This window comes from Enterococcus sp. AZ078 (assembly GCF_051714985.1).
Classification (GTDB): Bacteria; Bacillota; Bacilli; order Lactobacillales; family Enterococcaceae; genus Enterococcus_B; species Enterococcus_B hirae.
On the sequence record NZ_JBIOSW010000001.1, the window covers coordinates 2,835,343 to 2,893,013 of the forward strand.

General features: G+C 37.2%; 40 protein-coding genes and 2 pseudogenes (2 of these 42 only partly in view). 10 read left to right on the forward strand and 32 right to left on the reverse strand.

Going from position 1 to position 57,671, the window contains the following annotated elements:
- From IGJ18_RS13220 to IGJ18_RS13255, 8 genes and pseudogenes are all read right to left on the reverse strand, one after another.
- Nucleotides 1-767, reverse strand: partial view of a BglG family transcription antiterminator gene (locus IGJ18_RS13220; RefSeq protein WP_438843422.1) — the beginning only. 1,177 nt of this gene lie to the left of the window's left edge; the window shows 767 of its 1,944 coding nt (coding positions 1-767); its start codon is at nucleotides 765-767; its stop codon lies beyond the left edge, outside the window.
- A gap of 53 nt (nucleotides 768-820) precedes the next feature.
- Nucleotides 821-1,473, reverse strand: a pseudogene (locus IGJ18_RS13225) (transposase); the annotation flags it as partial.
- A gap of 275 nt (nucleotides 1,474-1,748) precedes the next feature.
- A complete protein-coding gene (locus IGJ18_RS13230; protein WP_438843423.1) occupies nucleotides 1,749-2,456 on the reverse strand; it encodes a hypothetical protein in 708 nt (235 codons plus the stop codon).
- Nucleotides 2,457-3,983, reverse strand: a complete 1,527-nt coding sequence (gene pglZ, locus IGJ18_RS13235) for a BREX-3 system phosphatase PglZ (RefSeq protein ID WP_438843424.1) — start codon at nucleotides 3,981-3,983, stop codon at nucleotides 2,457-2,459.
- Between the two features lie 56 nt (nucleotides 3,984-4,039).
- A complete protein-coding gene (locus tag IGJ18_RS13240) occupies nucleotides 4,040-6,817 on the reverse strand; it encodes a DNA methyltransferase (RefSeq protein WP_438843425.1) in 2,778 nt (925 codons plus the stop codon).
- 4 nt (nucleotides 6,818-6,821) lie between these two features.
- The gene (locus IGJ18_RS13245; RefSeq protein ID WP_438843426.1) at nucleotides 6,822-10,541 is read right to left on the reverse strand and encodes a DUF6079 family protein; all 3,720 of its coding nucleotides are present in this window, start codon (nucleotides 10,539-10,541) and stop codon (nucleotides 6,822-6,824) included.
- A 9-nt stretch (nucleotides 10,542-10,550) separates the two neighbouring features.
- Complete coding sequence (gene brxF, locus IGJ18_RS13250; protein ID WP_438843427.1) at nucleotides 10,551-10,976, reverse strand: BREX-3 system P-loop-containing protein BrxF; 426 nt, start codon at nucleotides 10,974-10,976, stop codon at nucleotides 10,551-10,553.
- Nucleotides 10,977-11,291: 315 nt separating this feature from the next.
- Nucleotides 11,292-11,432 carry a hypothetical protein gene (locus IGJ18_RS13255; protein WP_438843428.1) on the reverse strand — a complete coding sequence of 47 codons (141 nt, stop codon included), beginning with the start codon at nucleotides 11,430-11,432 and terminating at the stop codon, nucleotides 11,292-11,294.
- Nucleotides 11,433-12,055: 623 nt separating this feature from the next.
- Here IGJ18_RS13255 and IGJ18_RS13260 point away from each other — a divergent pair.
- Together IGJ18_RS13260 and IGJ18_RS13265 are read left to right on the forward strand one after the other, a co-directional pair.
- Nucleotides 12,056-12,385, forward strand: coding sequence for a hypothetical protein (locus tag IGJ18_RS13260; protein WP_438843429.1), 330 nt, complete (start codon nucleotides 12,056-12,058; stop codon nucleotides 12,383-12,385).
- Nucleotides 12,386-13,083: 698 nt separating this feature from the next.
- A pseudogene (locus tag IGJ18_RS13265) lies at nucleotides 13,084-13,299 on the forward strand (hypothetical protein); the annotation flags it as partial.
- Between the two features lie 39 nt (nucleotides 13,300-13,338).
- On the opposite strand, the gene rpsI reads toward IGJ18_RS13265, so the two are convergent.
- From rpsI to IGJ18_RS13285, 4 genes are all read right to left on the reverse strand, one after another.
- The gene (gene rpsI / locus IGJ18_RS13270; protein WP_002287505.1) at nucleotides 13,339-13,731 is read right to left on the reverse strand and encodes a 30S ribosomal protein S9; all 393 of its coding nucleotides are present in this window, start codon (nucleotides 13,729-13,731) and stop codon (nucleotides 13,339-13,341) included.
- Between the two features lie 15 nt (nucleotides 13,732-13,746).
- Nucleotides 13,747-14,175 carry a 50S ribosomal protein L13 gene (rplM, locus tag IGJ18_RS13275; RefSeq protein WP_034686358.1) on the reverse strand — a complete coding sequence of 143 codons (429 nt, stop codon included), beginning with the start codon at nucleotides 14,173-14,175 and terminating at the stop codon, nucleotides 13,747-13,749.
- Between the two features lie 304 nt (nucleotides 14,176-14,479).
- Entirely contained in the window at nucleotides 14,480-14,947 is a 468-nt protein-coding gene (locus tag IGJ18_RS13280; RefSeq protein WP_010720679.1) for a Dps family protein, read from the reverse strand.
- 190 nt (nucleotides 14,948-15,137) lie between these two features.
- Nucleotides 15,138-16,679, reverse strand: a complete 1,542-nt coding sequence (locus IGJ18_RS13285) for a gluconokinase (RefSeq protein ID WP_438843430.1) — start codon at nucleotides 16,677-16,679, stop codon at nucleotides 15,138-15,140.
- A gap of 72 nt (nucleotides 16,680-16,751) precedes the next feature.
- Between IGJ18_RS13285 and IGJ18_RS13290 the strand changes: the two genes are divergently transcribed.
- The gene (locus tag IGJ18_RS13290) at nucleotides 16,752-17,429 is read left to right on the forward strand and encodes a prepilin peptidase (protein ID WP_438843431.1); all 678 of its coding nucleotides are present in this window, start codon (nucleotides 16,752-16,754) and stop codon (nucleotides 17,427-17,429) included.
- A 292-nt stretch (nucleotides 17,430-17,721) separates the two neighbouring features.
- On the opposite strand, the gene msrA is transcribed toward IGJ18_RS13290, so the two are convergent.
- The 4 genes from msrA to IGJ18_RS13310 all read right to left on the reverse strand — a co-directional run bounded on the left by msrA (nucleotide 17,722) and on the right by IGJ18_RS13310 (nucleotide 26,843).
- Nucleotides 17,722-18,246 carry a peptide-methionine (S)-S-oxide reductase MsrA gene (msrA, locus tag IGJ18_RS13295; RefSeq protein ID WP_010720682.1) on the reverse strand — a complete coding sequence of 175 codons (525 nt, stop codon included), beginning with the start codon at nucleotides 18,244-18,246 and terminating at the stop codon, nucleotides 17,722-17,724.
- 998 nt (nucleotides 18,247-19,244) lie between these two features.
- Nucleotides 19,245-22,898 (reverse strand): DNA-directed RNA polymerase subunit beta', encoded by a 3,654-nt coding sequence (rpoC, locus tag IGJ18_RS13300; RefSeq protein WP_010720683.1) that lies wholly within the window; start codon nucleotides 22,896-22,898, stop codon nucleotides 19,245-19,247.
- Nucleotides 22,899-22,977: 79 nt separating this feature from the next.
- Nucleotides 22,978-26,595: a DNA-directed RNA polymerase subunit beta gene (gene rpoB / locus IGJ18_RS13305; protein ID WP_010720684.1), complete on the reverse strand. Its 3,618-nt coding sequence runs from the start codon at nucleotides 26,593-26,595 to the stop codon at nucleotides 22,978-22,980.
- 5 nt (nucleotides 26,596-26,600) lie between these two features.
- The gene (locus IGJ18_RS13310; RefSeq protein ID WP_010720685.1) at nucleotides 26,601-26,843 is read right to left on the reverse strand and encodes a hypothetical protein; all 243 of its coding nucleotides are present in this window, start codon (nucleotides 26,841-26,843) and stop codon (nucleotides 26,601-26,603) included.
- A 478-nt stretch (nucleotides 26,844-27,321) separates the two neighbouring features.
- Between IGJ18_RS13310 and IGJ18_RS13315 the strand changes: the two genes are divergently transcribed.
- From IGJ18_RS13315 to birA, 4 genes are all read left to right on the forward strand, one after another.
- The gene (locus IGJ18_RS13315) at nucleotides 27,322-28,308 is read left to right on the forward strand and encodes an ABC transporter substrate-binding protein (RefSeq protein ID WP_042969864.1); all 987 of its coding nucleotides are present in this window, start codon (nucleotides 27,322-27,324) and stop codon (nucleotides 28,306-28,308) included.
- A gap of 18 nt (nucleotides 28,309-28,326) precedes the next feature.
- The gene (locus IGJ18_RS13320; protein ID WP_438843432.1) at nucleotides 28,327-29,241 is read left to right on the forward strand and encodes an ABC transporter permease; all 915 of its coding nucleotides are present in this window, start codon (nucleotides 28,327-28,329) and stop codon (nucleotides 29,239-29,241) included.
- Nucleotides 29,234-30,037, forward strand: coding sequence for an ABC transporter ATP-binding protein (locus IGJ18_RS13325; RefSeq protein ID WP_010720688.1), 804 nt, complete (start codon nucleotides 29,234-29,236; stop codon nucleotides 30,035-30,037). The genes IGJ18_RS13320 and IGJ18_RS13325 overlap by 8 nt, the downstream gene beginning before the upstream one ends.
- A gap of 96 nt (nucleotides 30,038-30,133) precedes the next feature.
- Nucleotides 30,134-31,096: a bifunctional biotin--[acetyl-CoA-carboxylase] ligase/biotin operon repressor BirA gene (birA, locus tag IGJ18_RS13330; protein ID WP_438843433.1), complete on the forward strand. Its 963-nt coding sequence runs from the start codon at nucleotides 30,134-30,136 to the stop codon at nucleotides 31,094-31,096.
- Between the two features lie 537 nt (nucleotides 31,097-31,633).
- On the opposite strand, the gene IGJ18_RS13335 is transcribed toward birA, so the two are convergent.
- The 5 genes from IGJ18_RS13335 to IGJ18_RS13355 all read right to left on the reverse strand — a co-directional run bounded on the left by IGJ18_RS13335 (nucleotide 31,634) and on the right by IGJ18_RS13355 (nucleotide 36,700).
- Complete coding sequence (locus tag IGJ18_RS13335; RefSeq protein ID WP_010737226.1) at nucleotides 31,634-31,876, reverse strand: hypothetical protein; 243 nt, start codon at nucleotides 31,874-31,876, stop codon at nucleotides 31,634-31,636.
- 749 nt (nucleotides 31,877-32,625) lie between these two features.
- Complete coding sequence (locus tag IGJ18_RS13340) at nucleotides 32,626-33,615, reverse strand: polyprenyl synthetase family protein (RefSeq protein ID WP_010737225.1); 990 nt, start codon at nucleotides 33,613-33,615, stop codon at nucleotides 32,626-32,628.
- A gap of 22 nt (nucleotides 33,616-33,637) precedes the next feature.
- Nucleotides 33,638-34,204 carry a Gx transporter family protein gene (locus tag IGJ18_RS13345; RefSeq protein ID WP_010720692.1) on the reverse strand — a complete coding sequence of 189 codons (567 nt, stop codon included), beginning with the start codon at nucleotides 34,202-34,204 and terminating at the stop codon, nucleotides 33,638-33,640.
- 12 nt (nucleotides 34,205-34,216) lie between these two features.
- Complete coding sequence (locus IGJ18_RS13350; RefSeq protein ID WP_010737224.1) at nucleotides 34,217-34,627, reverse strand: NusG domain II-containing protein; 411 nt, start codon at nucleotides 34,625-34,627, stop codon at nucleotides 34,217-34,219.
- Nucleotides 34,628-34,762: 135 nt separating this feature from the next.
- Nucleotides 34,763-36,700: an NAD(P)/FAD-dependent oxidoreductase gene (locus tag IGJ18_RS13355; RefSeq protein ID WP_438843434.1), complete on the reverse strand. Its 1,938-nt coding sequence runs from the start codon at nucleotides 36,698-36,700 to the stop codon at nucleotides 34,763-34,765.
- Nucleotides 36,701-37,000: 300 nt separating this feature from the next.
- Here IGJ18_RS13355 and pplA point away from each other — a divergent pair, with 300 nt between their 5' ends.
- The 3 genes from pplA (at nucleotide 37,001) to menA (ending at nucleotide 40,172) form a co-directional block, all read left to right on the forward strand.
- Nucleotides 37,001-37,930, forward strand: a complete 930-nt coding sequence (pplA, locus tag IGJ18_RS13360; protein ID WP_010720695.1) for an extracellular electron transfer flavoprotein PplA — start codon at nucleotides 37,001-37,003, stop codon at nucleotides 37,928-37,930.
- 175 nt (nucleotides 37,931-38,105) lie between these two features.
- Complete coding sequence (locus tag IGJ18_RS13365; protein ID WP_010720696.1) at nucleotides 38,106-39,206, forward strand: FAD:protein FMN transferase; 1,101 nt, start codon at nucleotides 38,106-38,108, stop codon at nucleotides 39,204-39,206.
- Nucleotides 39,207-39,218: 12 nt separating this feature from the next.
- The gene (gene menA / locus IGJ18_RS13370) at nucleotides 39,219-40,172 is read left to right on the forward strand and encodes a 1,4-dihydroxy-2-naphthoate polyprenyltransferase (RefSeq protein ID WP_010720697.1); all 954 of its coding nucleotides are present in this window, start codon (nucleotides 39,219-39,221) and stop codon (nucleotides 40,170-40,172) included.
- 98 nt (nucleotides 40,173-40,270) lie between these two features.
- Here the strand turns inward: menA and IGJ18_RS13375 are convergent, their stop codons facing one another.
- From IGJ18_RS13375 to IGJ18_RS13425, 11 genes are all read right to left on the reverse strand, one after another.
- On the reverse strand, nucleotides 40,271-41,323 hold the full coding sequence (locus IGJ18_RS13375; RefSeq protein WP_438843435.1) for a hypothetical protein: 1,053 nt from the start codon (nucleotides 41,321-41,323) through the stop codon (nucleotides 40,271-40,273).
- Nucleotides 41,324-41,356: 33 nt separating this feature from the next.
- Complete coding sequence (locus IGJ18_RS13380; RefSeq protein ID WP_010737219.1) at nucleotides 41,357-42,241, reverse strand: hypothetical protein; 885 nt, start codon at nucleotides 42,239-42,241, stop codon at nucleotides 41,357-41,359.
- A gap of 102 nt (nucleotides 42,242-42,343) precedes the next feature.
- Nucleotides 42,344-45,397 (reverse strand): lysozyme family protein, encoded by a 3,054-nt coding sequence (locus IGJ18_RS13385; protein WP_240190389.1) that lies wholly within the window; start codon nucleotides 45,395-45,397, stop codon nucleotides 42,344-42,346.
- A 32-nt stretch (nucleotides 45,398-45,429) separates the two neighbouring features.
- Nucleotides 45,430-47,766, reverse strand: a complete 2,337-nt coding sequence (locus IGJ18_RS13390) for a VirB4-like conjugal transfer ATPase, CD1110 family (RefSeq protein WP_010737217.1) — start codon at nucleotides 47,764-47,766, stop codon at nucleotides 45,430-45,432.
- The gene (locus IGJ18_RS13395; RefSeq protein WP_010737216.1) at nucleotides 47,763-48,125 is read right to left on the reverse strand and encodes a PrgI family protein; all 363 of its coding nucleotides are present in this window, start codon (nucleotides 48,123-48,125) and stop codon (nucleotides 47,763-47,765) included. Before IGJ18_RS13395 ends, IGJ18_RS13390 begins: the two co-directional genes overlap by 4 nt.
- 11 nt (nucleotides 48,126-48,136) lie before the next feature.
- Entirely contained in the window at nucleotides 48,137-48,961 is an 825-nt protein-coding gene (locus IGJ18_RS13400; RefSeq protein ID WP_010737215.1) for a hypothetical protein, read from the reverse strand.
- Between the two features lie 24 nt (nucleotides 48,962-48,985).
- The gene (locus IGJ18_RS13405; RefSeq protein WP_010720705.1) at nucleotides 48,986-49,216 is read right to left on the reverse strand and encodes a hypothetical protein; all 231 of its coding nucleotides are present in this window, start codon (nucleotides 49,214-49,216) and stop codon (nucleotides 48,986-48,988) included.
- Between the two features lie 473 nt (nucleotides 49,217-49,689).
- A complete protein-coding gene (locus tag IGJ18_RS13410; protein WP_438843436.1) occupies nucleotides 49,690-51,435 on the reverse strand; it encodes a VirD4-like conjugal transfer protein, CD1115 family in 1,746 nt (581 codons plus the stop codon).
- 46 nt (nucleotides 51,436-51,481) lie between these two features.
- The gene (locus tag IGJ18_RS13415; protein WP_438843437.1) at nucleotides 51,482-56,440 is read right to left on the reverse strand and encodes a hypothetical protein; all 4,959 of its coding nucleotides are present in this window, start codon (nucleotides 56,438-56,440) and stop codon (nucleotides 51,482-51,484) included.
- Nucleotides 56,441-56,504: 64 nt separating this feature from the next.
- A complete protein-coding gene (locus tag IGJ18_RS13420) occupies nucleotides 56,505-57,008 on the reverse strand; it encodes a hypothetical protein (RefSeq protein ID WP_438843438.1) in 504 nt (167 codons plus the stop codon).
- 122 nt (nucleotides 57,009-57,130) lie between these two features.
- Nucleotides 57,131-57,671: the end of a helix-turn-helix domain-containing protein gene (locus tag IGJ18_RS13425; RefSeq protein WP_438843439.1), read on the reverse strand. It continues 881 nt past the right edge of the window; the window shows 541 of its 1,422 coding nt (coding positions 882-1,422); its start codon lies beyond the right edge, outside the window; its stop codon occupies nucleotides 57,131-57,133.

The window sequence follows — 57,671 nt, forward strand, 5'->3', positions numbered from 1 at the left end:
AAATCTAGTGCCACCATATATAATTCCATTTTCTTTATTTCGACAAACAAAGGATTTTTATTTGTTTGTGAATGGTAGCCATGCTTTACTCGACCAATCAAAGTTAACAACGAAAGTTTGAGTGAATGGACAATATAATTTGTTGGTTGCTGTTTAGACTGTTGGTAAAAATTCTTTACAAAATCATCCACAAACTTAACCATCGATTGATCAAAAACAAAGTGATATTGACATTTTTCATTCCCTACACCGATGTTTTTTTCAAAATAATTGACAAATGTCCGCTGGATCAACTCTTCAGGTGTTTTTTGTGTGTCTATTACATGATTTGAAGTAATCCTAATCCCAGCTAATCGACAATATTTGATGATTTCCTCATAGTCCTTACGTAAAGTTGCAATACTGACAAAAAACTTTTTTTCAAAATACTCATATCTTTTTTTATCCGTTTTAAAAATTAGATTGGCGAATAAGTACACTCTCCGATAATTTGAACTATACTTTACCTCTGTTGACATAGCTTCTTTACTAGTGATAAATATTTTGGCATCATTTTTTTTAGTTGACGTTCCAATTAGGTAGATCCCAATGCGAGGTTTTTTTTCAATTTTTAACTCAAAACGATTCAAGAACTGTCCCAGCTTCTGAATATCTTGATAAATTGTTTTATTCGAAACATTGAGTTTTTCACTAAAGAAACTTGCTGGTTGAAAATTCTCCTCCTCTAAAAGTAATTCAATTAACTGACTCTCGCGCTTTGATAACATCCATCATCACCTCAGAAAACGTTTTCCTTGTCTATATCATAGAGTTTTTCTCCCTAAAGATAAATACGTAATCTGTTCCACATTAAAGTGGAACAGATTATTATGATCCTATACTTTTTGATGTTGGTGAGACTCACGACAACTTTTTTATGATTTAAAATGAAAAAAGGAATGGGACAATAGTTCTTTCTAAAAAAGAAAATAAGTTCGATTTTGATGTTTATTGTCAAAATCGAACTTATTTTTTCTGTTATGCGCACTTTCCTCTCCATATATTTTCCCAATTTTCTTAAATTTAATGCCATCAGTGCCAAACCAATATTAATCGTTGCTCCTTGTTTCCCACGCAAATGGAAACGATGGAACGCCAAGTGAGCCTTTAGATGACCAAACACGGGTTCGACATCCATTTTTCGTTTCCGATAAATCGAACCAGTTTTCTCCTCTAAAAGTTTTTTCTGCATTCTGCTTTGAAATAGCGCCAATTATTATTTACTTGAATTTTTCGCTTTTGTTCACTTTTCACACGCGTACATTGACGACGAACTGGACAGTTCCGACAATCCTCACATTCATAGATTTTGAAATCTCGAATAAAGCCACCTTTATCTTTTCTGCGACTATAATTTTTGAACGGTACCGGACGATTCGCTGGGCAAATGTAAGTGTCTTGTTCTTCAAGATAGCGCCAATTCTCCATGTTAAATTGAAAAGCGCTTGTGGGATCGTTTCTACTAACGAGTGAACCTCAAAGGCAACATCCGTTTCTGGAATATAATGTTCTACATCTAGTGGTAAAGTTGTTTGGTTGATGGTATAATTTTTAAACATAAAGCACACTCCTTTGATTTTTGTTTAGGCACTTTAATCATACAAGGTTGTGTGCTTTTTGTGTACCTTAAAATCAAAAAAATGGGGCAATAATCAGATTTTTTTCTGACTATTGTCCCATTCTCATTCTCCTTTCAATTTATATAATCGTTACTTTAACCCTATGAAAGTATCCGTTCTTTCTCGTAACACATTTAAATCATCATGACGAACTTCTAATCTGCTAACCTGGTAATCAAACATAAATAATCCCGCTTGATTATTTATAATTTCTAGTGGAAGGTATTCAGCATCTCTATGGGCTAAAATAGAGCGTATCAACACGTTCTTTATAAACTCGTCAGTAATCAGAATTTTGTGATTGATAATTTCATATACACCAGGCTTGCTCCGCAATAGAAATCCCCAATCAACCAAGGAACCTAAAACCGTCAATAAACCTTTATTCACTGTCTCAGTCATTCCATAAGTGCTACGAACTTCTTCCATAATCGTTTTTGATTGAAAAGTATCCTGCATACGTAGATACTTCCCAATTATATTTATGGTGTCTGAAAAAAATGAAAAAGAATAAAGCAGCATCAAAACTTGCAATGTTTTTTTCTCATCGTAATTTGAAATAGCATATTGTTTTAGTACTTTCTCTTGAAAATCAGAAAGTGGTCTTTGTCCGTTCCCCCATACGTTCATTAAATTGTTTAGAGCTTTTCTGCGGAACGTATTCCCTTTAATTGTTTTGGCAAAGGTCTCATCTAATATTTGATATGCGTCTGTAGGTGAATATTTCAACATTACTTCAGCAGCTTTGTCCAACTCTTCAAATGTCATTACACGAAATAATCCCACCATTTTTTTCATCTATCGACCATCCCTTTTTAAAACTTTTACGAAAGGCACAATTACTTCTTCCATATGCATTCCACCATGGGTCATAATTGTCTCACTTTCAGGTACAAATGCAAATTTTTCCTTAGCAATTAACGAAAAATAACCCTTATTCGGTAACGTTGCACTCTCCCATTCTATGGTTGATTCAGTGTATAAATCATGTGTATTAGACCTAAGTACTTCAGAGTCATATATCCGAGCACGTTGACATTTCCCTGTAGCAAGAATACCTTCTTGAATTCGTCCAATCCCAGTTGCCTCCACATTTCCATGGTCAGACGTAATATACACATCATAATCTAAATTCATCAAGTCACTTAACATAGATTCTAAGAATCCCTTCTCAAGCCAAATCCGTAATTCTGATTGAACTGTCTCCAGACCCTGCTTGGCACCATGCATAAATCCATCCACAACATCGATGACACACCCATAGATATCTGTACCCGCGTATCTAAACTCAAGAACGGTATCTTGATAGTCTGTGTGCCCTAAACCCTTTTGATACTTGATTGAATTTTCGAGGAATCCTTTTTCTTTCCAAAATTTACGCCATTGAATTGGCTCCGAGGAAGTTCTGGGAATTGTTCCTGGGAACTCACTAGGTCTTTTTCCAGAAAAAATTGCTTGTCTTGAAACAGAGGTAATAGTCGGAATCATCGCCATGGTTGCCCCGGTTCGGAAATCAAAGCTTTTATTAACTAGCCATTTTTCGACAACACTCCATTGAGTAAAGCTCATTCCATCCATAACAATCAAAGCTAATTTTCTATTCGAAATACCTTGCATTCTGTATAAATAATTCAAAATTTGATTAACATAATTTGGCTGTTTTGCCGGAGGTAGGGAAAGATTTCTGTCATAATCTCTTTTTAAATACTCTTGAAATTTTTTATTGGCATCATCGACTAATAGTTCGAATTCCTTATCCGTTCTACGATATAAGCGATGTTCACCAATCAATCTAGCAATCTCGCCCCATTCACGTAAGACCGGAGCTTTTTTATTAAATAGCGTAAAATCTTCGACATAAGGATCAAGTATCATTGAAATGTGTTCATCAGATTCATGATACATCACACGTTCTATAAATTTCATTGAAGAAACATAATTTTGTCTTGTTGTTAAACTTTGTTGGGCATTGTATAATTGCTCCCAGTTTTCAATGCCTAGCTCTTTCACAGCTTTACAGTCCAAGAAGGGAAATATATCAGTAATTCCAATAGATTCACGAAATGCTTTTTGGTACACGTCCCAAGGAACCTCTTGAAAATCAGTATCTACCAAGCGAATAAGTAGTGTTCCATCAAATTTTCTACCGAATTTAGTTTCGTATGTATAACGAAAATGAACTGGATCCCTATAGGTTATTACAGAAACATCTAACTCAGACAATTCGACCTTAACACTATCTATCATCAGTAATCCATCGTCATCTCTTACAAGATAAATCTTTTTCTGCGGGAACCTGTCTGTAATCTCGTTTATCCAGTTCATTTTCATCACTTCCTCTATGTGTAGAATCTATCAAGTTTCTTTATAATTAGTATTTATTACATTTCTGTTCGCATTAAAGCATTATCATAATACATCAAGAGCTTATCGTCTTCTTGGATTACTTTTTCTGGTAGACGCTCACCCACTGTTACGATAGTTTGATATTCTTTTTCTATCCACGCCTTCTTAAAACCAACACGGATTGCTTCTGTACGGAATACTTTTAATTTCTTCTTGCTATTATTGATTTCATCAAGATAATGGCCAAACTCACGCAATAAATTCTTCTCTCGCAGTTTTTCCAAATCAGCTTGTTGATTAGGATTTGGAACATACCACCGATTTTTTGCTTTTTCTCTTAATAAAACATCATCTTTTTCTAAGCCACGCAAATCATGATAATTTTTTGTCAAATAGGTACTAATTTGATTGGGTACTGCCCCATTTCCATCATAGTATAAAAAGTTTTGTGCTAACAACTCATCGAGCTCAGGTAATTCTTCATACTTTGCAATATGCTGAATCTCTTTCATAAATTGCGGATGGAGATCTTGTCGAGATTGTGGCTTTTTCATTAATTGTTGACGAATCCATTCAATAGCACTATTTTCATCAGATACAAATAGCGACAATTGAGCAAACTCTTTTGCAAGAATTCGTTTTTTATCATATTCTGCCACTTGAGAGTCTAAGAAAGCCATGCCATCGCGCATCGGATAACGACTAGCAATACCTGATTGAAAGTCAGCAGAAGAAATTGGGACTGGTAGACCTTGTTGAACATGATAGGCAACCATTCTATCAAATAGAATACGTGGTGTTCGCTCGGATATGATTACCGCATCACCTTTGTCTCCCATAAATACTGGAAGGTTTGATAAGTGTTGTGTAACAAACGTCCAAGCTGATTCCACATTATTACGTTGTGCCTTCATTTTCTCAATATTCTCTTCAGTAGGCTTATAAGCAGAAATTACTAAGTCCTGCTTTACTGCCGTCGTCGTGGTAACTGCCTTAAAGCTTCCCTGCTTTTTATCCAATGCGGCGACATTTGCGATTATAAAACCTGCATTTTGAATGGCTTCCTGAATTGAATTCCAAACATTTGCTTTTGAATTACTAAATTCAACTGTCATCCATCTTCCCGGTTTCAAAACTCTATACAATTCACTAAAACATCTGCTCATCAGATATTTGTAATCACCAATTGCTTTATTCTGCATGTTATTCATTATTGCTTCTTGAGAATTATTTGTGAATAAGTTCATCCATGATTCTGAAGAATAGTTCAATTCAGAATACATCAAATTTGCCCCAAAGGGAGGATCAACAAATATATAATCAATACTATTCCTTTGAATATTTCTTAAATCAGTTGTACTTTGATTTGACACAACACATGAGTTTTGAATACCATCATTCACTGCTATCATACTCTTCGTTTTAGATTTTATTGCATCCAGAACTGGTCTTTCGCCGTTTAAACTAGGAATATATAACGTGCCGCTAACAAACCCAAATGAAAATACTCCGCCTTTATCAAGTAACCTTGGAACATTCACTTTTACCATTTTAGTCGAGTATGAATTACTGCTCCTTAGAATATTCAAGAGCTCACCAAAATACTTAGTACCTCTAATTTTTTCATAAAAAACAGACATTACGATAAGGTTTCTCTTGGAATAGAGCTGAAACACATGTCGAATTCCAGATTTTTTTAATCTATCCGTCTCGTCACCAGCTATTATCGAATTTATAGGTACAAACCCAGCAACTTCATAATCTTCAATTCTTTTTTGTAATTCAAAATCAAACTGAGTTGGTCGCTTATTAATCTTTTGTGATCCATTTGAATAATTTATTAAAACTTGTTCTTGTTTAGGAACATTAATCACTTGGGATAATATATTATCAAACTTCGATACAAATACTTGCTTCATATCTTTTTTTGTAACGATTGCTTTACAAAAAGGGCAGGACATTTCTTTTTTCATTTCTTTATTGTCCATATCAACAGCTATATCCCAAAAGACAAGCTCATTATCACAGTTGGGACAAAGAAAAACATCACTCCAAACTGAATAATTTATCGGAACAATATTCCCATCTTTATCCTCAGTCATAAAAAGCCAAGATGTTTCTTTATTAAGTTCAGCTAAAATACTTTCACTCTTGTTTTTAAAATCTTCACTGCATATATTCTCATTATAACTATTTGAGATTAAGCTTGCTGCAGGAGAGAGTTCCGTCAAAACGGAGTGTCTTTCTCCTAATTGAGAAAAAACTTCATTTGAATCATCGAAAATTTCATTTTTATCATTTACATAGTAACCTAATTTTTCTACTTCTTCTCTACTATTTGTATATTTTGTAGCTACACCAGTCATCCCTGTACCTGAAAAACCGTCTAAAATAATATCACCTGGATTCGTGTAATGCAAAATGTATCTCATCACTGCTTTATGGGGTACCTTTGTATGGTAGCTATGGATATTATAAATACGGTCACTCTTTCCTTCACTAACATCAGATGTAAAAGGTTCGCGATGATATTCAATGCCAGGCTTATCAGCACTCCATTCATCAATTAAATCTGAAATCCAGGGATTCGGACAGGCTGTGTAGAATGGCGGATTAGATAATTCAATAATATTCTCATCATTTCCTATTGGAAATCCTTCAATTCCCCTCAACTCAGGAAGTTTTTTTCTCAGTTCCTCCCGGAAATACTCTCGACGAGCATCATCGTTTTCGAATTCCAACCCGAGAACTGTCACTCTTTTATTTTCCTTTTGTTCAGAATCAAAAGACAATTGTTCATTTTCTAATGACATCTACTCACCTCTTAAACATAATTCTAACTTTATTTTTTTCTTTGCCTTCAGTTAGCTCTGCAATCAATTGACGGATACGTCCTTCTAATTCATTAACTGACATTGGACTACCATCTCCCATCGCTTTAATCAGCTCCGCTTCGGTTAATTCAACCTTCTCAAAGCCTTTAAACAAATTATTTATGGTATTCAAGAATCGAGGACTAACCGGAAATGTTAATTCTTTTGCAGCAATGAATTGATTAATTTCTACCTTTTCTTCATTATTCAAGAGTTCCCGATTCTCAACAATGTCTCCCTGTTGTAAGCTACTTACAAGAATCTCCATCCAATTTTCATAAATTCCAGTCAACTTTTCTTTACCATTAGATACAACCAGTTTAGAATTCCGATCAGTTTTTCCAATTTCGAAATTACAATGAGGACATGTCGGATATTGTTTTAGTTCAGCTTTTGTTAGTGAAAAACAAGCTCTTGTAGCACGTAGCTCTCGGACCCAATCAATAAGCTGTTGACCCGGAAGAATGTCGATATTGGCCTTTAGTGTAGCTAATACATCTGCCTCAACTGAATTAAGTAGCGCATCACGATTAATTTCCTCTTTACTTGTTAATCGAGATTTCTGATGAATATCATAATATTCATCTATATAGTGCTCTTTAATTTCTTTCAAGTCATCCATTTGCGACTTGAATCCAGCACCTTTCTTCACGGCTACAACGACAGCATTAATCGCTTCTTGGGCATTCTTTGTCCAATCACTCTCAAGGCCATAGTTGTAAGTAGCCTGTGTAATGTATGTCACTAGTGTACCGACTTCGTCAACGTCTTTCTTCATCTGTTCAATTGAATCAATTAATTTCTTGTTTTCTTCTTGTTCTGTGATTTCAGTAACGCTAGCCGAAAAGTTTTTCATTTTAGCAACGGTATTATACCGTTGGACTTTTTCACAAAAATCTTTATAAGAAGTGAGTCTCATAATTGTATCTTGTCGAGTATTTGCATCCATAACTTCTGTGCCGCCAATAGAAAAACCTTTCTTGACCATCTCAATAGTATTTAAGGTATGACTCACTTCTTCAATTGACTTGCTGCTAAGGCGCCTAATATATCCTTCTAGAATCTTCTCATCAAAGTTTGGTGTGTATTCCTCAAATAGATTTAGTACTGCATTGATTTCATTAATTGGAAGACCAGATGGCTTTTTGATATAGTCGAAATTAGACAATACATCGATATTTTCGGCAGCAAACTCTCGATAGTTCATTGCTGTATAGTTCGTTCCAGCTACGCTTATCTCTAATTTCCCTGCATAAAGAAGCGCACCAATCACGACAACTACTAATTCGGGCTCCAATTTAAACTCTTTTGAAAGACGTCTATCTCCTGTACCACGTAAGGCATCTTGATCATATATTTCCTTATTATTAACCACCTTGCCGTTACCTTTTTCTTCTAGCATTTCCAAAATCCATCTTGAAAAGCCAGAATTAGAAATGGATTCGGCAGTGACTTTCCCAGTGCTATCTTCCATAACCAAGCCGTTCAGTATGGCTTCCCCAGTTTTTGTTGAACGTCCATTTAAGAATTGCAAGGCATCACTTGCGGAAGTTTTGATATTATCATTTGTTAGATATCCTGGCTTATATTCTTTAAAGGTTGGATAATCTGGGTATTTCTCTTGAAAGGCATCATTCAAGAACTCTGCAGAAGCATAGTTGACCATTGCTTTCAAAGTATCTTCTTGCGGAAGGAACATTCCAAAATCAGAAAGATATCCTTCTTTACCTTTATAAATCACCTTGAATACATCTACAAAATGTTCGAACAGCCATTTATTCAATTGCTTATAGTAGCTATCATACTTAGTTTTAAATAAGGGTTTTTGTGCTTGTGTTGTTTCAATGTACTGCTCTTTTGCCGCAGCATATTTTCGTAATGTCTTTTCAAAGTAATCGTCTTCTAAATTAAGTTTGAAGAAGACTTCATCTGAGCGCTTCTCATCTTTATAGTTTACGATATTAAATGGTCGTAACATATAAATGTAAAAATCTCGCTCTGGTTGCGCCGTAGATCGCTCATTAGGAGAACCCAAGAAAAGATATCCCTTTCGCATCACTCGCCGTTGCTCCCAAGGAAGCTCATATGACCAAATCTTATAACCAGAAATATAGGTAAGATCATCCAAAGTAATCGCATTTTGTAATAAATCGAAATAGTAGCGGTCCATTGTGTCCGCTTCAATAATTTCAGCACGATCTGCAATCAAACTATCTACATCAATATCCTTTTTCAAATCTAGATAATATTGTGCATTGACTTCATTTACTGAAATATATTGATAGCTAACGGTTTCCATAATTGTCTTAATAGCCACATCTATATTTGTTTTCAAAAATCCAGCAGGATCAGGATCTTCAAGCAGCATATCCATCTGACCAGGAATTGTTAGAAAAAGATCATCTTTCAATTCATCAGAAGTCATCCCTACCTTAGAATAGATATCATCAGTAGTTAGACGATTCAATGCCATAGCATTCACTATACGAATAGACATTTTTTGATAGCGTCTTTTTGTTGAAGGAAAGGCACTATTGATCCTATCCTTCAAAATTGATACTTTATCCATCACTTCTCGAACTTCAGGAATTGTCTTATAAGATGGGTCTTCCTCAATGTATGTCCAATAACTATCATAGGAAACTAATCCTGGATCATCTATCGGCACTTCGTGATTAATAATCTTCTTCATTTCATTGGTAATGGTTTTTAATGCTATCCGTTTTTCAATATTATGAACATTCTCAAATGTCGATAAATATGCTGGATGAATTGGAAACAACTCAACATATGTTTCTATATTCTCACTTAGTCGGTCATAGAGCTTAGAAAACTCCGTTAAGTGTTCACGAATTTTAGCTTTTTGTAAATCATTTTTCTTAAGTAATCGTTGTGAAATAACATAGGCAATATCTTCTTTTACAATACGTACTTGCTCAAAACGTTCCTTTACCCGTCGCAGTGGATCCGCTACATAATAGAAACGTGGATTATCGAATAGCATCTCCTGAATCCCGGCCATAAACCTAAAGCGGCTATCATACGCTATTTCACCTAACTCACGTAAGAACCCTAAATCCAATGTCATTTCTAACTCTTTACGTGAACGAAGATAATCCAGAAGTTCGTCAACGACTACTAATAACCCTTTTTCTGGATATTTTGTATTAAAGGCATCCATCATTTCCAGTAGCCATTCTTTATTATTGGTTAACTTCGAATCATCTTCTGGAAATTCAAAATTGACATCCATTTCAATAAAGCCTTTTTCGAGTTGTGAAATAATAATATCTTTGAACGGGCGATCTACCCCACCAATCTCAAACCTGATTACCTTGAATTGTCCTTCAATTTGTTTAGCGTGCTCAGCTACTTCTTTATTTGCAATATGCTTACTAGCACCTTCATACTCAGCAATTGTTGAGATCACTGACATCAAATGTGACTTACCTGAGCCATAGTTACCAACGACCAATAATCCCTTGTTGTCCTCTGGTCTAGCGTATTGTAGTTGCTTAAAAATAATTTCATTAATTGTTTCTGCCATGCGATCTGAGATTACGTATGTATCCAACAGGTGCATTGCCTTTTCTGTTGAATTTGCGTCTGTTAATTGGATGACTGAATCAATTGGTTCAAAATTTACTAATTCTTTATACAGCATTTTCTTCTCCTATCCAAAAAATAATTGATCTTCTTTCATTTCAATTCGGCGGTATTCCTTGTGCCCAGGTTTTGCATATATGAGAGTGGTCCCTTCAACATCATAATGCCATGCAATCAAAACAATTTTTATCTTACTTAGTTCTAGCAATAAATCCATAAAGTTGATACCTAATTCTGGATTCATTATCAATTCAAAGTTATCAAACAGAACAACTTCTTCTGAAGAACGTTCTATTATTCCTTTGATAAAATCAGAAGCAACCAGATACCAACTTCGCCGACTCTTTTCCAGAAGTAATTCGCTTAAAGATAGGTTCAATTTTACGAATTCCACTCTATCCATATTAATTTCTTTACCCTGGCTAGATACTACCACTCCTAACTTTTGGTATTGTTGTTTTAAATGGGAAATAAATACCCCTATATCATCCATTATCTACAATCTCCTTTTGAAAAAATTAGTGTATTTATGAACACTTTAATAGATAAAGACGAAACAATATCCGCGATATTTCAAAACAACCTGATTGATTTTCGCTAAGAGAAAATAATGTCTTATCGTCTTTTCACAATTAAAAAACTGAAATATACCTTATGTTAACTATCAGTGATTATACCATGCAAATGTAAGCATACAATTTTTTTGAAATAATCTGACGGGGAATATTAAGCCAATTTATAGCCCTATTCATCATCGGTTCAGTCTCAATTGATCCCCTAACGACATATCATCAATCCCTAATTTAAATTAATTATACTTTTCAAACCAATCCTCAAGCTGATCAGCACTAATTTTATTGGACAGATTAATTAACGCTGGTCTTAACGTCTGAATCGTTTCTACCAACTCTTTCCCACCAAAAAATCCTGTAAATGCCCTATCTGTCAACTCTTCAGATAAATGATTGATTAATTCGCTGGTTTTTGTTGATCTGCCAAGATATTTATTAGTTTTCTCACTAACTACCGATCTTCAAAATTGCTATCCTCAAAAAATCGCACTTCCCGACTTCTCGTGTAACTATTTTAATCATACCATCTTTTTTATCGTAATTAAATTCGCCAGCTACATTCATGTATTCGATGATGCCACTCGCGATAACGGCGACTGCTTCATCTTTCTTCTGTTTAGATAATTTATCGGAAATCGGTAAATTTTTAATCTTATCACGTACTATTTTTTGAATTTTTTCTTTAATGACTTCTTGTTGCAGTTCATAAAAAGAATCGTCAATATATTTCTCACATGGATAACCAACTTCATTTTCCTATGCAGGATTTTTAAACTCTCCAGTATAAAGCTCTTCTTTGATTGTTTGAACAACTTCAGGATGCTCTTCCACGATTATCGCCTGTCCTTTTAGGCATAAGTAGTCCGCAATATATTCTTCAATATCACCAAAGTAAAACCAGCCTACCGGTTTCCTGCTGATATTAGATAATTAATCACATTTTCAGGGGCCAATGCATAGCAGCGTATAAATTATTGTATATCGAAAGAGAAGAGCTATTATGCCAAGTAAAATCAATGATCTCACTTTACCAAAAGAAAAACTCGAAAAAGAATACCGAGTAGTCAATGTCGCTTACTGGCAAAAGGATGTCGAGATTCTAAGTTGGAGTTATAAATGTATCCTACCAAAATTTCACTACGAAAAATTCAGTGTCAAAGTCAAATCTGAATATATTGTAATTACTCCCGAAAAGCTTAGCCAACAAGGTTTATCTATGGTTAATTTTAACAATTTATCGATTGTACCTTGGGGACGATCAAACGGACCATTCGTCAGTTATGGTTTATCATCCACAGCAGATGCGGCAACTTTGATTTCGAAAAGATAAGGCCCCACTACACAAAACTAATTTTCCTAAGGGTTTATTGGGCAATTAGGACGAAACGGTGAGGCAGCGCCATAGAGCCGTTTTTGTTCGTTAAAACCGGTCCAGCTGGAAAGATTGTCTGCCGTGCATGACTTCCCTTTTATCTCCGTCAATCGCGTTACTACAATCTGGGGACGCGGATTTATCAAAATCAATAAGATTGATGTAGATATTACCTAAAATTGTGGGCGCTATATCAGCAAATGTTTCGATAAGGACTTGGATATGAAAGAACACAAGAAAAAAACGGACTTCAAGTTGCGCAACCTCAAAGTACCTAGCGTCACAAAGCCACTCTTGGATCAACCCCTTGATACCACAAATCAAGACGTGCTTTATACCAATGAGTATCTCGTAAGACGTCCGATTTTTTATAGTGATGTAAATGAAGGTGAACATTCTGAATAAGTGATGGATTTTCAAGAAATCATTGTTCGCTATACCAAGATAAAAAAATAATTCATTATTCCATACATAAAATTCAAAGTAAGTGAGAACATGGCCGGAATGAAAATCTTACTCAGTAATGATCAAATGTCCATCATTTCTAATCAACTTTGACCGTCTCGCATTAATCAATGGCTCGCCAGCCTAGCAAAATAATTTCGACATCATTATACTCCATATATAGTATTTGATTTCGGCTCGCAAATTCGAAGAGAAATACTGGGGTAACTTTAGCCAAACAATCTGGTGTAGCTCTGGAACAGATTTCTGAGGCATTGACTCACAGCGATACAAACATCACGAGAACCTATGTAAACGCACCGAATGTCATTCAAATGCCCATTGGTGAATTTGCCTATCGCAATTTATCTCAAAAAAGATGCAGACCGGAATGGTGTCAACTCAAAAAAAGACGCTTCGCAAAGTGAATTACGAAACGCCTGAAAGTATCGATATATAAAGATATATTAACGTTTTGAGAACTGTGAAGCTTTACGAGCTTTCTTAAGACCTGGTTTTTTACGTTCAACCATACGTGCGTCACGAGTAAGTAAGCCAGCACGTTTAAGAGCTAGACGGAAGTCAGGATCAACTTCTAGCAATGCACGAGCGATACCATGACGGATAGCTCCTGATTGTCCAGCGTAGCCTCCACCGTTTACGTTAACAAATACGTCATAAGCGCCTTTTGTTTCAGTAACAGCGAAAGGTTGATTGATTACTTCACGCAAGTCAGCATGTGGAATGTATTCTTCAACATCTTTTTTGTTTACAGTAATTTTACCAGTTCCTGGTACTAAACGTACACGAGCAACTGCATTTTTACGACGGCCTGTGCCGATATATTGAACTTGTGCCAATGAAATTCCCTCCTATTAGATTAAGTTTGTAATGTCTAAAACTTCTGGTTGTTGTGCTGCATGTGGATGCTCAGCTCCAGCGTATACATTCAATTTTGTAAATTGTTTGCGGCCTAAAGTATTTTTAGGAAGCATTCCTTTTACAGAAGTTTCGATCAAACGACGAGAATTTTTAGCACGCAATTCACCAGCAGTGATTGATTTCAATCCTCCTGGGTAGTTGCTGTGACGGTAATAAATTTTATCAGTCGCTTTTTTACCTGTTAATTTCACTTTATCTGCATTGATTACGATGACGAAATCGCCAGTGTCCAAATGAGGTGTGAAAGTTGGTTTATTTTTACCACGTAGTACAGATGCAACAACTGTTGAAAGACGTCCCAATGGAACATCAGTTGCGTCTACTACATACCATTTACGTTCTACTTCGCCTGGTTTGGCCATATATGTTGTACGCACGTTAGTTTCCTCCAATTTAAGTTCTGATGTTTGACATACACTTCGAGTTTCCGGGGCTCTTTGTGGGGCAAACAATACCATTTAACATATTACCTGCTAATCCCCTTAATGTCAACGTTTTTTCTTAGCAATCCAAAACTTTCGTTTTTATTGCCCGTATCCTTGTGATGCACTCATTCTTTTTTAGAACGAAGAACGTTTCTTTCTCTTCTAAAATAAAAACTGCAAGGAAAATAACTTCCCTCGCAGTTTTTCTACTATTATATAATATCATCAGCTGATGATTATTTTACGCATCGATTTCTGGAGCTTTTCCTAAATGAGCTTGGATCATCCAGATTCGTTTTTCAGTCGCTGTTTTGAATTCGATAAAGATATCTTGTGTTGGGTCGTCGCCTTCCTCACCAGCTACTTCAATTCCTTTTTGGTAAAGGTCTGCCAAATAGCGGTAGCCTTTCACAAGAATTTCCAAGCGTTCTGGAATAGTCCGATCCCAATTGCCTACTTCGTCAGGAATATTGGTGTTGTCTGCAAATTCACGTAAGGTTGAATAAGGAGAACCATCTAGTGTGATCAAACGCTCTGAGATTTCATCTAATTGTTCATTCAAGTCATCCATAAATTCATCCATCATTGGGTGCAATGTCAAGAAACCTGGTCCACGCATATACCAATGTGTTTGGTGAACAACAACAGACATTTGACTCAAGTCTGCAACTAATTGATTTAATACTTCTTTTGTTTGTGGAAATTTCATTTTCTTTTCTCCTCCTAACTTTTGTCTACAATAAAAGCATAGTAAACTTTAAGACAAAAGTACAATAAAACCAATTAGTTGAGAACGATTTTCATCCTATCATTTCTTAGAAAAGACTTTCTATTGCTTTAGTCGTTTTTTCTAGTTCTTACACTATTCCTCTCTTATTCCGTCATTCTACTTTTTCATCCTATTTTTCATTCATAGTACTTAAAGTTTGACGTAAATGTGCTAAAGGCTGATAAGTTGCCGCTACTTGTTTTTGTGTTTCAACAAAAATCGGAAAGATTTTTTGATATGTCTCTTTGACCGTTTGTTGAACTGGTACTTGTGAAGCAAGCTGTACTTTTTCTATAGCTTCGCTTAAATCAGTGATCTTCCCGATACTTTGCCACCCTAAGAAAACGGCTCCTAAAGCGGAGGCTTCAGACACCGCCGGGAAAATGAGCGGATACCCCAAAACGTCAGCCATTAATTGGCGAAAGACAGGCGATTGTGAGAATCCGCCTGTAGCTCTAATTTCTGTTAACTGATCTTCTGAACAAACTCCTGTCAAAATCCTTTTTAGATTGAAACAAATTCCTTCTAGAATGGCTCGCATCATTTCTTTTTCCGTGTGGTCTCTTTGCAAACCTAAAAAACTCCCAGAAGCTTCTGCCTCCCATAGAGGGGCTCGTTCTCCTAATAAATAGGGCTGAAAGAGTAATCCGTTCGCTCCTGGTGGGACAAACGTAATTGCTGAGAAAAGAGCATTGTAAGGATTTTCACCTTGGTCAATAGCCGCTTGAGTTACTTCTTGCATCAAAGTTTGACTTGCCCAATCAAAAATTCCTGCACCATTACTTGTTGCGCCACCGACTACCCAATGTGTACGATCCAGTACATAACAGAAGGTTTCCATCTCGGGATGTAGTTGTGGTTTATCTGTAATAAATCTTAATGCCCCACTGGTACCGACTGTTAACGCAGCTACCTTTTCGCCAAAAGCTCCTAGCCCCAAATTAGATAAAGGACCATCAGCACCACCTAAAACAAATGATATATCATTTTCTAATCCTAAAATTTCTTGTTTTTCTTTTGATAATCCATTGAGTATCGTGGTTGACGGCATCACTGCAGGTAGTTGTTCTTGAGTGATTGATAAGTAATTTAACGCTTCTTCTGCCCATTTGAATTGATGGATATCAAAATAACCTGTGCCTGAGGCTGTACTGTAGTCACAGACTAATTGTCCAAACAAACGGAAAAAGATATATTCTTTTATACTCACATAATACGCCACTTGCTTCGTTAGTTCTGGTTGGGTTTCGTTCAACCAATGGATTTTAACTAGTGGCGTCATTGGATGGATTGGGGTGCCTGTTTGTTGATAAAAGTGAAACCCTAGTTGGCTGTTTTTTAGTTTTTCAGCTTGTGTTTTCGCACGATTATCTGCCCAAGTGATCATACGGGTCAAAGGGTGTTTATTATCATCTAACAGAATCAAACTGTGCATCGCTGATGAAAATGCCATCACTTCTATAGTTGTCGACTTCGGTAACTGTTTGACGACTTCTTTGATTACTGTACATACACCGTGGAAGATCAATTCTGGGTCTTGTTCTGCCATTCCTGGTGCTTCTTGGATCATCGGATTTAGAAAATAAGCTGAAGCGATGACTTCAGCTTGCTCGTTGAATGCCACTGCTTTTGTTTGTGTCGTACCGATATCGACTCCGATCGAAATCTTCATTTTGTCACCTCTACTAAAAATAAATAAAATGGTTGTTATTGGCGTATCTTTCTTTAAAAGGAGGCCCTCGCTATGTTTCTCTATTTTATCATTGGTTGTTGCATTGGTTCGTTCTTATGCTTAGTGGCACAACGCCTGCCACAAGGACACTCTATTATTTACCCACGGTCTCATTGTGTCAACTGTCAGCATGTATTGGCTTGGTATGAACTGGTCCCATTGCTTTCCATCTGTTACCAACGTTTTCGTTGTCGAAACTGTCGCAGCAAGCTTTCGCCGATTTATTTTATAGCAGAATGTATCGGTGGTTGTTTATCTGTTTGGCTATTTTATTTTTCACAGCGCCCAAACGGGTTACTTGTTTTTTGGTTTTTGTCAGCCTTTTTACTCTCGTTAATGGATAGTTTTTATTTGATGATCGAGGGAAGAACGCTTTATTTTATCTGGTTTATCTTATGGATGACTTGGTTGATCAAAGGAGAGTTTCAATGGCTTAGTTTTGCTGTTTTATTCTTGATCAGTTTTTTCCTTACTCGTTACGGGAGTGAATTTTTAGGTTTAGGTGATGTTTTATTACTTTTAAGCTGGAGTGGCGGTCTAACTCTCAATCAACTGATGCAACTCCTCTTTCTTGCTAGTTTATTGGGATTACTTTTTTTCTTTATTTTTCTCTCTCACGATAAAAAATCTAAAAGAGTACCTTTTGTGCCTTTTTTGAGTGTCGCACTTTTTCTCCTTCATGTGTGGTAATTTAGTTGTCTATTTATTGGTTATCAACGATGCGAGCCTTTTAACTGATGATGATTAATGATTTGACGGACTTTGCTTATTTGCCTCATTACGTACGCTTTTGATAGCTTAGTATCTTTTCTGCTTGCTGTCATTCAACAAATGACAATGAACCTTGATTTATAAAAAAATGGATCAACCAGATGGTCGATCCATTGACACTTAGATAACTTTAAAAACCACTAAATTCACAGCAAGCCAAAGCATGACCAGCTTTTATCCCTAACTGAAATTCTTCAAAATGCAATGTGTCTTATTTTCCAGACCAATGTTTGCGTAAAAAACTCCCTCGTCCAGAGCCTTCTCGGTAAAGATTATAGTGGATTTTATTCTTCTTATAATAGTCTTGATGATACTCCTCAGCGGGATAAAACTCACTTCGGGGTTCGATTTTTGTGACAATCGGACGATCGAATCGACCACTTTCTTGTAGTTGTTTCTTTGATGCTTCAGCGATTTCACGTTCTTCTTCATTGCTATAATAAATGACCGGTCGATAAGAGTCTCCGCGATCAGCAAATTGACCGAAAGCATCCGTTGGGTCTGTTTGTTGCCAGTAGATTTCGACTAACTGTTCATAAGAAACCAGAGACGGATCATACTCGATTTCTACCGCTTCCGTATGACCTGTCGTACCCGTGGTTACTTGTTCATAGGTAGGATTTGGGACATGTCCCCCCGTATAGCCAGAGGTTACCGCTATGATTCCTGGCTGTGTTTCAAAAGGTTTGACCATGCACCAAAAACAACCACCTGCAAAAACTGCTTTTTTCGTCATATAAAATCCCCCTTTGTCTTTCATCATACCTTGATTTATCAAAGGGTGATACTGTTTTGCTTACCTTCGAAACGAATAAACAAAGAATCGATACTCCTATACTTACCTGCTTGCTTTATTAAGATAGAGTATTGCAGTATTTTCTTTTTTACTAATCTTTTCATTGATTTGATTTTTTTATCCATCTATTTAAAAGTATATACAATACTCCTAGGACTTAAACCTAAACGACATTTATTGTTCTCACATTTTTTACATTTATTGAAAGAAATACTCATTTTACCCCCTCCCGGTATTTTTATCAATTTTCCCTATTTTCATTCTCTTTTGTGGATAACTTTCTTTTTCCTCTCAACTGTTTTTTCCACAAGAGAGAATAAACGGTTTTTCTTTTTCCTTGTGGATAGTTCTTTTATATTATACTTTTCCACAGATTTTGAATTAACAACCGCTAAAATTTTTAACTTCAGGGGGACACGTTATGCAAAAAAACTAATTTCACTGATAAAATTCAACAAATTTTACCAAGTAAGTCAGTAAAGAATTCTGGTACGCTAGTAGATCAAGACAGCCCAAAAAATCTACTTGAAAAATTGATTCTCAATACCACACATCCTTCGTCCTCACATTCCCAACTACAAGAAGAAGTTTTTATACTTCAAGCTCAACAAGCACTCGCATCACTTACTGAAACGTTTGGTTCAAACTCGATTATGTATCGTTTATTATCTGAAAAAATCTCAACCCATTCGACCCTACATAGCAAAAAGAACAATGTTTCACCTGAACGATGAACAAAAATGATTTAGTATACCAACCTTTAGCAAGTTTCACTAAGCAATTCAATGATTCATGGACCTATTTTTCTAGAAGTACAAAAATAAGAAAAAATGCTCGTCTATAATGAACAAATTCTCAATTTCGTTTGTTTCTATCAACTTTAGCACGACAAAAAAAACAGAGCTAAGATGTTCATCTTAGCTCTGTTTGGTGTCACATTATTTTGTTTGTTCATTCATTGCATCTTCTGCAGCCATTTGTGCTTCGATGTCTGAAATACTATAAACATTTTCACTTGCAACACCGACTTCTTTGGGTTCCATGTTACGGTAACGAGCCATACCAGTACCAGCTGGGATGATTTTACCGATGATAACATTTTCTTTCAAACCAAGAAGTGGATCTTTTTTACCTCGGATCGCAGCATCAGTCAAGACACGAGTTGTTTCTTGGAAGGATGCAGCAGATAAGAAGCTGTTTGTTTCTAATGATGCTTTGGTAATACCTAGAAGGACTGGGCGAGATGTTGCAGGTACGCCTCCAGCTACCAATGTATTGTAGTTTTGGTCTTTGAAGTCAGCAATATCCATCAATGTACCTGGTAAGATATCTGTATCACCTGGATCCATTACACGGACTTTACGTAACATTTGTCGAACCATTACTTCGATATGTTTATCGCCGATTTCTACCCCTTGCATACGGTATACACGTTGTACTTCACGCAGCAAGTAGTTTTCAACTGATAATACATCACGAACTTGTAACAATTGTTTAGGATCGATTGAACCTTCCGTTAATGGCGCACCACGGTGGATCATATCGCCTTCAGCGACTTTCATACGTGCTGTATAAGGAACAGTATACGTACGTGTATCGGTTTTCCCTTTGATTGTTACTTCTTTTGTACGAGTTGAAGCATCTTCTGAGATATCGATGACGTCACCAGTTACTTCGGTGATCACTGCTTGCCCTTTAGGATTACGTGCTTCAAAAATTTCTTGGACACGAGGAAGACCTTGAGTGATATCGTCTCCGGCTACCCCACCGGTATGGAAGGTACGCATTGTCAACTGAGTACCTGGTTCTCCGATTGATTGAGCGGCGATCGTACCAACTGCTTCACCAACTTCAACGTCAGATCCAGTTGCCAAGTTACGTCCATAACAGTGTTTGCAGACACCATGTTTTGTGTTACATGTGAAGACAGAACGGATTGTGACAGTTTCCACACCTGCATCCACGATTTGTTTTGCAATATCTTCTGAAATCAATTGGTTACCAGCGATGATCAATTCGTTCGTTTCTGGATCACGTACTTCTTTACGTGTGTAACGACCGATTAAACGATCTTCTAATGATTCAATGATTTCGTTTCCTTCACGAATCGCTTGGATTTCAAGACCGCGGTCTGTTCCACAATCTTCTTCACGAATAATAACGTCTTGGGCAACGTCAACCAAACGACGAGTCAAGTAACCTGAATCGGCTGTCTTCAAGGCAGTATCGGTCATCCCTTTACGAGCCCCGTGAGTAGAGATAAACATTTCTAAGACAGAAAGTCCTTCACGGAAGTTTGAGATGATCGGTAATTCCATGATTCGACCATTCGGAGCAGCCATCAGTCCACGCATACCAGCAAGCTGAGTAAAGTTGGAGATGTTACCACGGGCTCCAGAGTCAGACATCATGAAGATTGGGTTTTTCGCTTCTAACCCTTCCATCAGTTTTTGTTGGATGCTATCTTTAGCAGCATTCCAAACAGCGATTACTCGTTCATAACGTTCGTCATCAGTAATCAATCCACGACGGAATTGTTTTGTAATTGTTTCAACTTGTTTATGGGCATTTTCGATGATTCCTTGTTTTTCATTCAGTACACTGATATCTGCGATACCTACTGTGATACCAGCATGTGTAGAATGTTTATACCCTAAGTCTTTCATTCGGTCAAGCATCTTAGAAGTTTCAGTTACTTTGAAACGTTTGAAGACTTCCGCAATGATATTTCCTAGATTTTTCTTCTTGAATGGTAAGACTAATTCTTGCTCTTTGATATGCGCAGGAATATCTGTACCTGCTTCAACAAAATATTTATCCGGTGTTTGTACCGTTAAGTTGAAGTCTGTTGGTTCATTCAAGTAAGGGAACTCTGGAGGCATGATCTCATTAAAGATGATCTTACCAACGGTTGTAATCATCGTACGTTCTTTTTGCCAGTCAGTAAATGGTTTTTCACCTAATGAATTAGGGTTCACACCGATACGTGAGTGTAAATGAACGTAGCCGTTACGCCATGCGATCACAGCTTCGTTTTGGTCACGGAAGACCATTCCTTCGCCTTCACGACCTTCTTCTTCCATTGTTAGGTAGTAGTTACCTAAAACCATATCTTGGGAAGGTGTTACAACTGGTTTACCGTCTTTTGGATTCAAGATGTTTTGAGCAGCTAGCATCAACATACGAGCTTCCGCTTGTGCTTCTTCGTTCAATGGTACGTGAACGGCCATTTGGTCTCCATCAAAGTCGGCATTATAAGCTTCACATACAAGTGGGTGCAAACGAATCGCACGACCTTGCACTAAAACAGGTTCAAATGCTTGGATACCAAGTCTGTGTAGCGTAGGTGCCCGGTTAAGTAATACTGGGTGTTCTTTGATTACGTCTTCCAAGACATCCCAAACTTCGTCTTCTTGACGTTCGATTTTACGTTTCGCATTTTTGATGTTAGAAGCTAGTTCACGTTGAACCAATTCACGCATCACAAATGGTTTAAATAGTTCGATCGCCATTTCTTTTGGCAACCCACATTGATACATTTTCAAGAAAGGTCCTACAACGATAACGGAACGGCCTGAATAGTCAACACGTTTACCAAGTAAGTTTTGACGGAAACGACCTTGTTTCCCTTTCAACATGTGAGAAAGAGATTTCAATGGACGGTTACCTGGTCCAGTAACTGGACGGCCACGACGACCATTATCGATCAACGCATCAACAGCTTCTTGTAACATCCGTTTTTCGTTTTGGACGATGATTCCTGGAGCATTCAAATCTAACAAGCGTTTCAAACGGTTATTACGGTTGATTACTCGACGGTAAAGATCATTCAAATCACTTGTTGCAAAACGTCCACCTTCTAATTGCACCATTGGTCGTAAATCTGGTGGAATAACTGGAATAACGTCCATAACCATCCAACTTGGTTCATTTCCTGAAGCACGGAAAGCTTCTAAAATGTCCAAACGGCGGATCGCACGAGTCCGTTTTTGCCCTTGAGCAGATTTCAATTCTTCTTTCAATTCAGCTGCTTCAGCATCTAAATCAACACTGTCTAGTAATTGTTTGATTGCTTCTGCACCCATTGCAGCTTGGAATTCTTGTCCATATTGTTCACGTTTTTCGCGGTATTCACGTTCTGTCAACAATTGTTTTTTCTCTAAGTTGGTATTTCCTGGTTCGATAACCACATATGAAGCAAAATAAATGATTTCTTCTAAGGCACGAGGACTCATGTCTAAAACAAGTCCCATACGAGAAGGAATTCCTTTAAAGTACCAGATATGTGAAACAGGTGCTGCTAATTCAATGTGACCCATACGTTCACGACGAACTTTTGAACGTGTCACTTCAACACCGCATCGGTCACAAACGATTCCTTTATAACGGATACGTTTATATTTTCCGCAGGCACATTCCCAGTCTTTCGTAGGACCAAAAATCCGCTCACAGAACAACCCTTCGCGTTCAGGTTTTAAGGTACGATAGTTAATCGTCTCAGGTTTTTTTACTTCACCATAAGACCAGCTTCTGATTTTTTCGGGAGAAGCCAAACCTATTTGCATACTTTCGAATTTATTTACATCGATCAAAAGGGGTTCCCTCCATTTCGTTTAATGGCAAAACCGCAAGGCGGCTGATCATCGACCGCCTTACAGCTCATAGACCGGATTAGTCTAAGTTATCTTCTGCGGTTTCAAAGTTTTGGATGATATCTTGTCTTTCATCTTCCACTTGTTCAGCAGCTTTCTTTTCTAATTCTTTGGCTGTTTGCTGTTCAGCAAATTTTGTCAAAGCATCTACAGTGATCAAATCATCATCTTCGTCATCCATATCACGGAGTTCGATTTCAGAATCTTTGATATCCAAGACACGCATGTCTAATCCTAGTGATTGTAATTCTTTTACTAATACTCGGAATGATTCTGGTACACCTGGTTTTGGAATTGGTTCGCCTTTGACGATCGCTTCATAAGTTTTCACACGACCAACTACATCATCTGATTTGTATGTCAAGATTTCTTGTAAGGTATAAGCGGCACCGTAAGCTTCCAAAGCCCAAACTTCCATTTCCCCAAAACGTTGTCCACCAAATTGTGCTTTACCACCCAATGGTTGTTGTGTAACCAATGAGTAAGGTCCGATTGAACGAGCATGCAATTTATCATCGACCATGTGAGCAAGTTTGATCATGTACATGACACCGACAGACACTCGGCCGTCAAATGGTTCACCTGTACGTCCGTCATAAAGGATGGTTTTCGCATCGCTGGCCATACCAGCTTCACGAACCGTTTCCCAAACGTCCTCATCACTTGCACCATCAAATACTGGTGTTGCAACATGGATACCTAACTGACGAGCAGCCATCCCTAAATGCAATTCCAATACTTGTCCGATATTCATCCGTGATGGCACCCCTAAAGGATTCAACATGATATCGATTGGTGTTCCATCTGGTAAGAATGGCATATCTTCTTCCGGCATGATACGGGATACAACCCCTTTATTACCATGACGTCCGGCCATCTTATCTCCTTCATGGATTTTACGTTTTTGAACTATATACACACGTACAAGCATGTTTACACCTGGTGATAATTCATCGCCGGCTTCACGAGTAAAGATTTTTACGTCGTGGACGATCCCGCCACCACCGTGTGGTACACGTAATGAAGTATCACGGACTTCACGAGCTTTTTCACCAAAGATCGCATGTAAAAGACGTTCTTCAGCTGATAATTCGGTTACCCCTTTTGGTGTTACTTTACCAACTAGCAAGTCACCATCTTGGACTTCCGCACCGATACGGATAATACCCATCTCGTCTAGATCTTTCAAAGCATCTTCCCCAACGTTAGGGATTTCACGAGTGATTTCTTCAGGTCCTAATTTTGTATCACGAGCTTCTGATTCATATTCTTCGATGTGGATCGAAGTATAGACATCGTCTTTCACAAGACGACGGCTCATGATGATCGCATCTTCATAGTTGTAACCTTCCCAAGTCATGAAACCTACTAAAACGTTTTGTCCTAGCGCCATTTCACCTTGTTCCATTGAAGGTCCATCTGCTAAAGTATCGCCTTTTTCAACTTTTTCGCCTAAATGAACGATTGGGCGTTGGTTGTAGCTTGTTCCTGAGTTTGAACGACGGAATTTTGTTACAGCGTATTTATCTAATGCACCGTTGTCACGACGAACACGAATCTCAGAGGCATCCACAAATTCAACGACACCATCATGTTTACATAGCAAAGCAGCTCCTGAGTCATGAGCTGATTTATATTCCATACCAGTACCAACCCATGGTGCTTGTGGATTGATCAATGGCACTGCTTGACGCTGCATGTTGGCACCCATCAAGGCACGGTTGGAGTCATCGTTTTCCAAGAAAGGAATACATGCTGTCGCTACCGCAACTACTTGTTTAGGTGATACGTCCATATAATCGACTTTATCGATTGAAACTTCTAAGTTTTCACTTTGCGCACGAGCCATAACAACGTCTTGTGCAAAAGTACCATCTTCATTTAATGGGCTATTTGCTTGGGCAACGATGTAGTGGTCTTCGATGTCAGCTGTTAGATAGTCGATTTGATCCGTTACACGACCAGTTTCACGATCAACACGACGGTAAGGAGTTTCGATAAATCCAAATTTATTAACTTTCGCATAGCTAGATAAACTATTGATCAACCCGATATTTGGTCCTTCAGGCGTTTCAATCGGACACATACGGCCATAGTGAGAATAGTGAACGTCACGAACTTCATAACCAGCTCGGTCACGAGTCAAACCACCAGGTCCTAAGGCTGAAAGACGACGTTTGTGTGTCAATTCCCCAAGTGGGTTCGTTTGATCCATGAACTGAGACAACTGTGAAGAACCAAAGAATTCTTTGATACTTGCAACCACTGGACGGATGTTGATCAATTGTTGTGGTGTCAATGTTTCTGTATCTTGGATCGACATTCTTTCACGTACAACACGTTCCATCCGAGCTAAACCGATACGGAATTGGTTTTGCAGTAATTCACCGACTGAACGGATACGACGGTTTCCTAAGTGGTCGATATCGTCCACGTTGCCGATCCCTTCCATCAAGTTTAAGAAATAACTCATTGATGCGATGATGTCTGCCGGACGAACAGTTTTCACAGCTGATTCTGGATAACCATTACCGATCACATTCACTTCACGTTCTGGGTCTTTTGGTGAAAAGACTTTGATCACTTGAACAGTCATTGGATCAGTCACAACACCATCTTCTGATGGATAGTAAGTCACTGAATTCAATCCATTATCAATGAAAGGTGCTAATGTTTCCATCACTTGGTGAGTCAACACAGTTCCTTTTTCAACGATGATTTCACCAGTTTCTGGATCAACCAATGTTTCTGCTAATGTTAAGTTCAATAGACGTGTTTTCAAGTCTAATTTTTTATTTACTTTATAACGACCAACGTTGGCTAAGTCGTAGCGTTTTGGATCGAAGAAACGAGCATTCAATAAGTTCCGAGAACTATCGGCTGTCTTAGGCTCGCCTGGACGTAGACGTTCGTAAACGTCTTTTAATCCTTCTTCTGTTCTTGAATCACTTGCATTTTTGTGCAAGTCTTTTTCAACTGTATTGCGTAACGTTTCACTGTCACCAAAGATTTCAAAGATGGTATCATCTGATCCAAATCCTAGGGCACGAACTAACACAGTCAAAGGAATCTTACGGGTACGATCAATACGTACGTAAGAAATATCTTTTGCATCAGTTTCCATTTCTAACCATGCACCACGGTTCGGGATCACAGTTGAACCGAAACCTTCTTTTCCGTTTTTGTCTACTTTTCCATGGAAGTACACACCAGGTGAACGCACTAACTGAGAAACGATTACCCGTTCTGCTCCGTTGATAATGAATGTTCCTTGTTCAGTCATTAATGGGAAATCACCGAAGAAGACTTCTTGCGCTTTGATTTCACCTGTCTCACGGTTTGTTAGACGTAACGTTACATGTAATGGTGCAGAGTAATTTGCATCATGTGCGCGTGCTTCTGCTACCGTATACTTAGGTTCTTTCAATTCATAATCCACAAATTCCAAAGATAGATTGCCATTGAAGTCATCAATTGGCAAAATGTCTTCAAACATTTCTCTTAGTCCTTCATCTAGGAACCATTGGTAAGAGTCTGTTTGAATTTCGATCAAATTTGGTAATTCCAACACTTCACTGATTCGTGCGAAACTTCTACGTTCGCGATGTTTTCCGTACTTTACTACGTGTCCAGCCAAGCTCTTCACCCCTCTAAAATGTCATTCAAAAAGACTACCCGATCAATTGTTACAATAATATTAAAAATATTATATTTAGATAACAATAGACATTTTTTGCGGCTTTTAGGCAAAAAAAAACCAAAAATAGAGCATTCTTTTGAAACCATTTCTTCATGCGCTTCTATTTTTGTTTCCTTATTATAAAGCCGAAACGGACAATATTTCGTTTCTGCCTTTACTTCATCAGATAGTTTTTGCAACTTCATATATTACACTCTTTTTTCATAAAAGTCAACACTTCCTGGCGTTTCCCTCCTCTTTTCATCATTTTTTCTTAAACTTTTCTTACTATAGTATATCGAATAAACATTCACGGATTTTGAGAATTTTCTGAATGTTCGTCTTGACAATCCCCTTACATCTCCGCTATACTTAGGAAAATTTATTATTTGTGGAGGATTTATTTATGCAAAAACCGAATATACAACTTATCCCGACACAATTGAATAACTTTTACTTTAGCTACTTTAGATAGGTTTGTATTCATGAATTATGGATACAAACACCAAACAACTGGTTTGTATCTATGATGGCTAAAGAACTTTGTATTACGCAAAAGCCACGTAGACATTACGTTAAGTGGCTAAGCGAAAAGTACAAAGTAATCACGATTTCTTACTTACATACTCTTTCGATACTCAATCCATTTAGACGTTTTGTCTAAATGGATTTTTTGTTTTCAAAATTGAAGGAGGAAAAAGAAATGAAAAAAATTTATTGATCGGATTAGGCGCAACATTATTACTAGCACTTGGTGGATGTGGAACTGCAAATAGTTCCTCAGCAAAATCGGATGACTCAAAAACAATCGGTGTTTTACAACTGGTTCAACATAATTCATTAGATGCTACATACAAAGGGTTCAAAGAAGGGCTAGCAGAAAATGGCTATAAAGAAGGCGACAATTTAACAATCAACTATCAAAATGCGCAAAACAATCAAGACAATCTAAAAAGTATGAGTGAAAAATTAGTAAAGGATCAACCCGACTTATTATTAGGGATTGCAACTCCAGCTGCGCAATCGCTCCTTAATGAAACAACCACGATTCCTATTACAGTGACAGCAGTTACCGACTTAGAAAAAGCACACTTAGTTTCTTCTAATGACAAACCTGGTGGAAACGTGACTGGTACAACGGATATGGTACCGATCGAAAAACAAATCGAACTATTATTACAGATCGTGCCAAAAGCAAAAACGATCGGGATCATGTACAACAACGGGGAAGCAAATTCTAAAATCCAAGGAGACTTAGCCGAGAAAACATTGAAAAAAGCCGGAGTGAAAGTCAAAGTATTGACGGCAAACTCCACCAATGATGTTCAACAAGTGACAAAAAGTTTAGCCAAAGATGTCGACGGTATCTACATCCCAACGGATAATACATTCGCCAGTGCTGCTAGCGTTATCGGTGAAGTAGCCAAAGAAACAAAAACACCGATCGTTGCTGGTTCCGTGGATCAAGTCAAAGAAGGTGGCTTAGCAACTGTTGGGATTGATTATGAAGAGTTAGGGCGACAAACAGGCGAAATGGCTGCTAAGATCTTAGCTGGCAAAAAACCGAGTGAATTACCGGTTGAATCAGCAGATGATCTTTCCTTATATGTCAATAAAGACATGGCAAAAGCCCTTGGGATCGATCCAACAACAATCAAAGAGACTGAATAATTTTACAGGAGGACAATCATGACTAATTTAATAAGTATCTTTTTATCTTCTGCTTCACAAGGCGTGCTTTGGGCACTACTGGCAATCGGTGTCTTCCTTACTTTTCGTATTCTGGATATCGCTGATTTAACAGCTGAAGGCAGTTTCCCTTTAGGTGCTGGGATTGCTGCTGTCAGTATCACTAATGGACTTTCCCCAATCGTTGCTTGCCTCTTAGGATTTTTAGGAGGCGCAGCAGTTGGCTTAGTTTCAGGACTGCTCCATACCAAACTTAAAATTCCGGCACTTCTAGCTGGAATCATCACGATGACTGGCTTATATTCCGTTACCTCACGGATCATGGGCGCACCTAATCTTTCATTATTAGGACAAAAAAACGTCTTTACATGGGCAGAATCACTCGGTGTTTCAAAAGAAAATGCTGTATTGATTGCTGGCTTACTTGTCGCATTGATCGTTGTCACGTTGCTTGTTTTATTTTTACGGACAGAAACGGGGTTGGCGATTCGAGCGACTGGCGATAATTTAGCAATGAGTGAAGCAAACGGCATCAACACCGATACGATGAAAATCATTGGGTATATGATCTCAAATGGCTGTATTGCTTTATCTGGTTCGTTGCTTGCACAAAACAATGGCTTTGCTGATTTAAACTCTGGGATCGGTACGATCGTGATTGGCTTGGCTTCAATCATCATCGCTGAAGTCCTCTTTCGAAACCAACCATTGCTTCTTCGATTATTGACAATTATTTTAGGCGCCGTGATCTATCGTTTTATCTTAGCGTTAGTTTTTGAGTTGAACGTTCAACCAAGCGATTCAAAATTAGCTTCTGCACTTGTTCTGGTTATCTGTTTATCTTTTCCACAAATCCAACAAAAATTAAAGTTACCTAAGCGTACGAAAGCAAAAGGAGGATCTATCAATGACTGATGTTTTAACACTTCAATCTATCCACCATACGTTTGAAAAAGGAACCATCAATGAAAACCATGTGCTAAAAGGAGTTAATCTCTCGTTGAAACAAGGTGATTTCGTAACAATTATTGGCGGAAATGGTGCAGGTAAATCGACACTATTGAACAGTATTGCTGGTTCTTTTCCAGTGGATCAAGGGAAGATTTTATTGAATGGCAAAGATATCACCAAAAAGTCAGTGGTTGCTCGCTCCAAAGAAATCAGTCGAGTCTTTCAAGACCCTAAATTAGGCACTGCTGTCCGATTGACGGTTGAAGAAAATTTAGCACTAGCAATGAAACGTGGTAAAAAACGTGGCTTTTTCCGAGGAGTCAAGCCGCAAGATCGTTCCTTCTTCAAGGAACATCTCGCACGCTTGAATCTTGGGTTAGAAAATCGTTTGACCACTGAAATCGGCTTGCTTTCTGGAGGACAGCGTCAAGCGATCACGTTATTAATGGCTACTTTACAACGTCCTGAATTGATTTTATTAGACGAACATACTGCAGCCCTCGACCCGGCAACTTCAAAAACGGTGATGGAACTAACGGACAAATTAATTAGCGAACAGCACTTGACGGCTTTCATGGTCACCCATGATATGGAAGATGCCATCCGCTACGGAAATCGATTGATCATGCTACACCAAGGGCAAATCGTCGTGGATATCCAACAGGCAGAAAAACAACATTTGACTGTCCCTCAGCTACTAGAAATGTTCAAACAAAATAGTGGCGCTGCATTGAAAGACGACCAAGTACTTTTAAGTTAGCAATCATCTGTTGTCACTTCCATAACAACTGACAAATTTCTCATTTGTTTTCTGCTTTCTTATTGATACAATACTACATGAAAGGAGTTGCAATGGATGACGACAAAAGATAAAGTACTCCAACTATTAAAAGAATCTCCTGATTTTTTATCAGGTGAAAAAATGGCACAGCAATTACAAGTGTCACGTACCAGTATTTGGAAAGCAATCAAAGAATTAGAAAAAACAGGTTATCATTTTGAGCATCAAGCTAAGGGATACCGTTATCTTCCTTCTGATGTGTTAGATGCCCAAGAAATTCGCCAAGCATTAGAACCTTGGATACCAGATTTGACGGTGTCGGTACAAGAACGATCAGAATCTACGATGAAAGATGCTAAGCTTTCGGCAACCAAAGAAATCGGACCCGCTCTTTTTATCGCCGATACCCAAGAACAGGCACACGGCCGATTTGGACGTCCTTTTTTTGCAGCCCCTGGACAAGGCATTTATATGAGCTTATTGATCCATCCCAATCAACGATTTGATGAATTGCCCCAATATACAGTTATTGCAGCAAGTGCATGCGTGAAAGCCATTCAAGAATTGACTAAAAAAGACCCTTCGATCAAATGGGTCAATGATCTTTATTTAAATGGAAAAAAAATTAGCGGGATTTTATCTGAAGCAATCAGTGACATGGAAACTGGCGGGATCAGTTCGATCATTATCGGCATTGGCCTAAATTTTTCTATTCCGCAAAAACAGTTTCCTGAAGCCATTCAAAAGAAAGCCACATCTCTTTTCCCTGATGGTCAGAAATCAATCACACGGAATCAATTGATTAGTCAAATTTGGAAAAATTTCTTTCACTATCTTTCAGAACCCACAGACGAATACTTAACACTTTATCGTGAAAAGTCTTTCGTTCTTGGAAAAAAAGTACAATTTACCCAAAAAGGGCAGCATTATACTGGGATTGCTAAAGAAATCGGAGAACATGGAGAGTTGATCGTACAAGTAGAAGACCAATTTCTCACTCTTTTTTCTGGCGAAATTAGTTTAACCTCCATTGAGTAAGTCAAAAAGAAAGGGATGGGCAAAAATGCCCATCCCTTTCTTCATCAATGGTGGTTCCTTTTTTATGTGATCTCGCAGAATACTTCATAGCCCCTTCATTTAGCGAGTTGTAAAATGAAGTTGTTATTCTATGTGCTATTGCTGTTCATAACAAAAATGCTACACAATTTTTAAACCTCTATGTGCTTTTTTATACAACTGCAATATCATTGATCTGATGTATCGAATGTTTCAATCAAAAGCCACAGACAAACTTCCACCTATAAAAGGTCTGTTTTTCTGATGCTATTCTGTCATATAAGTATGACTTCTACTTACTATTTGTCGCTTCCCCAATATATAATGTTTCATTAAACGGATTTCCCCAAAATCTTGTTCAATCAAACATGCTACTTCTTGATCCATACACAACAACACTTTTTCTTTCCCAGCTCTCCTCCTTTTCTCTTTCTGGTTCTATCTTACCTTATTCTTTAAGGTCTGTGTTATTTTGTATGGTATTGCAACATTTTTAATTTTATTATGTACAAAAAGGACTTACAAACACGCTTCTTTGTTTACACGATAAAATTTTAACTGATTAGATGAAAGATATTCTACATTCAGCTTAAATTTTTTGACAACAAGTGTCCTAATTAGAAATTTATCCGCCGTGGTTAACGGTTTTTGACATTCTTTTTCAATATCTTCAAATGAGAAATGATTTTTTTTACTGATCATTCGGGTTAAAATCTTATTTACATCTACTCTGGTTAAATCCGTTGTTAATCGTTTTTTCACTCAACATCTTCCTTTCTAATTGTATTTCTTCACTAGTGAATATAACATATTTTTAGTCTTGGTCCAGAACAATTATTTTCAAAATTAGGAAAGATTGTTTCGCAAAATAGTTGTTTTAATGAATAATACACGTTAAAATTTCTTTTTTTCACTCTTATCTTTTGGATTTGTCATCCAGTTATAAAAAAACCGATTTCCCAAATAGAAAACCGGCTGAATGTTATTTAAAATTCTATTCGTCGTTTCCCCCAAAACTACGAATAGTCAGTTAAAGATTGTAACCTATAGTCTGATCCCTCCTTTTATACAGATAGCGACTTTCTGTGTATACAAAGTCTCACTTATAAGTACATGCCTAAAGTTAAGTAAATTTCAGACTGCAACAGCAAAGTCCTCTGATTTCACTGGCATCTATTATTAGCATACTTTCTTCTCAATACTCTTTGACAACTATTTTTTCTAAAAATAAAAAAAATTGGTAAAATTAAAGAATAAACTTTAGACCGATCTTCCAAATAAAGAAGTAAAGTGATTGAAATAGATCCAATATTTTTCTAAAATAAAAAAGAGACTGAGCCAAAACTTTTCTCAATCTCTTCTGGTATATCTAAAAACGAATAAACGGCGTTCAAGAAGCAACTCCTCAACAATAAGGTTCTCAAGTTCAACCATCACATGCCTACTCTTTTTACTTCTTGATTCTTGAAATAGAATATGCCATTGTAGCGGCTGATTTATGATATTTTTCTTTAATTTTCCCTATCTAAAATCAACTCAGTAACTGACAAAAGAATCTCACGTGTATCAAAGGCTGTATCAGGGAGCTTACTAATTTCCTTTAAGGCTTTTTTTGTGTAATCTTCCGCTAATTTTTTGGCTTTTGTCACACCATTGACTTCTCTGACAATCTGACGAACACTTTCTGCTTCCTCTTGTGTCAACTCAGTTTTTTTATCCAAGTATGCAATCAATTCTGCTTTTTTATCTGTTTGTAATGCGTAAATCAATGGTAGAGAATACACGCCTTGACGCATATCTTCTAATACTGGTTTACCGATATCGACCGCATCTTTCGTGTAATCTAGGATATCGTCAATGATCTGAAACGCCATCCCGACAGCTAATCCGATTGAACCTGCTTTTCGAGCAAACCGTTCATTCATTCCACTTTCATAAGCTCCGACTGAACAACTTAATTGAAAGAGTTCGGCCGTTTTCCCTGAGATGTTTTCTAAATACTCCGGCACAGTTAAATGATAATTGTAACGGTCGTCCATTTGTCCAAGCTCACCATCTAATACTTTTTCCATACTCCGAGAATTAGATTGTAAGCTCTTTAGCGAATTAGAATAATTTGAAAGTAATTTGAAACAGCAAACAAATAAATAGTCTCCTGCATAAACAGCTACCGTATTCCCAAATCGACCACGTAAATTAGGCTGACCACGTCGAACATCTGCCTCATCAACGATATCATCATGGATCAATGTAGCGGTATGAAGCATTTCGATCGAAGCAGCTAGCGCAATCGCCTTTTCACGATCTTGTTCTGGACCAAATTGAGAAAAGAGCAATTGATAGGCAGGTCTTAGCAGTTTACCTCCCGCATGAATCGTCTCTTTGATTGCTTGTTCGACTGGCTTGTTCTTTAAGCGGACAACATCTTCCATCTTTTTCAACGTCTCGTTTAATTCGTTTTTCAAAGTTGGATACTCACTCCACATTGGATGTAGCTTCATAAAAAAACTCCTTGTATAACCATTATTTTTTCAAAAAAAGCGGTTGCCATTTCTCTTTTTGTTCTTTCTCATAGTCTCTTTGAAAAAGTTGTAATGTACGTACATGTTGCAACAAATAATTGGCTGCAATCCCGATCGCAATTCCAGACAGAATACCTAAGAAAGATAGAATCGGCAGATATAACATGACTGTCCATGATTGAGCAATGAACGAAGCCATCACTAGTTGTCCGACATTATGCATAAAGCCACCTGTTGCACTGATTCCAATAATGCTGACTCGCTTAGGACCTAACTGTTTCACTAACAGCATTCCTACATAGCTGAGTAACGCGCCGCTCATACTATAAAGAAAGGTAGAGATCGTCCCACCTAACAAAGTTGTTAAAAATAGGCGAAGCCATAACAATAAAAAACTATCCCGTTTTTTCATCGTAAAAATCGCTACAATGGTAATCAAATTAGCAAGTCCTAACTTTGCTCCAGGAGCAAATGAAAAAGGATATGGGATCATGTTCTCAATTAATCCAATGATGACTCCTTGCGCCACTAGTAAAGATATATAAATCATTTTTTGTAATTTTGTCATGGTGTGGATAGCCTAATAGATCAGACCATCTTTGTCACTCCCATCTGTTGACCGAACCTCGATCACTAATTTATGAGGCAAGCAAACAATCGTTTCGCCATTCTTAGAAGCCCACCCTCGTCTCACACAAATCTGATCGCCACAATCTGCTTCTTTTATGCGTATCTTGTCGCCATCAACTTCGATTAAATTATAATCACCATGTGGATCTTCATAAGTATACGTATATTTTTTACTCCCAGCTACTAATGGGAAGGTTTTGATTTCATCACCATCAACGCGTAGTACAGCTTCTTTATCAGGAGCTACATTGTCTTGTTGATAACTAAATACGATGATGGGTAAAAAAGAAAGAGCAATCAAAAGAACGATAATGAAAATATCCCAAGGTTTAAGCAAACTTTTCTTGATAAATTCTTTCATCTTTTCGCACGCCTCCTCTTGCTGAACTGTTCTCCAATTTTAGCATGAAACAAAAGAAAGTCCTAGGTTTCCCCAGAACTTTCTTCAATCAGCCATTATTCTCAAATTGTTCAGTTTAAGCTCTAGGCTAATTTTTTATTTTGATCCATATCGGGATTTAGGTCTCCCATACCACCAATTGCCTAGTGTTTTTTGTAACCATGGAATCACCCAGCGATCAAGACCAATTGCACGACCTGAACCGTTCATCAATGCAAAAGCAACAAAGATAAACCAGATGTTTACCCAGTAGAACATTCCAGATAGACAGAAAGTAATCACTAAAACAATGGTCGTTGCACTACATAACCAGGTAAATAAACCAGCAATCAAAGCGAGTGCTAAAGCAATTTCAAAGAATACCATGAATTTTTGGAAAAACATTGCTACATCATTGTTTGGCATGATCACTTGCATCATTTTTGTGAACCAGTCTGGTGATTTTTCAATCACGGCCATTGGCTGTTCACCATAAGCATAACTTAGACCAAAGTGAGTAGCTTGTGTCGCTGCTTCTCCTGCACCACTTGTTGCTGCACCAGTAGCTGCTGTTGTTGCATCGCCAGCAGCGGAAGCCCCACTTGCTACATCGGTCACATTGTATTCCCAAGTCCAAGGGAACACGCTGTTACCTGTAAACCATGAACCTTCACCAAACCAAGTACCTGGTTTCAACACTTGCCCATCACCAACAATTTTTTTGAAGGCTTCGATAAACCAAACCAGACCATAGAACACTCGTAAAGGCACACTCCATAAGACATTTCCATAACGGGAAGAATGGCCACGTGTCACATTACGATCGTCTTTGATATGGAAGAATTCGTGCATCATGTATTGGAACATATAATAGCCAGAACGAATATCAAAGAAATATTTCAAATTGACGATGTGTTTCATCACAATTGCTAAGAAACCACTTAAATGGATCTTATCAAATAAATTGGCAACGCCCCATTTGGCACCGATCGATACCATGAAACCTTGATAGTTTCCTTTAAACTTATGCTTTTCGCCGCCTTTGATGGCAGCTACGATATTGGCTGCTGCTGTATGACCTGTTTGTTCAGCCGCTTGAACGATTTGTGGCGTTGGTGTTCCAGGAAATTCTTCATAGAAAACCAAGTCTCCGATAATATAGATGTTTTTATCTTCATATCCTTTTGCCTGCATATATTCATTCGCTACCAAACGTTGACCACGAGCGGACTCTAAGCCGAAATCAGCAGCATCAGAAGTTCCTTTGACACCAGCTGTCCAGATCAATGTGTGGGTAGGAATCTGACGACCATCTTTTAACTTGATATGGTCTTTCGCTACTTCCACGATTGGTGCATTCAATAGTAGTTCTACTTTATGTTTCTTTAAATAGCGCTCTGCTTTGGCTGCATCATTACGATCCAGCATATTTAAAATCGTCGGCATTGCTTCTACAACCATCAGTGTAATTTCATTTGGGTCTAATTTGTAGTCTTTTGCCAAACGGTTTTTCCAATCAATCAATTCACCAATCATTTCGATTCCGGTGAACCCTGAACCACAGACCACAAACGTCAGCATTGCTTTACGTAACGCATCGTTAGGTTCTAAAGCTGCTTTTGCCACGGTACGTTCAATGTGTTCACGTATTTTAACTGAATCTTCAAATGACCATAAGGTAAAGCCGTTTTCTTTTACTCCAGGAGTCCCAAAGTCATTTGGTTCTCCCCCCATTCCCAAGATCAACTGATCGAATGGGTAAGTGCCTAATTTTGTTTTCACAACTTTTTGTTCTTTATCGATACCAGTGACCGTATCTGTCACTAATTGAACATTTTTTTGTCGAGCAAACAAGTGCTGTAGATCATATTGGATTGCTTCTGGTTCAACCCGTCCACCTGCAACTTCGTGTAATTCTGTCATCATCGTGTGGTACGAATGACGATCAATCAAAGTGATTGTCACATCTTCTTTTTTAAGTTTTTTTGCCAAGTATTTTGTTGCTGATACCCCGGCATAACCTGCACCCACAACGACAATATTTTGCTTTGTCATTGTTCATCCGCTCCTTATTGGTAATCCTTTATTTGAAATGATTAACATTTGTATTAGTTTGCTACCTATTACACAATCTTTATACATTATATAGATGTTATTCCCTTTTGTCTAACTCATTTTCATTATTTTTAAAAATTTGTGGTTAAGCTCTTTTTCACGAAATTTACAGAAAGAAAACGGTTTAAAGATTACACTAGTTATTTGACGAAAACGGTTGACTTATGGCTGATTTTCATTAGAATGTATAATGAATCACAAAGAATATTGTGTACTAAAAAAGGAAACGGTGGGAGTAAAATGAAGAAAAAACGTTTTATTACTGGATTTGCTGTATTAGCTTTTTCAGCTTTAATGTTAGGTGCTTGTGGTGCGGATGATAACGGAAGCTCTAACAGCTCAACAGAAGCTTCAACTGCTAAGACATCAGAAACAAAAACAACTGAAAGCTCAGCACAAATCGTTGCTGGCGGCGAGTTACAAGATGGTACTTATAAATTAGAAGAAAAAAATTACTCTAACGGTTATCGTGCAGTCTTCGAAATGGTTGTCAAAGATGGCAAAATCACTGAATCTAAATATGACAACATCAACGAAAATGGCGAGTCTAAAACCAAAGATACAGAATACAACAAAAACATGGAAGCAAAAGCTGGTACTAGCCCAGAAAAATTCATTCCACAATTGAATGAACAATTAGTCGAAGCACAAAGCGCAAGTGGAGTTGAAGTTGTTACTGGTGCAACTCATTCTTCAGAAAGCTTCCAAAACTATGCACAACAATTGATCCAAGCTGCTCAAGCTGGTAATACTGATACAATTGAAATCAATAACGGTGCAGATCTTCAAGATGGCACATACAAATTAGAAGAGAAAAACTATTCTAATGGTTACCGTGTCCAATTTGAAATGACAGTCGCTGATGGTAAAGTATCTGAATCTAAATTTGACTATGTCGACAAAGACGGCAACTCAAAACAAGACGATGCTGACTACAACAAAAATATGAAAGCAAAAAGTGGTACTTCTCCAGAGACATACATCCCTGAATTGAACGATGAACTTGTCAAAGCAATGGGCGAAGAAGATGGCTCACCTGCAGATGTTGAAGTTGTTACTGGTGCGACTCACAGCTCACATTCATTTGTAATGTATGCACAACAATTAGTGAATGCTGCTGAAAAAGGCGACACTCAAACAATTCAAGTTGACAATATCGTAACAAAATAAATTTTCTATAATTATCCGTGGAAGAGACGATTGCACAAGTTGTTTCTTTGAGAGCCAAGCCGAGATGTCCAAAATTTTTCTTTGAAAAATTTTTGTGATGTTTCGGCTTATTTCTCAAAGTACACTTTTTGATTTCTCAGCAACCGTCCCTTCCACTAATGAAATGAGGAAACACATGTTAAAGAAACGATTACTCTCTTTCGTAGCCTTTTTAAGTTTGTTCACGTTAGCAGCTTGCAGCACAGCGACGAAACAAACGACCTCTGAGAGCAAAACGACCACCAAAATTTTACAAGAACCTTATTCTGATGAACAGTTCTTATTAGGGACTTATGTTCGGATTCGAATCTATGATGAAGGCAAAGAAGCAGCATTAAAACCTGCCTTTGCTCGGGTCAAAGAACTAGGTGATAAAATCACGATCAATCAGGAGGGTTCCGAAATCGACGCAGTGAATCAACAAGCGGGTATCAAGCCAGTAAAGGTTTCTGATGATATCTACACGTTACTAAAACGTGCTTATGAATATAGTCAAGATTCACAAGGTGGTTTTGACATGGCAATCGGTGCTATTACTCAATTATGGCGTATTGGGTTTGACGATGCGAGAAAACCGGCCCAAGAAGAAATCGATCAAGCATTAAAGCTGGTTGATTACCATAAAATTGAGCTGAACGATAAAGACAAAACTGTTTATCTGAAAGAAAAAGGCATGATCATCGATCTTGGAGCCATTGCTAAAGGCTATATCACAGATGAAGTTGTCAAAGTGTTAAAACAGCAAGGTGTAACGACTGCTATCGTTGACTTAGGTGGAAATGTCTATGTTTTAGGTCATAGCCCACGTGGTGAAGATCAAGACTGGACAGTTGGTATCCAAGATCCGAATCTAGCACGTGGTTCTGTTTTAGGGACGATCAAAGAACGGAACAAAACATTAGTGACTTCTGGCATCTATGAGCGTTATTTAGAAGTAGATGGTAAAAAATATCATCATCTATTTGATCCAGATACTGGTTATCCTTTTGATAATGATATTGCTAGTGTTACAATCATCACAGATAAATCAATTGATGGTGATGGCTTGTCGACAGCTGTCTTTTCAATGGGTGTGAAAAAAGGATTGGAATACGTCGAAAGTGAACTGAATGATGGAACGGAAGCCATTTTTGTTACCAAAGAAAACAAAGTATACGTGACCGATCCGATCAAAGATACTTTCGTTTTGGACAAAGATTCTAAATATACGATGGGCGATCGTTCTGAATTGAAATAAGGAGTATGAACTATGACACTAAAGATCTTTTTAGAAGTAGTAGAACTACGAACAAAGGTGGCTAGTGTATTTCCTTTTGCGATAGGGGTTTTATTCTCTATCGCTTTTTTTCATGAAATACATTGGCTTAATACAGGGTTGTTTTTTATTGGTATGTTGGTTTTTGATTTAGCAACAACAGCAATCAACAACTATATGGACTACCAAAAAGCCCATTCGAAAACTTATAAATACCAAGAAAACGTAATTGGACGAACTGGCATCTCACCAAAACTGATCCAAAAAATGATCCTAGGAATGATTTTCTTTGTCTTACTGATTGGTGTAATCCTAACCGCCAGAACTGGGATTTTATTATTATTGATGGGCGCTACTTGTTGCTTCATTGGCATTTTTTATACCTTTGGGCCCATTCCCTTATCACGAATGCCTTTAGGGGAAATTTTCAGCGGTGTAACAATGGGGTTGGGAATTTTTGCCATGGTCATTTACATCAATACTTACAGTACGAAAGTATTTGATCTGATTCTTTCTTTTCAGACAGGAACCTTCCGTTTAGAAGGAAACATTTGGAGTATCCTGACGATCATCCTAGCTTCACTCCCCTTGATTTTTACGATTGCCAATATCATGTTAGCTAATAACCTACGGGACTTAGAAAGAGATATCGAAAATCATCGCTATACTTTAGTTTTTTATATTGGGCGTCCCATTGGACAATTGTTGTTCCAGTTATTGATGTATGCTTGTTATCTGGTCGTCTTGATTGGACTATTGAGCCATGTCTACCAGTGGCCAATCTTGTTGACTTTTCTCACATTACCAACGATCTATCGTAACTTGCAACAATTCAAACAATCCTTGCCTCACCCCATCAGTTTTAGCTATGCCATCAAAAATATGATCTTGTTCAACAGTAGTTATGCATTGGGCTTACTTTGCAGTATTCTGTTGTCTTATGTTTAGAGATCCATTGATTTTTCAAATAAAAATAAGACCCATGAAGTCAATGAAAAGCTGTGACTTCATGGGTTAATTTTAAGTTATCTTAGAATGCTAATCTTTTACCTTACAGGTGCTTGCAAAAGCTGTCCCTGTAAACCTTTCGTTAGTGTATTGCCGCCGTTTATTCGTTGGTTTTGTGCAGTTAGTATTTTAGCCTGTGGTATTGCATGTTTCGTAAGATCAGTAAGCTTACTTAGTTCTCCTTTACGAGACATGGTATTACCGACGTCAAGTGCGCTCACTCCCTTTTTAGCATTTTGAGCCTGTATCTTTGCATCTATTAAATTAGTTTTATACTCTACTCTTGCAGCTGGATCAATCGAACTCTTGAATTTGATATGACTATTGACTCGATCTTCAATTACCTTAGTAGTATCTCTAGTTATGAGGTCTTCTAATGCTAACTTATTAAATGTTTTTAGTGGTCGTTGGAGCAATTCTCTTTGCCTAGCTTCTGGCGTAATACCTCTCGCTTTATCAATCATTCGCCCAACCCAGCCTCTTTTTTTCGGACCGTTTAATTTAAGTAATGGAGAGTTTTGGTTTTTTAGTGCCTCTACTACCGCTGGATTCCCTGCACATAGTTGCGTAACGAAAGCTCTCTGATTAGTTGTATCTTTTAGAGTGGCTTGATAAACTTTTCTTGCATTTGGATCAATCGAACCCAAGAATCTGTTCTCACTTAGGACTTTATCGCGAATGACCTCATTCTCATTCATGAGTGGTTTTAATAGGTTCTTATCAAATTTATGAAGTGGTTGTTGAAGTAGTTTATCTTTCCATTTATCTTGCTTAGCTTCTGGCGTAATACCTCTCACTTTATCAATTATTCGCCCAATCAACCCTCTCTTTTTCGGTTCGATTAATTTAGCTAGTTTAGGATCTGCTTTTATTATTTTTTCTATTTCACTACCGTTTTTTCCTTCACATAGTTGAGTAAGAAAAGCTCGTTGTTGATTCTCTTTCCGTTTATTCCATAATTTTTTCCCAGCTCGACCTGCGCGTATTAGCATTCTTCCAATAAAAAGTGTCGCAGTAACAGCCCATCCTGGCATCTTTTTAAAGAGTCTTTCGGTATAATCTAGTTCTCTTTCCGTTCCCGGTTCCATCATATATTTTCACCTCCTTCTTATTTTTCATCTGAATCAGACATTCTTTTTCGTTGCTTCTTCACGTGTGGTCCCATCTTGAGTGGGAGATACCGCTTCGTATTCTTTCTCGTATATCGTAATCCAATTAAATGAACCAGGGTCACCTCTTAGGGCATATTTTGAGCCTTTTTCTCCAATAGAGAAAGAAACTTCTTCTTTTCTACCGTTATCGTCGATTTTTGTGATGACAAATACTGCACCGTCTTGATCTGGGTTGACGGTGACAACACGATAATCATAAGTGAGCTCATTGACCGTTTTGTCTTCTTCGATTTTTTTCTGGATTAACTTACCGTCTTTAAATTCTAATGTAAATGTTCGATCGGTATTCGTATTTTCCCATGCGCCTTGTTGTAAGACGTCTAACCAAGCTTGTGAAATCACTTGTTGTGCTGCTTCTGCTTGTTCGGTGATTTCTTCTTCCATTTTGACTTTAACTTCTTCATTTGGATAGAAGTAGATTTCTTCTTTATCTTCTTTTAAATAAAAGATTGTACTTCCCATACGTGATTGTAATTTGAGTTTTTTCATGGTTCCTTCTTTATCTTCTAGCACTAAATACCCGTTATCGACTAAGTAATATTTACCAGCTGCTAGCCAAGAAGAAGCACGATAGGTCCCGTCGGTTTTTAATTCTAGTACCATTTCGTCACTTCGATTGGAGTACCATTTACCACTATAAGTAGTGGCACTGTATTCTCCTAATCGTTCCTTACTTTCCGCTGTTTCTTCTGTCTGACCTTTTTTAGTCGTCTCTTCCCGATTGGCTGTGTTTGAGAACAATGAATAGCTTGTCAAACCCAAGACCACAACGAAAAAAACTGTTACCCCTATTAAAAAATTTCTACCTGTTTTGGTTTCTAAAAAATTTTTGATCATATTTTTTCCTAAAAATAAAGATTTTCGTTATTTTTAGGAATTACTCACCACCTTTACTTTTCACGAATTGACTAATGAATCATTAACTAGCTAGTCGAAAGATTAAGGCACCCCATATCCAGAGATTGCTGAATGATCGAGTGTATAGGTTCTTCTTCGAACCATATTTTCTGAATTACCTTCAATTACTTGAATCGTATTTCCACCTGTAAATTCGACGATCCCCACTTGGTCTTTCCCCGTTTTATTACCTTTCCAATCAAAGAAAATCAAATCCCCTGGTTGCGGGATATAGCCTATATCAGTGGCTTTGAATTTATTATTCTTTTTGTACCAATTGAACATATCTAACGGTCTTACAGTATTCGGTACACGACCTTGACTGAGATATCCTGCTTGTTCTGCTACCCAAGTAACAAAGATCGCAGACCATTCCATTCGGCTCTCATAGCCAGCCCACTCCCAATATTTATTGCCATTTAACGTACCGATTTCTTTAGTTGCCACCTCTACCAACTTGCCAGTAGAGTTTGAGAGGTTGTAAGAAATTAAGCGTGCATAGAACATATCACCAAATGCGTAACGCCAGTTATAGCCAAGATCTAAAGCCACGCCCTTATTATAAGAAACAACTTCCCCATTACTTCTTTCTTGCGCATAAGCTTTGCTATGCTCAAATGTATATTTACTATCTGTACGGATCAACTCGTCCAAATAGTCTTCCCCATAATTGTAAGCTTGGATCGCTGCTAAGTTACCTAATTGATACATTTGTGCTTTTCTTATTAAATTTGCAAAATAAGCTACACCTAATTCAATTGACTTTTCTGGGTTGATCGTTTGATTCAAATTTTGTGCTTTCGCAATTCCCATAATATCCGGAACGGTTTCACCATCCCCACCACTTTCTACCCAGATTATGGATAGTATGACATTGGTAAATGATTCAATGTTCTGTTTTTTTGCTTCTGTTACTACTTTTTCTCGCCATTGAACCACTTTTTCAGGTGGATAAATAAGCTCACCTTGCGATTGTTCTCGATCATACTGACTTAATTTCGTACGATTTCCATAAACCAAATTTTCAATAAAAATTGTCGGATTGATTTCTGGATTGCGGTAGAGGAAGATTCGTTTTTCTTTCATGATCATCAATAAATTACCGTCAAATTTGTCACTTGTGTAACCAATCAAATCTCCGCTTTCTAAAGAAGCTCCTTCACGTATGATCGGCGTCACATTAATATAATAAGCTTGGTATTTCCCTGTTTCCGTTTTGATACTTGTTGTCGTTTGCTTTTTCCCATTTAGATCTCGAGCCGTACGCGTACTGATCTCTGTTACCTTCTCGTTTGATGTGGCATAGACAGGCGTTTGTGGTTTCGCATCAATGATTATTTCATCATTCATATTGGCATCGTCCCGACCGCGATAACCATAATTACCAATAACAGAAGCATACGAAACTTTCCCTAAAGGATTATCCATAAAAATCTTATCCTGAAAACGATCGATTTCTAACACAGGATAATATTTATCGATTTCATCTTGTGAGAATGCTGAGATCGTTCCTATCACTTTATTGTTTGAATAGAGTTCGATTTGAGGATCTAAATCAAGAAATTCAGCAATCGTTTGTACTTTGACATTCAGCGTGACGCTGTCTTTGTCTTTTTCTTCTTTATCTTCTTCTTCTTTGTCTTTATCTTTTTCTTCTTTATCTTTTTCTTCTTCAAATTCGACTTTGTATGTAAAAGTGCCATCATGGATTGCGCGAAGTTCATCTTCTACTTTTGCAATCTTAACTGGCTCTTCCTCCATTGGCGAATACTTATCTTTAAACTGGGCATAAAAAGACATATATAATGGAGGACTCATGGATGTTTGGTCTTTTAGTCGTTTCAGATAATTAGGAAGCGCACTATTTTTAATATTATAATTTTCATATTTGGCATTTAAGTAATAGATATAGTTATCCCCATTTGAAGCAAACGAAAATTGTTCCGGATCGGCAACCATTCCATTCACTTCAAAATAAACTTCATCATGTTCTTCAACTAATTGATTGTAACGATTATAAACATCTCTATTTTTAGAGGCATCCAAATAGGAAATATACTCAAATGCTTCAGCGATCGCCATATCTTCTGTTTTCAATGTGAACAAGGCGACAATAAAAGTCCAAATCGCTAAAACAACCGAGATTACCACGAGAATGATCGCCAGTATAACGATAACTATCGCGATGATCAATAGCGCCTTGATTGTAATCACTAAAAAAATCAGCGTAATGAGGATCCCGATAATCGTTAGATCGCCCTTTTCATCTCGCCCACCAAGCATTTTCATAGCCGCTTCTTTTGCTTGCCCTTTTGGTGACAGCTTTTGAGCCATATCTAAAAATTTTGGCGCTGATTTTGCTTTACCTAGAAAATTCTTGAAGAAACCACCCTTTTTACCAACGCCTTTTGTAGGATTTACATAGACAACTTCCGTGTTTTTACCCTTACCAAAAATATTGTACCATTTTTTTTTGGTGGATTTCACTGAATCTTGAGGTGCAAATCCTTTTTGATCTTTGTAAGCAGTGTAGCTGTAAGGGGTACTATCCTTAGAAGAACGAGCAACCAAATTGCCTTTTTTTGTTTCTTCTGCTACTTTTTTTAACTGTTCTTTTTTTAGCTGTTTCTTTTGCACATTCACTTTTGGTTGATCTGTCGACTGTTTTGTTCCCAGGATATTATTCTGACTTTTTGAATCAGCACGTAATTCCTGTCGCACTTTTTTTTGATCATTTTTGCGTTTTAGGCCTAAAACTTTACGGAACCTATTTTTAGCTAATACGACGGTTTTATTTCCAAATTCTTCAACGTCTCGTTTTATTTTTGAAATTTGTTTCTTAGTCAGTTTAATCTTTTGTTTCCCTTGTTTAATGACTCTTTTTAAACGAGATTTTTTTTTAATGATTGGTAGTTTATCATTTTTATGAACGATTATCGTTACTTTAATTGTCTGATTGTTTTTAAGGATCGCTTTTGTTAGTTCTGAACTTTTTTTTTGGTCTTTGATGAGACCTTTGGTTTTTTCTAATCCTGTGCTGATAATACTATTTTGTGATTCCTGCTGTTCGTTATTGGGTTCATTCAAATCGGGCACTGTGACGTATCCTTTCTGATTCCATTTTCGTTTTAGTCTTCACCAGGTTTGGTTGACATCATCTTATACAACTGCGTATCTTTCGGAAAATGATCATAAAAAGGTAAAGTTGTATCGCCAAATACCATCAGTCCATAACCTTCTGGTGAATTCACAACAAATTTTTCTTGTTCTTCTGAGATATCAAATAACCGGACTAATTGTGAACGGTCAGATTTTGCTTGATTGAGCATCATGACGAAATCACTATTTGAAAGCATCCGCCGCGCAAGGTCCGAAAGTAAAAGTGTCTCCACATTCTGTGTAATCCCAGTTGGAATTGCCCCCCACTTTCTGGCACGACTCCATAATTCAAAGAAATAATTTTCAGAATACTCATTTGTAAACAGTAATTGCATTTCGTCGATATACAACCAGGTCCGAACGCCTCTTTCCCGGTTGGTAGTGATCCGATTCCAGACTTGGTCCAACACGATCAACATCCCCATTGTTTTGAGCTGTTTCCCTAAATCTTTGATATCATAAACAACGAGCCGTTTGGTAATATCGACATTTGTTTCAGAGGAGAATACTGACAAACTTCCTTCGATATAAATTTCCAAGTCCGTCCTCAATTGGTGCGCTTCTTCTTCCTCTTGCTCTTGTAAGATGTGGTAGAAATCTACAAAAGTTGGCATCCGATCGCTAACCGTTTCATACGTTCGACGACATACACGGTCGATCAACGTTTTCTGGGTAGAGGTTAGCCCCAATGCGCCGCCAATGATCAAGTCGAACAATGAAATCAAAAACTCCGACTTTAAAACAACCGGGTCACTGTCATCTCCATAGTTTTCGTTGATATCCATTGGATTGATCGTGGTAGCGGAATCACTAGCGATCTTGATAATCTCACCATTGAAATTTTTACCGATAACGGAATACTCACGTTCAGGATCAATAATGATGACTTCATCTTCGGCATCACGCAATAGTACATTTACGATCTCACGCTTCACCGAGAAACTTTTACCAGAACCAGGAGTTCCTAGAACAAATCCATTGGGTGCTTTTAATAATTTCCGGTCAAGAGATAAAATATTCTTTGAAATAGCATTTACGCCATAATATTTCCCATTTTCTTGAATTAGATCTGAAATAGTAAACGGCACAAATATCGCAGTGCTGGCAGTCGTTAGTGTTCGATCCAATGGCAATATATTATTTCCTAAAGGTAAGGTTGCGTTCAGCCCAGCCTCTTGCATAAATTCTAACTCGATGATCTTAAATCCAAATTGTCGACCAATAGAAGATACCTCGTCATGTACTTCTGTTAATTTTTCAACTGTTGGGGCATGGAAATGGATACTTCCAGTCATCGAATAAAGCTTCTGACCCTTGTTCTGTAAATCATCAACTAAATTTTTCGCTTCTGTTAGCGAATAAGTCAAATCATAGGAAAGCATTTCAAAATCGTAGCCGTTTTGTAGGGCTTTTTTCTGTTCATCCACTTTTTGTTGTTCCATAAAAGCTAATTTGGTCTTCACTAAGTCAAATGCTTCATCTTGCTCAAGTGGCTTGATATGTAATGTAATCACCAACTCTTGAGGGATTTCTAACAGTTCAAAAATAAAAGTATCTGCTAGTTCCGATGGATATTCTTGCAAATAAACGGTTTTGGCATAATGATCATCCATTTTCAAGTAGTTTTTGTTTTGTTTCAGTTCAATCACTTCTGGTAGGATATCCTCAATTTCTGGTTCTTCCTTATCGCTTTTTGTTAATAAAATATCAGACAAAATTGTCAACATCTGTTTTTTCTCAAGACGGTTGATCCTACTACCTAATCGACTCGCAAACATTGCAAAGCGATCTACAACCATTTCCAGCTCTTTATGAGCAAGTTTTTCTGTTTGATGTTGCTGGATGAAGGTAAACAAAATCCGTTTCTTATAGCCATTTTTTTCTTCATCCAGTTTTCTGGAAATAACATCATTCATTTCTACGCGATAAGGGTCTAAAAAATCATTCTTTTCTTGGTAGTAGAGAATTGATTGCAATTCACTCAACGGTCGTTTCTTTTTGTAGACAGTTAACTGTAGCTGGGTTTTACTACTTAAAGAATTAAGGAAATCACAATATTGCGAGAAAATCTCAATCTGATTCTCTTCTGATGAAAGCTGATAGTTGATATCTTCTAATTCGACTGTGATGGAGTACGTATTATCATCCAGTTGACAAACACCGCTGGGAAAAATTGATTTAAAGTAAAAAGTATCGCGCAAAAAATCCACATCTTGTGGATTTTTTTTCTGTTGTTTCTTTATATTTTTAGAAGTCTTCTTTAAATTTTTATGATTATTCTTTATTTTTGACTTTAATTTCATCATCGTTCTTGTCCGCCTAATTCTTTACTTTCTGACATGTCTTGCTGACCATCATTCTTTTTTCGTTTCTTTTTTCTAGTTCCTGTCGAAATATGGTATTTAAAAAATTGCTTAACATAAACTTCAAATGATAAGCCATTTCGTTTGAACCATCCAAAAGACACGATTGGAATAGAGGCAATGATCATCAACCAACTGATGATTTCGATTGGCATTTTTAACCATGCAATGAATATCAGTGCGATCGCGACATTTACCCCGCCAGCAATACAAAGACACAATAATTGTTTTAGATTCATTCCTGCTATTACTTTTTCTTTGTATTCTTTGATATCTTTTGGAACTTTTACTTCTATTGCCATATCTCCCCTCCTTATGATGCAGATATTAGTGTTTTGGCCCATCCTTTAGTTTTATTGATGGCTAGTAAGATTCCAATCATATAGATCGTTAATCCTAAAATAATCCCAAACATATGGGTGCCAACGTCTTCCATTATTCTCATGAATAGCATTGGATATGTAACTAAAACCAGGGCGATAAAGGTTGACTGCAACCCCGTGGCGGCAAAATTTTTAAAGAAGCCTTTGGTCATAGCAGAAAATTCTTGGCTTGGCAGAGCCCCCATCGGAATTGGTGCCATCGCGCTAAAAATATAAAGCTCCATAAATCGTAAATAAATCGTTACCTGAATCAACGTCCGTACAACAAGTGACACTAAAAATAGAATGAACATAATTAATAGCACAGCGATTTGTGACCAGAAATCTAGATCATTTACCGCCTGTTCTACTCTTGCTGCTACATTCGCTACAGTTTTTTCGTCACCTACTTGTAAAATTTTATACGTTAAATTAGAAGTAATCACTATGATTCCGTCTAACAAAACTTGGATTTTTAAAATAACCACATAACAAATCGCAAATTTAATAAATGATTTGATGATCATTTCAAACCCAAGCATTGGTGCTCCTCCAGCTCCCTCAACCTTAAGTGAAATTTTTTGAAATTCCAAAAGAATAAAGATGGCTAAAATAGACAATGAAAGCGGAATAACAACTAGTTCCTGTAAATCTACTACTAATTTATATGCATCATACATGTATCCTGATAGATTCTTACTCAGAGTGTATTTTAAATCATCTCCATTCAAATAAAACATGATTTGATTAAAGAGCCACATTATCGCTGATGTCATAAATTAAATCCTGCTTTCAGTGTATTATTGTAAAAGTGAAGAGAAATCAAATTGAGTTGCGAACCAGCCTGCAGCAACTAAAATCAATCCACCACCGACAATTTGCCAAATTCCTTGCTGTAATTGCGGACCATTTTTATCTTTTAATGCACCAGCTAAAATGACCGTTCCCCAAATTAGCCAAAGACCTCCACCTACTAAAGTGAAGTTTGATACTAAACTAAAAACTTTTTCTAATAAAGCTGCATCTTTCATTTAAACATTTCCCCTTTTTTGAGTTATTTATTATTTGTTACTACTTTTAGTATATGGTAATTTTTCAACCGATGTTTGCCAGTTATTTCTAAGTTGAGAAATTTTAGAAACTCCCTCTCTCAAATTTTATAATTGACTAATTTAGTCAATATATGTAAGAGGTCCTTATCAAAAAGCAGACTAGCTGAGAAGAATAGTTACTCTAAAAAATTTTAAAATTCGTTATTTTGGACACAATAGATTGATTCATCTACAAAACTTGGAACATCTATCCATTTTTTTCAAATAAATGCACAGCGCTTAAGAATTGATTCCTGAAAATAAGTCGAAAAATCAAAAATGCTCAAAATAACAAGAAGTCAATTTTGGATTTCCCATGATTTCCGAGTGCCAGACAGTCCTTATATCATCTTCTACTAGTTTCACTCAGCATCATTGACAAGGATTAAATTCCTGATAATTACATATGTATGTTACGTAGTGGAAGGTGTAGAGAGATTACGTTCATACATATATGAGTCTGTCACATCCCCTAATTTTTTATAGTTTTTATGTTTGACAATGTCATATTTTTCAGACAGGAAAGGATTTGCTCCACGTATTTTTAAAATACATTGTTGCCCTTTCAAACTGGCTACTTCATCGGGGTCCATCAAATTACGCCCCAACTTTTGGAAACTTTCATTGAATGATCCATTTGAGCCTTTAGTGACACTGATATTTCTTTGTTCGATCGTTTCTTTACCTAAAAGTTTAGAAATATATTCATGCGTACTTTGTTCCATCCCACCTAAATATAAAAAGACGTCACTCGTACCAATAATGGTTTCCCAAGTGTCTTTATACAACGTTTTTAACTGACTAATATTTTGTAAGATCACATTTGTTGAGATTTCTCGACTTCGAATAACCGAAATAACTTTCTCAAAATCCGGAATTTGACCAATATTGGCAAATTCATCTAGAATACAGCGAACATGACATGGTAAGCGTCCTTTATAAATATTATCTGCTTTGTAGACCAGCATATCAAAGAGCTGTTGGTACATCATACTGGCTAAGAAGTTAAAACTGGTATCTGTATCTGGCAGTAAGATGTACAAAATCGTTTTCCGATCCCCAATGGTGTCCAATTCTAATGTATCTTTAGAGACCAAGTCTTTGATACTAGGAATATCAAACGGAGACAATCTTACCCCTAAACTAACTAAAATACTCTTGGTCGTCTTATCCCCTGATAGTTTGAAAATTTTATATTGCGCAACCGCGAAGTTTGTTGGATCTTTCTCTTCTAACTCATTGAACAGCACGTCTAAAGGACTGACGAATCCAGGAACATTTTCGTCAATATCTGCTAGACGTACCAATTCAATCACATTTCCTAATGTGCGATCTTCTTCAACGACTTCTTGGATCAAATAGCTAAAAATCGCCATTAATAAAGCAGTCTCTGCCTTTTCCCAGAAATCATCGCTACCTTTTTTATCAGGGTTTGAAGTGTTTTTAATCAAATTATTTACGATTTTTAGAATATCGTCTTCCGTTCTTATGTATTTAAATGGATTGTAGTGATGGGTGTCACGCCGATTGATCAAATCAAAGACTTTGATATTGTAACCCGCTTCCTCAAACATTTTTCCTGTTTCCATCAATAACAATCCTTTGGAATCACTGACTACATAGGAAGAATGCATTTGCATCAGATTCGGTTTTACATAAAATCGCGTCTTACCACTACCGGCTCCTCCAACCACAACGACATTTTTGTTACGGTTAAAATTATCTTTACCAGTAATTTTCATTCGTCCTGACAGGGATAAACTCTCTGTTTTAGTCAATATGATATTAAAACTCTTTTTCTTCGCCAAAAATGGTTTGATATCTCGAAATTTCCCCCATTTTGCACTTCCATATTCTTCATTTGGGCGTACTTTTTTTTCATCAAACGTTTTGTATAATACTAGTAATCCATAAGAAAGAACAAAAGCGAGCCCTCCCAGTAATGACTTTACGTTAAATGAGAATTGGAAGGAAAAACTAGCTATTTCATCAACTGCGTGAAGAAAAGATCTAGCTATTTTTTCCACAAATGTTACGGTTGTATTTTGATCAATCGTAAATAAAAAAAATGTACGATTCCCTATATACATTAATGTACTCACCACAACTACGTGGACTACCCATAAAACATATTGAGACTTTTTCAAGTGGTTGTTCATCCCTTTCGTTACTTAATTTGAATATAGCGTTTATGTGATATTATCACTAACGTCCGTAGCCCTCCGAGCGCTGGTGATCATTTTTACTGCTCACTGATGCTCGTCCACTAGATTGTTTTGCATTAGTTGGATTATTCAGCACTCTACTAACAGAATCCCTTAATCTTACTTTGTCAGTTTCTGTCTGTTTATTCAAAGTAGAAATGGAAGATATACTCGTCCGATTTAATTCTTGTTCTTTCGTTTTTTGGCTCGTCTGCGTTTTCTGTTTTTCAGCTGTTTGCTTTTCATTGTCTATCTGAGCCACTCGTGCTACTCGCGTATTAAAATCAGGGGTAAGAGAGTGGTGCTGTCCTAGTTCTTGCACTTTAGCTGAGCGTTCGGTAAATAACTGTTCACGCTTCGCATTTTCTCGATTAGCTAATCGATTTTGCAGGGGTTTCAATAAGTATTTATCAGCAACCCACACACCTAGCAACGTAAAAAGGGCAGGAACTGCTATAGCTGCTACTGAAGCAATAAGTGTACCAGAAATCGCTGGAAGAGCTGCGGTTAACAGTAAAGGTAAGCCGAAAGTAGCTAACCCAACAAATAGGGCGACTCCAATTAACGTTTTCACTTTATTTCTCCATAAACGTTTGGCGAAATTGGTTGTCGTCATCAATGCCGCATTTTTTACTCGAGTAGCAAACGGCAACCGCTGTCCGTTAGCATCCAACCCTTTTTTCAGATTTTGGTTTTCTTCTGATGAACGCTTTTCAGAATGGGCAATATCGAATGTTTCTTTTATTTTCTTTCCGATTGGAACAAAGGTTTTAGCGTTAAGATTACTTAATTTTTCCTTACCAAATTTATATGGTCTAGCCACTACTTTACCGACTGGTTTTAAAGGTCGACCAATTGTTCTAGCTGTCGAGCGCACAGATTTTCCGATGGATTTAAAAGGTCTAGCAATTGTTTTTGATCCTTTTTCTAGCGCTGCCACTGTCTTAGGAAATCTTTCCTTAGCAAATCGCTGGACTCTCTTGGAAGTACGTGGAATGATTTTAGGTACGGCATTTACTAAACGTTGACCGACATAACTACCAATAATCACGCCTCTTAACCAGTTGACTACAGCGGATCCGTGTAATATTTGTGTGCCAGTAGGCATTAGCGGAAGAGCGCCAGCCATCGCACTAAAAAACGCCATCGGTGCAACCCACAGTACTTGTCTTGCTAAAAACAAATAAAATGAAGGGCGGGTCAGCACCTGATACCATTTCTTTTTAAGATCTTTATAAGTAATTTCTTTTAACTCTTCGGCTTTTCCTTTCAATTCTGCCGTATCTTGCTTAACATTTTCGAGTTCCTTAGCTAGCACCTGAGGATCCTTTGGCTGTATCTCTTCTAAAAATTCAGCTAATTTTTTTTCATCGCCAAGAATTGTCTTTAAACCTTCACATAGTGTTTTATTTTTAGTAAGATCGATTTCTATCTTAGATCTTGCTGCTTTAGACTTCTTCGATTGATCAAGGAAAAAATTATTGTACGGTCCATATTTTTTTAATTCTTCATCGTGCTTTATCTTTTGTTCGACAAACGCGACCTGAGATCGTAATCTTTCTACGTATGCTAACTTTAGATCCTCAACCGAAACTGATTTTTTCACACTATCTGTTTCATCTAATGTACTGTTGACGTTTTCCGGCATAGAAGTTTGGTTCATGTCACCTTCTGATACTGAACGTAAATCTGAAGAATCCTTTGGTAGTGGAACTTGATTTGTAAGATTATTTATTTCTGAATCGCTATTGGGTGTAGACGGTTGGTCTAAGGAATCTCCTGGTGTTAAAACTTGGTTTGTAAAACTGCTTAATTCTGGAAATTTATTGAGTTCAGCAGTTTGATTTGTAATTTCCTTTGATAAACTAACTTTACCATTAACATAACGCAATTTAACTCTTGGTATAAGAATTCGGTCAAATTGGTCAAAACTGTGACTTGGTATAGCCTGTTCCGTCATTACTCCGGGAGCCGAATTTCTACGAACTAACTTGTCATGAGTCTTTAAATCTTGAGTTGTAGATAATGATGATAGTACACGTTCTGAATTGGTTAAATTCCGTAACTTTCCAATGTAACGCAATGGAATATCATTTTCAAACCTTTGAAGTTTGTCAAATTGTGTATCATCAAATGGTTTTTTCTCTGGATCTAACTCAAAATCTGATAATTTTAAATGCCGTTCATGAAGACTGTCATCATACATGGGTGAAGATGTTTCTCGATCTTCTGAACGTAATGGAGATTCAGATGGCGTAGTGAGTTCTGGTGCACTATTTCGGCGACCTTTATCTGTTTGTTCTCTATGTACTTCATGTAATGTGTGACTAACTGATCTAGATCTTGCTATTCTATTTGGTCTACGCTCCTCTTGTTGGCTAAGTCCATGAATAAAATTTGCTTTAGGACCTTTCCGGAGCACGAGGGAGTCTTTTTCTTCTATATTATTAAATTTATGGATTAGATTTTTCACATGGCCAGGGCCAGGGCCAGGTCTATCATTTGCCGAATCCTTTTCTGATACACTATTTGCAAGACTATTAGTAGCTTGAATTTCAGGCTTAGCTTGCTTTCGCAAATCGTCTTCTGATCGATTGAAAGAATTATTCGTTTGCTGCTTGTTTCCTTGTGGTAGATTACTTCCATTTTTATTAGGTGTTTTTACTGATACTGTTTGGTCGGGTTTTGACTCTCCATTCTTTTCAAACGTCGAAACTATTTCTGATACATTACTTAGGCGATTGATAGATTTAGATTTAGTTTCAGGTTTTGCTTGATCTCGCAAAACGACTTCTGGTTCATCGAGAGAATGATTCGTTTGCTGCTTATTTCCGTTTGGTTTAGACACTTCTTGTTGGTCTTGTTGGCTAAGTCCTTGATTGAATTTTATTCTAGGACCTTTCTGAAGCTCGTGAGAGTCTTTTTTTTCGCTATTAAATTTATCGATTAGCCCTCGCACATCGCCACTGACAGGTCTAGCATTTGCCGAATCCTTTTCTGATGCACCATTTGGGAGACTATTAGTAGCTTGAATTTCAGGCTTAGCTTGTTTTCGCAAAACGACTTCTGATTCATCGAGAGAATGATTCGTTTGTTGCTCATTCTCTTTTGATAGATTACTATTACTTAGGCGATTGATAGATTCAGGTTCAGGTTTTACTTGATCTCGCAAATCGTCTTCTGATCGATTGAAAGAATTATTCGTTTGCTGCTTATTTCCGTTTGGTTTAGACACTTCTTGTTGGCTATGTCCTTGAGCGAATGTTATTCTAGGACCTTTCTGGAGCTCGGGAGAGGTTTCTTTGTTGCTATTAAATTGATTGATTATACTTTGCACATCGCCACTGACAGGTCTATTATTTGCCGAATCCTTTTCTGATACACTATTTGCGAGACTATTAGTAGCTTGAATTTCAGGCTTAGCTTGCTTTCGCAAATCGTCTTCTGATCGATTGAAAGAATTATTCGTTTGCTGCTTATTTCCGTTTGGTTTAGACACTTCTTGTTGGTCTTGTTGGCTAAGTCCTTGATTGAATTTTATTCTAGGACCTTTCTGAAGCTCGTGAGAGTCTTTTTTTTCGCTATTAAATTTATCGATTAGCCCTCGCACATCGCCACTGACAGGTCTAGCATTTGCCGAATCCTTTTCTGATGCACCATTTGGGAGACTATTAGTAGCTTGAATTTCAGGCTTAGCTTGCTTTCGCAAACCAACTTCTGATTCATCGAGAGAATGATTCGTTTGCTGCTCGTTCTCTTTTGATAGATTACTATTACTTAGGCGATTGATAGATTTAGGTTCAGGTTCAGGTTTTACTTGTTCTCGTAAATCGTCTTCTGATCGATTGAAAGAATTATTCGTTTGCTGCTTGTTTCCTTTTGATAGATTACTTCCATTTTTATTAGGTGTTTTTACTGATACTGTTTGGTCGGGTTTTGACTCTCCATTCTTTTCAAACGCTGCAACCCTTTCTGATACATTCATTTGGTCTTGATTTTGTTCTAATACACTCCCCCTATCCTGTCTTTTTTTCCTCCTTATAGTGCCTGTCTCTACGAGAACTTTTTTCGCCTTGTCCTTTCTGTTTTCTACTTCCTCCCTCGTAATATCAACTGCAGTAGCTTTTGCATACATCTCTTCCAAAGTATCCGTTTTTATTATTTCAAAATTCTCAGTTCTCATGAATTCTTTAACAAGCTTCTTAATTTTATCAACAATCACAGCATCTGTTATTGTTTGGCCTCTAACCTTATCTAGCGCATTTGGCGTATTTAGCGTATTTGGCGTATTTGACATCTCTTGCATCATTTTTTGATTTTTCTGACTAACATTATTTAATTCATTTAATTTTTTGTTACAATCTGCTACTTCGTTTCGTTTGTGCTGCTTAAGCCCAGTAAGTTTTTGTTTCGATTGACTGATCTCACTAGCTAATATTTCGGCCAGATCTTTATTCTCAAAGTACTTCGTTTTTTCATCTTTTGCGATGGCTCCAAGATAATCATTACTTTCATGACTATTATTAGATAAAAAAACGTCCTTTGTTTCTAATTCTTCTATTGTGGCCTTATCCCTTTCATGCTTTACGATCTTCGTTTCTTGTTCCTTTTCTAATACATTAATTTTTTGTTGAAGTTGCTCCCCGCTGATTTTTCCCTCGGCGTGTTCGATTCTTGCTTCATACTCAGTTTTTTCACTTTGTAATTCAAACACTTTACGATCCCCAGCCATCCGTCGAAGTACTTCAAATTTAAAGTCATCTAACATATCTTGCACTTTTAAAAGTGCAGTCTTTTCTCCATGATTCTCTTGGATTGACTTTTCACAAAGAGTAAAGACATTTTCTTTTTTGACAGAAAACGACGATGCTTCTTTGATAAACTCTGACTTTAAATTAGATTTATTTTGCCATTCACCGGTTTCGTTCTCCAATATATTCTTTCTTACCAAGTAGTTCATTCCTCCTCCATCCTTCTTGGATCATTCTACTAGATCTATTCTAATTGCATAATAGCGCAATTTATTAAATCTGATGTGCAATTTCACTACGACCGTTGTTTATTTGGAAACCACTTGTTAGACTATTTTTAGTATTTATACTGGTTCTTACTGCTCCCGTAGTGACATCTTTCATACTCTTTTTGTCATCTACTTGTTTAATTGGTACTGGTACTCTCTCAGGATTTTGTTGTTGCGCTACTACCCAAATTGGTTGTAATTCTGGAACTTGTTCATCTTTAAGTAATGGGACCTTATCTGTTTCTTGGCTTAGGTCTTGTTTTTCTTTGGCCAATGCCTTTCTTGCTTGCCGTTCATCCCATTTGTTCTTAAGAACTTTATATCCTTCTCGAAGTTTAACCCCAGTCCATTTTGCTCCGTTCCAAAGCTTAGCTCCAGTCCACTTCGCTACTTCCCAAATAACCTTTGAGATTTCCCAAGTCCATTTTAATAATTTCACAGTCAAAAATCCCAAGCCCCCAAATAGACAACATAAAAGAAACAACATACTACGATCTTCAGAATCCATCACTTTTTCCTCCTTTAAATTTTTTTATTTTTTTGTTTATTTTAATCATACCTGACTTTCTAGCTGGCTCCATCCTATTTTTTCCAAAAAATAAAAAAAGATGGCACTCGTAAAAGTTGTCCTTAGGAAGAATATAAACACGCCTCAAAATTCGACCAAAAAATTGGCGTTGGCACTTTTGAAATTTTTAAAATATCCGCATTGATTCGTTCAAAATTCAGGGAGAGATCTGTTAGTATCAAGTCATATTGATTCAACACCTGGTAATCAATTGAAAAGATATCTTGTTCATAAATATCAATCTGCTTAAAAAAAGGATACTTGTTTAAAATAATATTTTTATAAAGTAAAGCGACACCAATTTCCTGTGTACTTAAAACCAGAATCGACTTTTCTTTCACTTGTGGTTCGATCATATGTACTAATTGATTGGAAGAAATAAGTAATTCCAAAAATAAGTCTTTATGTAATAATTCACTTTTTTCAATAAAGCTCAGTTCTGCAACTTCTAGCGAATGATGATACGCTTGCCAAATCTTAGGATTGTTTTGCATTACTTTTTGATAAAATATATCCGCATAACTGACTTTAAAGATCATTAATTCTTTATAAAAATTGATAAAGTCAGATAAGTAGTCGATGGTTCTTTTACTGACCGATCCT

Excerpts from the sequence above, each read along its gene's own strand:
- IGJ18_RS13285 (WP_438843430.1), bottom strand. The coding sequence starts at position 16,679 with ATGAAGATTTCGATCGGAGTCGATATCGGTACGACACAAACAAAAGCA.
- IGJ18_RS13410 (WP_438843436.1), bottom strand. The coding sequence starts at position 51,435 with ATGAACAACCACTTGAAAAAGTCTCAATATGTTTTATGGGTAGTCCAC.
- IGJ18_RS13245 (WP_438843426.1), bottom strand. The coding sequence starts at position 10,541 with ATGCTGTATAAAGAATTAGTAAATTTTGAACCAATTGATTCAGTCATC.
- IGJ18_RS13310 (WP_010720685.1), bottom strand. The coding sequence starts at position 26,843 with ATGAAGTTGCAAAAACTATCTGATGAAGTAAAGGCAGAAACGAAATAT.
- IGJ18_RS13365 (WP_010720696.1), top strand. The coding sequence starts at position 38,106 with ATGTTAAAGAAACGATTACTCTCTTTCGTAGCCTTTTTAAGTTTGTTC.
- IGJ18_RS13325 (WP_010720688.1), top strand. The coding sequence starts at position 29,234 with ATGACTGATGTTTTAACACTTCAATCTATCCACCATACGTTTGAAAAA.
- IGJ18_RS13375 (WP_438843435.1), bottom strand. The coding sequence starts at position 41,323 with ATGATGGAACCGGGAACGGAAAGAGAACTAGATTATACCGAAAGACTC.
- msrA (WP_010720682.1), bottom strand. The coding sequence starts at position 18,246 with ATGACGAAAAAAGCAGTTTTTGCAGGTGGTTGTTTTTGGTGCATGGTC.
- pglZ (WP_438843424.1), bottom strand. The coding sequence starts at position 3,983 with ATGAACTGGATAAACGAGATTACAGACAGGTTCCCGCAGAAAAAGATT.
- brxF (WP_438843427.1), bottom strand. The coding sequence starts at position 10,976 with ATGGATGATATAGGGGTATTTATTTCCCATTTAAAACAACAATACCAA.
- IGJ18_RS13320 (WP_438843432.1), top strand. The coding sequence starts at position 28,327 with ATGACTAATTTAATAAGTATCTTTTTATCTTCTGCTTCACAAGGCGTG.
- rplM (WP_034686358.1), bottom strand. The coding sequence starts at position 14,175 with ATGGCCAAACCAGGCGAAGTAGAACGTAAATGGTATGTAGTAGACGCA.
- IGJ18_RS13350 (WP_010737224.1), bottom strand. The coding sequence starts at position 34,627 with ATGAAAGAATTTATCAAGAAAAGTTTGCTTAAACCTTGGGATATTTTC.
- IGJ18_RS13345 (WP_010720692.1), bottom strand. The coding sequence starts at position 34,204 with ATGACAAAATTACAAAAAATGATTTATATATCTTTACTAGTGGCGCAA.
- IGJ18_RS13395 (WP_010737216.1), bottom strand. The coding sequence starts at position 48,125 with ATGGCAATAGAAGTAAAAGTTCCAAAAGATATCAAAGAATACAAAGAA.
- IGJ18_RS13260 (WP_438843429.1), top strand. The coding sequence starts at position 12,056 with ATGCCAAGTAAAATCAATGATCTCACTTTACCAAAAGAAAAACTCGAA.
- IGJ18_RS13400 (WP_010737215.1), bottom strand. The coding sequence starts at position 48,961 with ATGACATCAGCGATAATGTGGCTCTTTAATCAAATCATGTTTTATTTG.
- IGJ18_RS13280 (WP_010720679.1), bottom strand. The coding sequence starts at position 14,947 with ATGAAATTTCCACAAACAAAAGAAGTATTAAATCAATTAGTTGCAGAC.
- IGJ18_RS13380 (WP_010737219.1), bottom strand. The coding sequence starts at position 42,241 with ATGATCAAAAATTTTTTAGAAACCAAAACAGGTAGAAATTTTTTAATA.
- IGJ18_RS13290 (WP_438843431.1), top strand. The coding sequence starts at position 16,752 with ATGTTTCTCTATTTTATCATTGGTTGTTGCATTGGTTCGTTCTTATGC.
- IGJ18_RS13355 (WP_438843434.1), bottom strand. The coding sequence starts at position 36,700 with ATGACAAAGCAAAATATTGTCGTTGTGGGTGCAGGTTATGCCGGGGTA.
- menA (WP_010720697.1), top strand. The coding sequence starts at position 39,219 with ATGACACTAAAGATCTTTTTAGAAGTAGTAGAACTACGAACAAAGGTG.
- IGJ18_RS13340 (WP_010737225.1), bottom strand. The coding sequence starts at position 33,615 with ATGAAGCTACATCCAATGTGGAGTGAGTATCCAACTTTGAAAAACGAA.
- IGJ18_RS13390 (WP_010737217.1), bottom strand. The coding sequence starts at position 47,766 with ATGATGAAATTAAAGTCAAAAATAAAGAATAATCATAAAAATTTAAAG.
- pplA (WP_010720695.1), top strand. The coding sequence starts at position 37,001 with ATGAAGAAAAAACGTTTTATTACTGGATTTGCTGTATTAGCTTTTTCA.
- IGJ18_RS13420 (WP_438843438.1), bottom strand. The coding sequence starts at position 57,008 with ATGGATTCTGAAGATCGTAGTATGTTGTTTCTTTTATGTTGTCTATTT.
- IGJ18_RS13230 (WP_438843423.1), bottom strand. The coding sequence starts at position 2,456 with ATGAAAAAAATGGTGGGATTATTTCGTGTAATGACATTTGAAGAGTTG.
- IGJ18_RS13240 (WP_438843425.1), bottom strand. The coding sequence starts at position 6,817 with ATGTCATTAGAAAATGAACAATTGTCTTTTGATTCTGAACAAAAGGAA.
- IGJ18_RS13415 (WP_438843437.1), bottom strand. The coding sequence starts at position 56,440 with ATGAACTACTTGGTAAGAAAGAATATATTGGAGAACGAAACCGGTGAA.
- IGJ18_RS13405 (WP_010720705.1), bottom strand. The coding sequence starts at position 49,216 with ATGAAAGATGCAGCTTTATTAGAAAAAGTTTTTAGTTTAGTATCAAAC.
- birA (WP_438843433.1), top strand. The coding sequence starts at position 30,134 with ATGACGACAAAAGATAAAGTACTCCAACTATTAAAAGAATCTCCTGAT.